The organism is Burkholderia sp. GW821-FHT14F03, assembly GCF_058803765.1.
Genome location: NZ_JBXAPG010000019.1, coordinates 18,818 through 64,383 on the forward strand (window position 1 = coordinate 18,818; position 45,566 = coordinate 64,383).

At 66.8% G+C, this 45,566-nt stretch carries 43 protein-coding genes; 37 read left to right on the top strand and 6 right to left on the bottom strand.

The genetic code is table 11. The annotated features are described in order from the left end of the window. Positions 1 to 1,022 precede the first annotated feature (1,022 nt). From AC1RQF_RS14845 to AC1RQF_RS14945, 21 genes are all read left to right on the top strand, one after another. Positions 1,023 to 1,613 (top strand): phage neck terminator protein, encoded by a 591-nt coding sequence (locus AC1RQF_RS14845; protein WP_492872394.1) that lies wholly within the window; start codon positions 1,023 to 1,025, stop codon positions 1,611 to 1,613. 9 nt (positions 1,614 to 1,622) lie between these two features. Continuing rightward, the gene (locus AC1RQF_RS14850) at positions 1,623 to 3,098 is read left to right on the top strand and encodes a DUF3383 domain-containing protein (RefSeq protein ID WP_492872344.1); all 1,476 of its coding nucleotides are present in this window, start codon (positions 1,623 to 1,625) and stop codon (positions 3,096 to 3,098) included. 15 nt (positions 3,099 to 3,113) lie between these two features. Beyond that, on the top strand, positions 3,114 to 3,554 hold the full coding sequence (locus AC1RQF_RS14855; protein WP_252986759.1) for a phage structural protein: 441 nt from the start codon (positions 3,114 to 3,116) through the stop codon (positions 3,552 to 3,554). Positions 3,555 to 3,556: 2 nt separating this feature from the next. Continuing rightward, positions 3,557 to 4,081 carry a phage tail assembly chaperone gene (locus tag AC1RQF_RS14860; protein WP_273996547.1) on the top strand — a complete coding sequence of 175 codons (525 nt, stop codon included), beginning with the start codon at positions 3,557 to 3,559 and terminating at the stop codon, positions 4,079 to 4,081. A 35-nt stretch (positions 4,082 to 4,116) separates the two neighbouring features. Continuing rightward, positions 4,117 to 4,272, top strand: a complete 156-nt coding sequence (locus AC1RQF_RS14865; RefSeq protein ID WP_492872395.1) for a DUF6889 family protein — start codon at positions 4,117 to 4,119, stop codon at positions 4,270 to 4,272. Further along, the gene (locus AC1RQF_RS14870; RefSeq protein WP_492872345.1) at positions 4,265 to 6,550 is read left to right on the top strand and encodes a mannosyl-glycoprotein endo-beta-N-acetylglucosamidase; all 2,286 of its coding nucleotides are present in this window, start codon (positions 4,265 to 4,267) and stop codon (positions 6,548 to 6,550) included. The genes AC1RQF_RS14865 and AC1RQF_RS14870 overlap by 8 nt, the downstream gene beginning before the upstream one ends. Before the next feature lie 8 nt (positions 6,551 to 6,558). Further along, positions 6,559 to 7,122, top strand: a complete 564-nt coding sequence (locus AC1RQF_RS14875) for a phage baseplate protein (protein WP_273996544.1) — start codon at positions 6,559 to 6,561, stop codon at positions 7,120 to 7,122. Continuing rightward, a complete protein-coding gene (locus AC1RQF_RS14880) occupies positions 7,119 to 7,427 on the top strand; it encodes a phage baseplate plug family protein (protein WP_492872346.1) in 309 nt (102 codons plus the stop codon). The genes AC1RQF_RS14875 and AC1RQF_RS14880 overlap by 4 nt, the downstream gene beginning before the upstream one ends. Then, on the top strand, positions 7,424 to 8,389 hold the full coding sequence (locus AC1RQF_RS14885) for a phage protein (RefSeq protein WP_492872347.1): 966 nt from the start codon (positions 7,424 to 7,426) through the stop codon (positions 8,387 to 8,389). The genes AC1RQF_RS14880 and AC1RQF_RS14885 overlap by 4 nt, the downstream gene beginning before the upstream one ends. Positions 8,390 to 8,527: 138 nt before the next feature. Continuing rightward, a complete protein-coding gene (locus AC1RQF_RS14890; protein ID WP_492872348.1) occupies positions 8,528 to 9,274 on the top strand; it encodes a Gp138 family membrane-puncturing spike protein in 747 nt (248 codons plus the stop codon). Positions 9,275 to 9,283: 9 nt separating this feature from the next. After that, positions 9,284 to 9,637 (top strand): contractile injection system sheath initiator, encoded by a 354-nt coding sequence (locus AC1RQF_RS14895; protein WP_273996540.1) that lies wholly within the window; start codon positions 9,284 to 9,286, stop codon positions 9,635 to 9,637. Further along, complete coding sequence (locus AC1RQF_RS14900; protein ID WP_492872349.1) at positions 9,634 to 10,812, top strand: baseplate J/gp47 family protein; 1,179 nt, start codon at positions 9,634 to 9,636, stop codon at positions 10,810 to 10,812. Before AC1RQF_RS14895 ends, AC1RQF_RS14900 begins: the two co-directional genes overlap by 4 nt. Continuing rightward, on the top strand, positions 10,812 to 11,474 hold the full coding sequence (locus tag AC1RQF_RS14905) for a DUF2612 domain-containing protein (protein ID WP_273996538.1): 663 nt from the start codon (positions 10,812 to 10,814) through the stop codon (positions 11,472 to 11,474). Before AC1RQF_RS14900 ends, AC1RQF_RS14905 begins: the two co-directional genes overlap by 1 nt. An 8-nt stretch (positions 11,475 to 11,482) precedes the next feature. After that, the gene (locus AC1RQF_RS14910) at positions 11,483 to 13,024 is read left to right on the top strand and encodes a hypothetical protein (RefSeq protein WP_492872350.1); all 1,542 of its coding nucleotides are present in this window, start codon (positions 11,483 to 11,485) and stop codon (positions 13,022 to 13,024) included. Between the two features lie 11 nt (positions 13,025 to 13,035). Beyond that, positions 13,036 to 13,224, top strand: a complete 189-nt coding sequence (locus tag AC1RQF_RS14915) for a hypothetical protein (protein WP_273996536.1) — start codon at positions 13,036 to 13,038, stop codon at positions 13,222 to 13,224. Positions 13,225 to 13,403: 179 nt separating this feature from the next. Beyond that, positions 13,404 to 14,819: a hypothetical protein gene (locus AC1RQF_RS14920; protein WP_492872351.1), complete on the top strand. Its 1,416-nt coding sequence runs from the start codon at positions 13,404 to 13,406 to the stop codon at positions 14,817 to 14,819. Continuing rightward, entirely contained in the window at positions 14,819 to 15,403 is a 585-nt protein-coding gene (locus AC1RQF_RS14925; RefSeq protein ID WP_273996533.1) for a catalase family protein, read from the top strand. Before AC1RQF_RS14920 ends, AC1RQF_RS14925 begins: the two co-directional genes overlap by 1 nt. A 242-nt stretch (positions 15,404 to 15,645) precedes the next feature. Further along, positions 15,646 to 15,876 (top strand): hypothetical protein, encoded by a 231-nt coding sequence (locus tag AC1RQF_RS14930; RefSeq protein ID WP_492872352.1) that lies wholly within the window; start codon positions 15,646 to 15,648, stop codon positions 15,874 to 15,876. Further along, the gene (locus AC1RQF_RS14935; RefSeq protein WP_492872353.1) at positions 15,869 to 16,366 is read left to right on the top strand and encodes a lysozyme; all 498 of its coding nucleotides are present in this window, start codon (positions 15,869 to 15,871) and stop codon (positions 16,364 to 16,366) included. Before AC1RQF_RS14930 ends, AC1RQF_RS14935 begins: the two co-directional genes overlap by 8 nt. A gap of 100 nt (positions 16,367 to 16,466) precedes the next feature. Next, entirely contained in the window at positions 16,467 to 17,897 is a 1,431-nt protein-coding gene (locus AC1RQF_RS14940) for a hypothetical protein (protein WP_492872354.1), read from the top strand. Positions 17,898 to 18,021: 124 nt separating this feature from the next. Further along, positions 18,022 to 18,573: a lysis system i-spanin subunit Rz gene (locus AC1RQF_RS14945; protein ID WP_273996529.1), complete on the top strand. Its 552-nt coding sequence runs from the start codon at positions 18,022 to 18,024 to the stop codon at positions 18,571 to 18,573. A 396-nt stretch (positions 18,574 to 18,969) separates the two neighbouring features. Here the strand turns inward: AC1RQF_RS14945 and AC1RQF_RS14950 are convergent, their stop codons facing one another. The 3 genes from AC1RQF_RS14950 to AC1RQF_RS14960 all read right to left on the bottom strand — a co-directional run bounded on the left by AC1RQF_RS14950 (position 18,970) and on the right by AC1RQF_RS14960 (position 21,910). After that, positions 18,970 to 19,233: a hypothetical protein gene (locus AC1RQF_RS14950; protein WP_273996528.1), complete on the bottom strand. Its 264-nt coding sequence runs from the start codon at positions 19,231 to 19,233 to the stop codon at positions 18,970 to 18,972. Positions 19,234 to 19,293: 60 nt separating this feature from the next. Next, positions 19,294 to 20,502, bottom strand: a complete 1,209-nt coding sequence (locus AC1RQF_RS14955) for a lanthionine synthetase C family protein (RefSeq protein ID WP_273996527.1) — start codon at positions 20,500 to 20,502, stop codon at positions 19,294 to 19,296. A gap of 823 nt (positions 20,503 to 21,325) precedes the next feature. Next, positions 21,326 to 21,910, bottom strand: a complete 585-nt coding sequence (locus AC1RQF_RS14960) for a hypothetical protein (protein ID WP_492872355.1) — start codon at positions 21,908 to 21,910, stop codon at positions 21,326 to 21,328. A gap of 505 nt (positions 21,911 to 22,415) precedes the next feature. Here AC1RQF_RS14960 and AC1RQF_RS14965 point away from each other — a divergent pair. The 6 genes from AC1RQF_RS14965 to AC1RQF_RS14990 all read left to right on the top strand — a co-directional run bounded on the left by AC1RQF_RS14965 (position 22,416) and on the right by AC1RQF_RS14990 (position 28,807). Continuing rightward, the gene (locus AC1RQF_RS14965; protein ID WP_492872356.1) at positions 22,416 to 23,840 is read left to right on the top strand and encodes a purine-cytosine permease family protein; all 1,425 of its coding nucleotides are present in this window, start codon (positions 22,416 to 22,418) and stop codon (positions 23,838 to 23,840) included. Next, the gene (locus AC1RQF_RS14970) at positions 23,837 to 24,742 is read left to right on the top strand and encodes an NAD-dependent protein deacetylase (RefSeq protein ID WP_492872357.1); all 906 of its coding nucleotides are present in this window, start codon (positions 23,837 to 23,839) and stop codon (positions 24,740 to 24,742) included. Before AC1RQF_RS14965 ends, AC1RQF_RS14970 begins: the two co-directional genes overlap by 4 nt. Further along, a complete protein-coding gene (locus tag AC1RQF_RS14975) occupies positions 24,739 to 25,392 on the top strand; it encodes a DUF938 domain-containing protein (protein ID WP_273996522.1) in 654 nt (217 codons plus the stop codon). Before AC1RQF_RS14970 ends, AC1RQF_RS14975 begins: the two co-directional genes overlap by 4 nt. 95 nt (positions 25,393 to 25,487) lie before the next feature. After that, on the top strand, positions 25,488 to 26,900 hold the full coding sequence (gene gnd, locus AC1RQF_RS14980) for an NADP-dependent phosphogluconate dehydrogenase (RefSeq protein WP_273996521.1): 1,413 nt from the start codon (positions 25,488 to 25,490) through the stop codon (positions 26,898 to 26,900). A gap of 205 nt (positions 26,901 to 27,105) precedes the next feature. Beyond that, a complete protein-coding gene (locus AC1RQF_RS14985) occupies positions 27,106 to 27,435 on the top strand; it encodes a DUF4148 domain-containing protein (protein WP_252985801.1) in 330 nt (109 codons plus the stop codon). 655 nt (positions 27,436 to 28,090) lie between these two features. Continuing rightward, positions 28,091 to 28,807, top strand: a complete 717-nt coding sequence (locus AC1RQF_RS14990) for a peptidoglycan DD-metalloendopeptidase family protein (RefSeq protein ID WP_492872358.1) — start codon at positions 28,091 to 28,093, stop codon at positions 28,805 to 28,807. 67 nt (positions 28,808 to 28,874) lie between these two features. On the opposite strand, the gene AC1RQF_RS14995 is transcribed toward AC1RQF_RS14990, so the two are convergent. Continuing rightward, the gene (locus AC1RQF_RS14995) at positions 28,875 to 29,462 is read right to left on the bottom strand and encodes a Pr6Pr family membrane protein (RefSeq protein ID WP_492872359.1); all 588 of its coding nucleotides are present in this window, start codon (positions 29,460 to 29,462) and stop codon (positions 28,875 to 28,877) included. A gap of 240 nt (positions 29,463 to 29,702) precedes the next feature. Between AC1RQF_RS14995 and AC1RQF_RS15000 the strand changes: the two genes are divergently transcribed. The 5 genes from AC1RQF_RS15000 to AC1RQF_RS15020 all read left to right on the top strand — a co-directional run bounded on the left by AC1RQF_RS15000 (position 29,703) and on the right by AC1RQF_RS15020 (position 35,345). Then, complete coding sequence (locus AC1RQF_RS15000) at positions 29,703 to 30,239, top strand: cytochrome b (protein WP_273996517.1); 537 nt, start codon at positions 29,703 to 29,705, stop codon at positions 30,237 to 30,239. A 138-nt stretch (positions 30,240 to 30,377) separates the two neighbouring features. Then, positions 30,378 to 30,737, top strand: coding sequence for a DUF2946 domain-containing protein (locus tag AC1RQF_RS15005; RefSeq protein ID WP_273996516.1), 360 nt, complete (start codon positions 30,378 to 30,380; stop codon positions 30,735 to 30,737). A gap of 84 nt (positions 30,738 to 30,821) precedes the next feature. Then, complete coding sequence (locus AC1RQF_RS15010; protein ID WP_492872360.1) at positions 30,822 to 32,978, top strand: TonB-dependent copper receptor; 2,157 nt, start codon at positions 30,822 to 30,824, stop codon at positions 32,976 to 32,978. A gap of 237 nt (positions 32,979 to 33,215) precedes the next feature. Beyond that, complete coding sequence (locus AC1RQF_RS15015; protein WP_273996514.1) at positions 33,216 to 34,307, top strand: esterase/lipase family protein; 1,092 nt, start codon at positions 33,216 to 33,218, stop codon at positions 34,305 to 34,307. A 3-nt stretch (positions 34,308 to 34,310) separates the two neighbouring features. After that, positions 34,311 to 35,345 carry a lipase secretion chaperone gene (locus tag AC1RQF_RS15020; RefSeq protein WP_273996513.1) on the top strand — a complete coding sequence of 345 codons (1,035 nt, stop codon included), beginning with the start codon at positions 34,311 to 34,313 and terminating at the stop codon, positions 35,343 to 35,345. A 3-nt stretch (positions 35,346 to 35,348) separates the two neighbouring features. On the opposite strand, the gene pdxR is transcribed toward AC1RQF_RS15020, so the two are convergent. Next, positions 35,349 to 36,869, bottom strand: a complete 1,521-nt coding sequence (gene pdxR / locus AC1RQF_RS15025; RefSeq protein ID WP_273996512.1) for a MocR-like pyridoxine biosynthesis transcription factor PdxR — start codon at positions 36,867 to 36,869, stop codon at positions 35,349 to 35,351. A gap of 107 nt (positions 36,870 to 36,976) precedes the next feature. Here pdxR and AC1RQF_RS15030 point away from each other — a divergent pair, with 107 nt between their 5' ends. The 4 genes from AC1RQF_RS15030 (at position 36,977) to AC1RQF_RS15045 (ending at position 41,403) form a co-directional block, all read left to right on the top strand. Continuing rightward, a complete protein-coding gene (locus AC1RQF_RS15030) occupies positions 36,977 to 38,065 on the top strand; it encodes an ABC transporter ATP-binding protein (RefSeq protein ID WP_273996511.1) in 1,089 nt (362 codons plus the stop codon). 67 nt (positions 38,066 to 38,132) lie between these two features. Continuing rightward, on the top strand, positions 38,133 to 39,179 hold the full coding sequence (locus AC1RQF_RS15035) for an ABC transporter substrate-binding protein (protein ID WP_273996510.1): 1,047 nt from the start codon (positions 38,133 to 38,135) through the stop codon (positions 39,177 to 39,179). 102 nt (positions 39,180 to 39,281) lie between these two features. Next, positions 39,282 to 40,541 (top strand): ABC transporter permease, encoded by a 1,260-nt coding sequence (locus AC1RQF_RS15040; RefSeq protein ID WP_492872396.1) that lies wholly within the window; start codon positions 39,282 to 39,284, stop codon positions 40,539 to 40,541. 22 nt (positions 40,542 to 40,563) lie between these two features. Further along, positions 40,564 to 41,403, top strand: coding sequence for an ABC transporter permease (locus AC1RQF_RS15045; protein WP_273996509.1), 840 nt, complete (start codon positions 40,564 to 40,566; stop codon positions 41,401 to 41,403). Positions 41,404 to 41,446: 43 nt separating this feature from the next. Here the strand turns inward: AC1RQF_RS15045 and AC1RQF_RS15050 are convergent, their stop codons facing one another. Beyond that, a complete protein-coding gene (locus AC1RQF_RS15050) occupies positions 41,447 to 43,195 on the bottom strand; it encodes a S53 family peptidase (RefSeq protein ID WP_273996508.1) in 1,749 nt (582 codons plus the stop codon). Between the two features lie 737 nt (positions 43,196 to 43,932). On the opposite strand from AC1RQF_RS15050, the gene AC1RQF_RS15055 reads away from it, so the two are divergent. Beyond that, positions 43,933 to 45,291 (top strand): MFS transporter, encoded by a 1,359-nt coding sequence (locus AC1RQF_RS15055; RefSeq protein ID WP_492872397.1) that lies wholly within the window; start codon positions 43,933 to 43,935, stop codon positions 45,289 to 45,291. Positions 45,292 to 45,566: the final 275 nt, after the last annotated feature.

The following is a 45,566-nucleotide window of genomic DNA, read 5'->3' on the forward strand; positions in this document are numbered from 1 at the left end:
GGCAATTCTGAGATTGGAAGGGTTTGGGAGTTGGTGGGGAAAGCGCGGCGAGCGAGGCGCGCGCGCCGCCATGAAAGTGCGGCACAAGCCGTTCACGGCCCGCGTATCGATGCGCTCGCGCATGTGCGGCGAGTGATCGAGGTGTCTCGGCAGTACTTTTGCTAGGTGTCCTCCGGAACGGAGTGGCGCGCCATCGCGCGCCGCCCGCTCCATTCTTTTCCGAGAACAGGCTGACAAGGGACGGCCCGCCCGGTGCGGGCCTTTGCTCGGCAGTTGTCGATCCAGGCTCCGTTTTCAATGTGAATGTCTGTAAATCAATAAAAAATAATTCATTAAGATTAAGATATCGAATGTGAATTGTTGAAAATTAATGGTGGCGGCTTGATATCTTGATTTTCTCTTCCGGCTACTTGTCGAGTCAAAAGAGTTGCATTAAAGTGATACTCAGATTACCGAACCCGCTTAAGTGCGCGACTGATTCCTTCCCGGGGGAGAGGTGCGTCGGGAAGATGGCCTGCCTTGTGCAGGCTTTTGTTTTTCGGGGTTGGTGTTGATGCGGTGTGCTCGTCGCATGCCGTATATCCGACGAGAGTGGCAAAATTAAAAATCATGCCCATGCAATATGGAAGAGTGATGATTGCGGTCTTGTGGAAATATAAAAATATTTTCGACAGGCGCTTGCAGGCAAATTTTTAATGAATTAAATTAATATCCAGATGACCGAAACCGCTTAATTGCGCGACCTGTTCCCTTCCGGGAGGTCGGCATATGTAGAACGCCCGCCTAGTGCGGGCTTTTTGTTTTGCTTCTCGCATTTCTGCTGCATCCGATGTCCCGCGTCGCGGATTCGTCGCAGCGAAATTTCTGATTCACCGGCTGGAACCGGCACACGAACCTGACACCAGGAACGCGTCCGCGGCCGATCTCGCTTGCTTGCGATCGGCCGCGATGTTCCCGCCTCGCCTCCGGACAACGTGCGACCTCGCGCGCTGCCGGATAGGCATTCCTTCGGAATGAACTCCATGAACGACAGCTCAACGGGCGGCTACCTCGCGTCAGGCAATGGCGCGCCTCCGGAAAACGACGACGCCTTCGACGCGCAGCTGCATGCCTTGATCGCGGGCGTCACCGGCCTGCCGGACGCGCAGATCAAGTCGCACCTGCAGATGGCGGGCCAGCCCGATCCCGATCCGACCGTCGACGCGTGCGTGTTCGGCGTGACCGCGCTGACCCAGGACGCGGCGCCGTCGATCGTGCACGACGGCGCCGGCGATGGTCAGGATCTTTACACCCGGCACCAGTCGATCGACGTGCTGGCGACGTTTTATGGCCCCCGCGCCCGAGGTTACGCCCAGCGTTTCGTCGATGGCTGCGCGGTGCCGCAGAACCGCGAACAGCTGCAGGCACACGACCTGGCGTTCGTCGGCACGAGCGAGATCCGCGCGGCGGCGGATCCCGCGAGTCAGCAGTGGGCGCGGCGCTGCGACCTCACGGTCACGCTGCGCCGCAAGCTTGTCCGGACCTATGCGGTCCGTCACCTCGAATCGGCCACGCTGGCGACGACGACTGATGCGTCGAATCCCGTGGCCGGCATTTGCAACATCCACCACTAGGAGTCCAGCATGTCCAATGGATTGCCGGTATCGCGCCTGATCAATGTCTCGATCAACATGTCGCCGCTCGCGGCGCAGGGCGCGAACCTGAACACGGCACTGATTCTCGGCGCGTCGGCCGTCATCGATACCACCGAGCGTCTGCGCGCCTACGGCAGTATCGATGCGGTGACGGCCGACTTCGGCACCAATGCGCCCGAGTATGTCGCGGCCGCCCTGTACTTCAACCAGACGCCGCAGCCGCGCGCCCTGTGCATCGGCCGCTGGGCCAAGACGGCGACCGCCGGTTCGTTGCGCGGCGGCGTGCTGTCCGCGGCGCAGCAGGACATCGGCGCATGGCGCGCGATCACGGCCGGCGCGTTCAAGATTTCGGTCGACGGCGCCGCGAAGAGCGCATCGGGTCTCGACTTCTCGGCGCAGACCAACCTGAACGGCGTCGCCACGGTGCTCAACACGGCATTCCCGGGCGTGACCTTCGCCTGGACCGGCCAGCAGTTCGTCGCGACGTCGGGCACGACGGGCGCGAAGTCGACGGTCGGCTATGCGTCCGCGCCGCAGGCCGGCACCGACGTGTCGGCGCTGCTCGGCCTGACGAGCGACGTCGCCGGCGCGCCGGTCGCCGGCATCGCGGCCGAGCAGCCGACCGATGCCGTCGCGCTGTTCCTCGATCGTTTCGCGAACCAGTTCCTCGGCCTGTCGATCGCCGACGCGTCGGTCGCCGACGATCAGCACATCGCGGTCGCGAACCTGATCGAGGCGGACCAGCGTCACCTGTACGGCGTCACGACGCAGAATCCGCAATCGCTCGACGCCACGGTGGCGACCGATCTCGCGAGCCGTCTCAAGACGCTCAAGCTCAAGTACACGATCGCGCAGTATTCGAGCGCGTCGCCGTATGCGGTGGTGTCGCTGCTCGGCCGGCTGTTGACCGTGAACTTCAACGGCAACAACACGACGATCACGCTGATGTTCAAGCAGGAGCCGGCCGTGGCGGCCGAGGCGCTCACCACGTCGCAGGCAAACGCGCTGCAGGCGAAGCGCTGCAATGTGTTCGTCGCGTACAGCAACGACACGTCGATCATCCAGCAAGGTGTGACGCCGAGCGGGATCTTCGCGGATTCGGTCTACAACGCGATCTGGTTCCGCAACCGCATCGAGACCGACGTCTACAACCTGCTGTACCAGAGCCCGACCAAGGTGCCGCAGACCGACGCCGGCAACGCACAGATCGCCGCGCAGATCTCGGCTGCCTGCGAGGCGGCGGTGAACAACGGCTATCTCGCCGCGGGCGTGTGGAACAGCGCCGGTTTCGGCGCGCTCGCGCAGGGCGACACGCTGGAGAAGGGCTACTACGTGTACGCGCCGCCGATCGCGACGCAGTCGCAGGCCGATCGCGAGGCGCGCAAGGCGGTGCCGTTCCAGGTCGCCGCCAAGGAAGCCGGCGCGATTCACAGCGTCGACATCCTCATCAACGTCAACCGGTAAGGAGAGGAAATCAACATGGCAACCTACAGTTTCCAGGACGTCACCGCGACGCTCGTCGGCCCCGGCGGGGTCTTTTCGCTGGGCTCCGGCTCGGGCAACGCGGACGAAGGCATCACCATCGCGGCCGCGGGTGACAAGAACACGATGACCGTCGGCGCCGACGGCGAGGTGATGCACACGCTGCACGCCGACAAGTCCGGCACGGTGACGATCCGTCTGCTCAAGACCTCGCCGTCGAACGCGAAGCTGATGTCGCTCTATCAGGCCCAGTCGCTCGACAGCCGCCTCTGGGGCAAGAACCTGATCGCGATCGGCCAGGCGGCCGCGGGTGATGTCGCGACGGCGCGCACCTGCGCGTTCAAGAAGGTGCCGGACATCAAGTACGCGAAGGATGGCGACGTGCTCGAGTGGGTGTTCGACGCGGCCAAGATCGACCGGATGCTCGGAGCGTACTGACCATGGCGACGGAAATCGAATTGAACGGCGAGCGTTACGCCGTCGGCAAGCTGAGCGCGCTGCAGCAGTTTCATGTGTCGCGCCGGATTGCACCGATCATCCCGTCGCTGATCCCGGTCCTGATGCGGTTCGCGACCGGGTACGACGCGCTCGTCCCGGTCCGCGGGCCGGCCGACGCGCCGGAGGCGGCGGGCGCTGCGGACGCCCGGGAGGACGCGGGCGCGGTGCGCGACGTGCTGCGGATGGTCGATGTCGTGACGCCGGTGCTGCAGCCGTTCGCGGATGCGCTCGCGGGCCTGCGCGACGAGGATGCGGAGTATGTGTTCGGCACCTGCCTGTCGGTGGTCGAGCGGCGCCAGGATCACGGCTGGTCGCGCATCTGGTCGCCGGCCCAGCAGACGGCGATGTTCGACGACCTCGACCTCGGCGTGATGCTGCCGCTCGTCGCGCGCGTCGTGATCGCCAATCTCGGCCCTTTTATTCGCGGGCTGCTTACCAGCCAAACGAGCAGCCCGGCGGCGATCTAGGCTGGATCCGGACGCTGCCCGGGGGCGAGGACTGGATCCTCGCTCCCGTCCTCGAGGGGCTCTGCACGTTCGAGAGCCTGAAGGACGGGACGCTGGATCTGGCCGACGTCGCGTTGCTGAACGACGCGCTCGCCGTCCGGGCGGACAACCACGCGGCCCTGCGCCGCAAGCTGGAGCGGGAACATGGCTGACACCTATGAGATGAGCGAACCCCTGGTCATTCCACGGTTCCGGTTCGACGACAAGGGCGACAAGAAGAAGCTCGACGACTTCAAGACGAGCGTCGAGGAAATGGCCAAGAGCGTCGGCGATCTGTTCAAGAAGGTCTCGGACGGCGCGAAGCAGGCCGGGAACGAGCTGGTCGCGCTGACCGCGAAGGTCGAGAAGCTGAACGACGCGGCGGGACGCAAGGGCACCGGAACGAAGCGCCAGAAAGTGCTCGATATTGCGGCCGGCGGCGTCGAGCAGATCTCGGAAGGCGCGAAGAAGGCAGGCGAGGGCCTGGTCTCGGTGGCCGAGAAATACGAGACCCTGTATTTCGCGTCGCGGCGCGCAGGCGCCTCGGCGGCGAACCTGAAGGCGTTTGAATACGCGGCGCGCGACGTCGGCGTCACCACCGAAGAGGCGGAGGAGGCCGTCGGAAACCTGTCGGATGCGTTGAGCAGGACGCCCTCGAACGAAGGTCTCTTGAAGAAGATGGGCATCCAGACGCGCGATGCCAAGGGCCAGCTGCGCGACTCGGCGGAACTGCTCGCTGAAATGGCCGCGCGCATGGACAAGCTGCCGGCCGGCGAAGCGAGGAAGCTGGGCGAGACCTTCGAGATCGATGACAAGACCTTGTCCGCGCTGCGCGACGGGGATTTCGCGAAGTCGTTCGCGCGCAATCGCGAGGTGATGCGGAAGACCGGCCTGAACCAGACGGCGGACGACGCGCATCGGGCGGCGGCGGAGCTGCGCGAACTGGGCGTGACGTACGACAACCTGGTGCTGCAGGCGCAGGGTGCGCTGCTGCACGGCGCGGGGCCGCTGATCAAGCAGTTCCGGCAATGGACCGACGAGCATCGCGAGGTGATCGAGAAGCGTGGCGGCGAAGTGGCGGGCGTGGTCGGAAAGGGCACCGAGGTGGTGGGCGGCGGGGTGCTGTTCGTCGCGGACCAGTTCGCCGCCCTCGATACGGCCACGGGCGGATGGTCGACGCGCCTCATGCTGCTGATCGGTGCGTTCAAGGTGCTGGGCGGGAGCAAGCTGATCGGCGGAATCAAGGAGCTGGTGGAGGCGCTGGGTTCCGTGGGCGAGGCGATCGAGGCAACGGAAGGCGGCGCGGCAAAGGCGGGCCTTGCGAAGCGGATCGGCGGCGGCGTCAAGCGGATGGCCGGCTGGGTCGCCGAGAAGGCGGGCACCCTGCTGGAGCGGGGGCGCGGCGCGGCCGGACGGATGTGGACGGGCGCCGGCAAGCTGATGGAGCGCGCGGGGCCGGTCGCGCGCGGAGCGATGGAGCGTACGGGGCTGTTCGTGCGCGGGGCGGCGGGGCGTGCGGGGCCGCTCGTACGCGGGGCGCTGGGCGAGATCGGCGGATTCGCGGGTCGGGCCTGGCCGTGGGTGGGTGGGCCGTTGGCGGCGGGGCTCGAATTGATGCTGTATAGCGGGGGAATGAAGAAGGACGAATTCGAGGACGTCCGTGAGTGGCAGGCCAAGGCGAAAAAAATCTGGGATGCGAAACAGGCGTCGCCGTCGGGTGATCCCGGCGCGGGGCGCGGTCTTGCCCATTCGATGTTCGCGCAACTGATCGCACGCGGCGAGGGCGACTATGGCTCGGTCAATCGCGGCAAGGCGCATGGCTACAAGTCAGGCGCCGAGGACCTGGAGAACATGACGGTCGCGGAGGTCATGGCGGCGCAGCGCAGCCACCGCTTCAACGCGGCCGGGCGCTACCAGATCATCGGCGACACCTTGTCGGACGCGGCTGCGTCGCTGGGGCTGAGCGGAAGCGAGAAGTTCGACCGCGGGATGCAGGACCGGATCTTCGAGGACTACCTCGTCAAGACCAAGCGGTGCGGCATCATGGATTTCGTGACGGGGAAAAGCGGCCAGGTGCGCGATGCCGTATACGCGACGGCGAAGGAATGGGCAAGCGTGGCGGTCCCCGCCGGCATGCGGACCGAATCCGGACGGATTTCGGATGGCCGGATGACGTTCTACGACCGTCAAGGCAAGAATCGCGCGTCGATCACGGAAGCGCAGATGACCCAGGCGATCGAGAACACGCGGGCGATGTACCAGATGCCCGGGCTCGACGGCGCGGCGGGCTTCGGCGACGCGGCGGGCCCGCGCCCGGTCGAGATCCGGCAGAACGTCACGATCGAGATCAACGGCGTGCAGGATGCGGGCGCGACCGGCCGCGAAGTGGCGCGCCACCAGGCGCGGGTCGCCAACGACCTGGCCCGACAAGTGGGAGGGGTGCTGCAATGACGTTCGACATGGTCTTGCTATCGAGCAAGTGGATCGACAACATCGAGATCGCAGTCTCGATCGAGGAGCAGTACAACGACGAGCTGACGATCGTCGATCATCCCGTCGAGAACGGGGCGCAGATCAGCGATCACGCCTATCGCCGGCCGAGCGAAGTGATCCTGCAGTGCGGCTGGTCGAACGCCGATTACAAGGCACTGCTCGGCGCGTCGCAGACGAATTTCAACGGCACGCTGTCGAACCCGGACTACGTGAACGGCGTGTATTCGCGCCTGCTTGCGCTGCAGCAGCGGTGCGAGAGGTTCAACGTCACGACGAGCCGGCGGCGGTACAGCAACATGCTGATCGCGGGGCTCGCGGTCAGCACCGACGTGAAGAATCGCGCGGCGTTGATCGTCAAGGCGACGCTGCGCGAGATCCTGGTGGTCGACACGAAGGCGACGACGCTCGCGCCGAGGGCGAATCAGGCGCAGCCGGCCGCGACGTCGGAACTCCAGGACCAGGGCACGAAGCAGCTCGCGCCCGCCAACCCCGCGCCGGGCGGCGCGTCTCCACCGGACCAATGGCGATGACGATCTATGAAATCCCGCTTTCGGGCGACAACCAGACCTTCAAGATCTCGCTGGGCGGCGTGCTGTACCGGCTCACGCTCGTGTATCGCGGGCCCGGCGGCTGGGTGCTCGACATCGCGGATGTCAACGGCGGCCCGCTGGTGGCCGGGATTCCGCTCGTGACGGGCATCGACCTGCTCGCGCAGTACGCATACCTCGGCTTCGCGGGCGCGCTGCGGGTGCAGGGCGCGGCGCATCCCGACGATGTGCCCGACTTCGACAACCTGGGCGCGGGTGCGCGCCTGTACTGGGTGACCGACCAATGAGCACGACTCAATTCGGCCGCAAGGCATCGCTGGTCGTCGGGCCGGCGGCGGGCGATGCGCTCGACCTGTCGGCGCTGCGTTTCAGCTTCGAGATCCGGCGCGACGACATCCAGACGCTCAACCGCCTGCATGTGCGGATCTTCAATGTGTCGGACAACACCGCGAATCGGCTGCAAGGCGAGGAATTCACGCGGGTCGTGCTGCAGGCCGGCTACGCGCAGGGCGCATATGGCGTGATCTTCGACGGCAACATCACGCAGACGCGGCGCGGCCGGTCGAGCCCGACGGAAACCGTGATCGAGATCGACGCATCGAGCGGCGATGACTGGTACACGAACGCCGTGGTCGAGCAGACCTTCGCGGGGGGCTCGACCAGCATGGATCACGTGCAGGCGGCCATCGAGACGATGAAGCCGTACGGCCTGAGCGTCGGCTACCTGCCGGCATTCGAGGCGAAGCCGCTGCCGCGCGGCAAGCTCGTGTTCGCGATGGCGCGCGATGTCCTGGAGAACGCCGCGCGCAACCTGGGTGCGGACTGGTCGATCCAGGACACGCAGTTCCAGATGGTGCCGCAGAACAGCTACATCCCGGGCGACGCGCTCGAACTGAGCTCGAGCACGGGCATGATCGGGATGCCGACCCGGGAGCAGAACGGGGTCACGGTCAAGTGTCTGTTGAATCCGAAGGCAAGCGTCTCGGGCCTGGTTCGGATCGAGGAGAAGAGCCTGTCGAAGACGGTCGTGAAACCCGGCGAAAACGGTGCCGGTTCGCCGGCCAGGACGACAGGCGCCGATCCGGCGAAGCCGCGCAGCGATGGTCTATATAAGATCGTGAAGGTCGAGCATGAAGGGGATACGCGCGGCACCGCGTGGTATTCGACGCTGACGTGCGTGGCTGTCGATCAATCGATTTCGCCGTCCGCGACGGGAGGCGGTGTGGGGCCCGTGAAGCCAAGAGGCTGAGTGCGGCCCGCGGGGCGGATGATCGAGCGGTTCCGGTTATGTCGATCATGATTCGCACTGCAAATTACTGGGCGGCGCACGACCCGTCAGGCGCACTGCCGGCCGACCAACCAGCAATTCGTTCTTTTTCTTTCAGCGATGGACAAACTTCAGAAATACGGCGATTCGGCGGCCGCACTGCGCGCCATGCTGCGTACGTCGCGCAGCGATCTCTGGACCGCGCTGCCGGCCATCGTCGATTCGTTCGACGCGGCCCTGCAAACCTGCGCGGTACAGCTGGCGATCAAGCCGCAGCGCCAGGCGGCGGACGGCGCCGTGGCCTCGATTCCGTTCAAGGTGCTGGTCGATTGCCCGGTGCAGTTTCCGGCGGGCGGCCAGTGCGCGTTGACCTTTCCCGTCATGCCCGGCGATGAGTGCCTGGTGGTGTTCGCGTCGCGCTGCATCGACGCCTGGTGGCAATCGGGCGGCGTGCAGGACCAGGCGGAACTGCGCATGCATGACCTGTCGGACGGCTTCGTGCTGCTCGGCTACCGCTCGCGGCCGCGCGCGCTGACCAACGTCAGCGGGCACTCCACGCAACTGCGCAGCGACGACGGCGCGACCTATATCGATCTCGATCCGAGCCGGCAGAAGGTGACGATCGTCGCGCCCGGCGGCTTCGACGTGATCGCGCCGCAATCGACGTTCTCGGCGGCGGTGACGATCCAGGGCCTGTTGACCTTCGTCGGCGGCATGGTCGGCAGCGCGACGAGCGGCGCGGCCGCGAGGATCAGCGGCGCGATCGACTTCGTCGGACAGGTGCTGGCGAACGGCAAGCGCATCGACGATACGCATACCCATGGCGGTGTCCAGCCCGGCGGCGGCAACACCGGCAACGTCAACTGAGGCATTTCGATGCGATACCGAAAACTCGATACCGATGGCGATTACGTGTTTGGCGGGCAATCCGCCGATTTCCTGGCCGATTCTCCCGAGGCCGTCGCGCAGGCCGTGCTCACGCGCCTGAAGCTGCTGCGCGGAGAGTGGTTCCTCGATACGTCGGCGGGGATGCCGTGGACGACCGAGGTGCTCGGCAAGTACACGGGAGGCGCCTACGACGCGGCGATCCGCCAATGCATCCTCGGCACGCAGGGCGCGGCGGAGATCACGGACTACGCGAGCACGCTGGATTCCGGGCAGCGCACGCTGACGGTGACCGCGGCGCTCGACACCCTTTACGGCCCCACTCAGATACAGGTGACCTTGTGACGCTTTCCACCCTTGCACCCACGATCGACGCGAACGGCATCACGGCGCCGGCCTATGCCGATGTGTTGGCGTACCTTCAGGACAAGTTCCGCGCGATCTACGGCGTCGACGCCTACCTCGAACCCGACAGCCAGGACGGCCAGCTGCTCGCGGTGTTCGCGAAGGCGATGAGCGACGTCAACGCGACCGCGATCGCGATCTACAACGCCTTCAGCCCGGCCACGGCGCAGGGCGCCGCGTTGTCGAGCAACGTGAAGATCAACGGCATCGCGCGCAAGCTCGCGTCGTACTCGAGCGTCGACCTGCGGCTCGTCGGACAGGCGGGCGCGACCATCACGAACGGCACGGCCCGGGACGAGAACGGCGAGAAGTGGCAGTTGCCCGCGAGTGTCGTGATTCCGCCGAGCGGCGAAATCACCGTGACCGCGACCTGCGCGCGGATCGGCGCGGTGGCGGCGCGGGCCGGCACGGTGGCGCAGATCGCGACGCCGATGCGCGGCTGGCAGAGCGTGATCAATCCGGCGGATGCGGCCGTCGGCGCGCCGGTCGAGTCGGATGCGGCGCTGCGGCTGCGGCAGACCATCTCGACCGCGCTGCCGTCGATGACCGTGCTCGACGGGATCATCGGCGCGGTCGCGAACGTGGCCGGCGTGACGCGCTATGTCGCCTACGAGAACGATACGAGCGACACGGACAAGAACGGCATTCCGCCGCATGCCGTGTCGCTGGTGGTCGAGGGCGGCGACGCGCAGCTGGTCGCGCAGGCCATCGCCTCGAAGAAGACGCCGGGAGCGGGCACCTTCGGCCAGACGGCGGTGGTCGTCAAGGACGTCTACGACCGTCCGATCACGATCCAGTTCTTCCGGCCCGCCGCGGCGCGCATCGTGGCCACCGTCAATCTGAAGGCGCTGGCGGGATATACGACGCAGACCGGGCAGCAGATCCGGCAGGCGGTGGCGGACTACGTCAACGCGCTGCCGATCGGCGGGGGGCTGTCGGGCAGCGTCGAGTGGGGCGATGCGCTGACGGCGGCCAACGGCGTGGGCGGCGGGCGGACCTTCAAGCTCGCGGGTCTCGCGTTGTCCGGACCGCGCGGGAGCGGCGCGCCCGATGTTCCGCTGCTGTTCAACGAAGCGGCGGCCTGTTCGCCGGACGACGTCACGGTGGTGATCTGATGGCCGAACTCGAGGAGTACATCGGCCTGATCACCTCCGAGCACCGGGAGCGGCCGCGCTTCTCGTCGACCGTGGGCGCGCTCGTGGGGCCGCTCGTGGAGCAGCTGAATGCCATCGGGTCGATGCCGGAGAAATTCGATCTCGATGTGGCGAAAGGCGTGCAGCTCGATGCGATCGGGATGTGGGTGGGGGTGTCGAGACGCATCAATGCGCAGCTCGCGAACGTCTACTTTTCGTTCGACCTCTCGGGCATCGGCTATGACCAGGGGATCTGGAAAGGGCCTTACGACCCGGACATGGGCCTGGTGATGCTCGACGACGACACGTACCGGCTCGTGATCCGCGCGAAGATCGGTGCGAATCATTGGGACGGGACGCTGGCGTCGAGCGCGGCCATTCTGAACAGCATCTTCGGCCCGGATACGCATGCGTTTTTCGAGGACAACCAGGATATGTCGATGACGATCGGCATTTCGGGGAGAGTGCCGTCGGCGGTGTTCCTGGCGTTGCTGGCGGGCGGATACATCCCGTTGAAGCCGGAAGGCGTGCGCGTCAACTTCACACTCGTCACCACAGCAGACGGGGAGCCCCTCTTCGGGCTCGACATGGATAACCAATACGTCGCCGGGCTCGATCGCGGAGCATGGGGCGTTCCTGCATAGGAAGACAAATGGCAAACAATGATTTTCTCGTGTTCGGCGGGAATGGCGCGGCCAATGTGATCGATCAGGCGAGCTATTCCGCGATGGATGCGCGCGGGGGCGGGTTCTCGATCGGGATCGCGAAATCGGCGCAGGCGAACAAGGTGTGGCGGCAGAGTTCGATCATGGCGGCGGTGCTGGCTCAATTCATTGCGGACTGCACCGGCAAGGAGGCGCGCGACGACGGCACGACGCAGGCGCTGCTTGCGAACCTGAAGCAAGCCGTTCCGGCGGCGGTGAATGACGCCGGCGTGAATTCATCGCAGAAGATCAACGGCGCGAATGCGGCGAACCTGCTCTTCAACGGGTCGGGGGAGTTCGGCAACGTGGGATGGGGCAGCAGCAATTTCCCTTCCGTCGCCGATGCGAAAGGTGGAGGGACGATTTTCCTGAACACGGCAGCAGTCTCCGTGGCGACCGAGGACGTGTCTGCAGTCGTGATGTGCGGTGCCGGCGTCCCGATGACGGTTTCAGGCGAGATGACCACGGGGGGCGTGAGTGCAGGTCGCGCCTATGTGATGCTTGAAGCGTTCACGTCGGGCGGCGCATCGCTCGGCGTTTTCGCCGGACCTGCGACGGTATCGAATGGTTCGTCATGGACCTTCGCGAACGTAAGCGGCGTTACGCCGACGGGGACGGCTCAAGTCGTCGTACGCCGGGGCGTCGACACTTCCCCCAACGTGCGGCCGTTCGGGCTTGGTTTCCGCCGAATCAAGATCGAGCGTGGCAACACCCCATCGCTCTACTCGCAGGAGGCGAGTATTGCCGCGGCCCCGATGCCGGTCGTCGGGTCGGTTCGGAATCTGACGATGTCCGTCGTTTCGCCGAGTGTGTCCGCAGCCATGACGGCCGATGAAATCGTCGTCGGGACTGCCCTCGGCGGCTTCGGCTACAAGCTCGCGAACTTCAATCAGACGATCAATCTTGCCACGACAGGGCTGGGCGGGATGGATATGGGCAGCGCGCCGGCATCGGGCTATGTCGCGCTCTACGCGATCTATAACCCGGCGAACGCACGGCAGGCCTTGTTGGCCACGGACGTAACCCGGACGTTGGCGCCTGAGGTCTACTCGGGCGTCAATATGCCGCCGGGCTATACCGCATCCTCGCTGGTCAGCGTAGTGCGGACCAATGCAAATGGGCAATTTCTCCCGTTCCGGCAACTGGATCGCGCTGTCTGGGTGCCTCCCGTGGGAATCCTGGGCGTGGCGGTGGACGGCGGGCCGCAGTGGCACGCCGTCGATTGCTCCGGACTGTGCCCGAGGAACGCAAAGACATTCCGGGGATACGCGACAGCGGGGAACGACAGCGCGGGCGTATTCAACATCAGCATGGCAGGGGATGCGATCGGCAGCGGGAGCTTGACGTCGAACGTGGCGTCGACCGGCAGCTCGGCACAGTTTGTCAATGTACCGATCCTCACGCCTCAAACCATTTTCCTTTGGTATCGGTTCTTGGGAACGCCTGCTTCATTGGGGTTCACCTATATCGGCACGGGGTATACGTTCTAAGGAGAGGATCAATGGGATCTTTGCTTGTTGCGTTTCGCGATGCTGACGAACGGGAGATCATCGCATTCTTCACGTCGCCGCAGCCGATCGAAACTTTCCCGCATCAGGGCTCGATCGAGGCGCGAGATGAGCGCTACGCCGCGTTCTACGCCGCCTATCCTGAACGGTCGATGATTCTTCCAGATCCGGTATCAGTCTGATGGAATTCGTTGAGGATGCCGATCTATATGAGGGTGAGGTGGGCCGTTCGGCTTCTTAGTGCATTCGAAATACGCGGGAAGGGTAGGCGCCATGCGGTCGCGATCGATAGCAGCCGGCTATCTGTATCTGCATGGTCGGTGTCCGTGGCCCGTCCGGATCAATCTAGGTGAATTTAATTATGCAAAACAACGAATTTCTCGTTTTTGGCGGAGGACTGTCAGCCAGCGTGGTCGATCAGTCGACGTATGCTGCACTCCCTGCCCGCGTTTCCGGATTCCAGTCCGGGCTTGCTCAATCCAGGCAGCTGAACAAGGTTTGGCGACAGAGCTCGATCATGACGGCGGTACTGGCGCAATTCATCGCTGACTGTTCCGGCCGCGATGCGCTCGACGACGGTACGACGGAGACGTTGCTCGCGAACCTGAAAACAGCGGTGCCGGCAGCGGTGAACGCGGTTGGGGTGAACAGCGCGAAGAAGCTGAATGGCGTAAACGGGGCGAATCTGCTGTTCAACGGCTCCGCCGAGTTTGGCGATGCCGGATGGACGTCGAATATTTTTTCGGCAATGGCGTCGCCGAACAACGACACATATTTTGCGAATGCGTTGGCGTTATCGGGTTCTCCGGTCGATGACGCGTCCGTCCAATTTCCACTGAGCGCGGGTATCCCGGTGACGATTTCCAGCGTGGTCTATACGTCTGGGATGAGCGGCGGTACGGCTCAGTTTCGCATCGAGGGCGTGAGCGCGTCGGGAGCGTCGCTTGGCACGATCTGCGCATCCGATACGTTGGCGGGGGGCTCGGGTTGGACATACCTCAGCGCCACCGGCATCACCCCCGCAGGATGCGTTCGCGCCCTCGTCCATCGATATGTGAATGGCTCGCCATCGGGCGTGGCGGGTTCGGTCGGGTTTGGCCGCATGAAGGTCGAACTTGGAAATCAGCCATCGCTCTATTCGCAAGAAGCTGATCTTGCCGCGCTCGGCGTGGGCCCGAATGCCGCGCCGATCTTTGTCGGCGCGGCGCGCCAGCCTGGCCATGCGATGCAGTTCGGTCAGGCGGGAAGCTATCGAGGCATCGTGGCCGTGTCCGGCGACTATACGATTTCGAGCAGTGAATTTGGCTACCTGTTTCAGCCGCCGACCGGAAACGCCGGTGGATTCACGATCACGCTGCCGAGTGCCGTTGGCAACGGCGGGATGTGCCTTGCTTTCTACAACTCCAGTCCCGGCAACCTCACGCTCAATGCGGGTAACTTCAATACCTCATACGGAAGCACCCGGTCGATCGTCTTGCCGCCGAACTCGACGGCGATGCTCTGTTGCGACGGTTTCTCCTACAACGGCATTGGCGGGTCCGCCGGAATTGGATCAGGTGTCCGCCCAAGCAACCTGGGAGGCGTCGGCCAGTGGACGAACATCATGACGACGGGCGGTGGCGCGAACTGCTATTTCACGCTGCCCAGCGGCGGCGCGTGGGCGTACTGGTGTTCGAATGCAGGTTACAGCTTCTCGGGGATCGCAGCGGGAGGTTCGAATGTGGCGGGGCCTTTCACGGCGTCCGCTAGCGTTGGCTTTTGCTGGAGAATCGCATGATGGAGACCACGACTATGAAGCAGGATTCGATCACGTTCGCGCAACTGGGCTTCGGCCCTACCGTTACCGCCTCGTCCGCGTCGCCCGCGACGGATGGCTACGTCACCACCTTCAACAACCTCCCGTATCACATTCATCCGGTCGCAACACCCGATGCCTACTCAATGCTGGAAGCGGCGATCGCCTCGGGCGAAGTGAAGGTCAATCCTTACGTCGCGCCCGTCGTGACGCTCGCCGAAGCACGCAGCGCGAAAACCGCGGCGCTTTACGCGGCCTGCCAGACGGCGATCACATCCGGATTCGCGTCGTCGGCGCTCGGCAGCGTGCACACCTATCCGAGTGCGCTGACCGACCAGCTGAATCAGTCGGCCGTGGCGCAATACGCGATGGGCGGCTTGCTCTACTGCGAGGATTCCGCTGGAAAATGGGCATTGGTCGCGCATACGCAGACGCAGGCCCAAGGCGTGATGGCCGGCTTCGCGATTTGGGTCAATGCCTGCCAGTCCAGACTCGCTGCGTTGATGAGCGAGGTCGATGCGCAGCGCGCCGACGTCGCGTCGGTGCTTGGAATCACGTGGGAGTGACCGAACCTGTGCCGATTGGTTGATTCGGCGATGCCGGGTGTGCTCCGAGCGCTCGGCGTGCGTGTTTTCTTGAAACGCAGCGGCACGAATATCCGACGGTGCATGAACGACCAAGGGATCGAAGCGGATCTTGCTGTGCAGGGAAGGGCGTAGGAGATCGAGATGAAGGTCGTCATGCCGCCGCTATCGGCGGCGGACGGGCCGTGCTTCCCGCCCGATTCACGTCGAACAGGAATGACCGATTGTTCATCCTCGCCACCTTCGGGTGGCGGTTTCTTTTCGAGGGCGCGATGAAGAGCGAAATCATTGCAAGTGCCGTTAAGGCTGCGCCTGCCGTGGGCAGCAATTTCTGGCTGTGGCTGACGAGCCACGACATCAACTGGTATGTCGCGTTGGCGACACTGGGTTATATCGGCCTGCAGGCGGGCTACCTGATCAAGAATAAAGGAAAGCGGGAGTTCGCCGATGGCTGACAGGCCGAACAAGACACTGGTGAGCATAGTGGGGGCTGCGACTGCAGCCCTTCTTTTTTCCACGGTTCCACAGCACGAAGGCATTCGACTGGTCGGTTATCTCGACCCGGTCGGGATTCCCACGAAATGCATGGGCGACACGACGAACGTCGTGGTCGGTCGACGATACAGCGACGCCGAATGCCGTGAGTCGCTCAAGCGTCAACTGATCGCGCACGCCGAACCGGTGTTGCGTTGCACGCCCGCCCTGAAAGGACACACGTATCAGCTCGCGGCTGCAGTCAGTTTCGCCTACAACGTCGGCGTATCGGCGTATTGCGCGAGCACGTCGGCCAAGCGTTTCAATACAGGGGACTGGCGTGGGGCCTGCCGCGCATTGAACCAATCCGACAGCGGTCAGCCGCAATGGGTGACGGCCAACGGGCGTGTGTTGCCCGGGCTGGTGAGGCGTCGCGCGGACGAGCGCGCATTGTGCGAGCGCGATCTTTGAGCGAAGCGGCGACGCGTGTGTTCGCAGTGTCGTCGGGTTGACGGCAGTAGATCGTGAAATTGCCAGTGCATTCAAATGATATAAATGTGGAATCCTACAAATGAAAGATTGGTTGATAGCCGCGTTGTTCAGCATCGCCCTGACTCAAGCGCCAATTTCCCACGCCGACCAGAATCTCGCGGTTTCCACGCTGTCCGCGACCGCGAGCATCTCTGGCCCCAGCGTGCAAACCACCCTGCAAGGCTGGCCCGACCAGCCCGGCACATACTGGCAAAGCCAGTTTCACGCGAACTGGAACGTCGTGCAAAGCCAGATCACCGACAACCCGACCGAATGGCAGATCTACACGCACGGCGCGCAGGGCATTGCGCGCACGCAAAGCGGAACCAACCAGGTGACGCTGCAAAACGGCGCGGCATTCAATCCGTCGTGGGCCGGCTTGCCGTACTTCTATCTGGACGGGACGCGCTACAAGGTCGCGTCGGTTCTCGATCCATCCCACCTGACGGTGCAGACCGCGACCGGCGGCCCGGTGACCTTTGCCGCGACCGAGGACGAGACCTACTACTTCGTCGCGACGTCGACGACGTCCACGGTCAACGTCAACGGCACCTCGGTCACCTACGTCGGCGGCCAGCCGTTTACCTCGATCTTCGACAAGGGGATGGTCTACATCAACGGAATCGCGTATCCGGCGACTTTCCGGAGCCCGGTCAGCCTGACGCTCGGCGTCGACGCAGGCACGCTGACGAACGCGACCCTGCAGCAGTACGCGAACATCAACGACGAACTGGCCACGCTGCGCCTGCAAGGGCTGATGGGCGCGAACGAGGAGAACGTGGCATTGACGCTCCGTCCTGACGGCGCGTGGCTGCAGACGCTCTATGCCGGCCAGGGGCGTTATCGCCCGATGTTCCTCTCGGTCGGTGAGAATCCGGCTGGAACGATTGCCCCTTTGATCGGCTTGTATCCGAATGCGTCGATCGGCGGCCCCGGTACGTTGAGCCTGGGCGGGGCCTTGGTGAATCAAGCCGTTCGCATCGACCAGAACAGCAATAACGTCAACTATCTGTATCAGCAGGGCGGTGCACGCGGCTATTCTCCCTCGATCGCGGCGCGCGGCGCCGATGCGTCGGTGGGGCTCGCATTCGACGTCCAGGGCGCGAGCACCGCGAGCTTCACGTCGCATGCATTCTCGAATATCGAGTTTCAGGTGTTCGGCGTGGGCGGTACATCGTGGCTTGCTGTCGGCAGCAGCGCATCCGCGGCGCCAACCTTGTCCGCGAATGGCGCGGCCAACGACGTCGACGTCGTGTTGGCGCCGAAGGGATCGGGCCGGGTCGTGACCAACGGCGGGATTCGACTGCCGGTGACGACCGTTGCGGCATTGCCCGCATGCAACGGCGCGTCGAGAGGGCTCGTGTATGCCGTTTCCGACGCGGCATCGCCCACTTACGACAATACGTTGACAGGCGGCGGCGCGATGTCCGTGCCGGCCTATTGCAATGGGGCGAACTGGCGCGCGCACTGACCGGCGCTTGGCTGTCTGCCGCTATTCGAGCGGATACCCATTGCCCGGCTCGGCGCAATGAACGCGCGCCGCACGAAATCGACGGCGTGCGCGCACCCCCTTCCTTCACCATCCTGGCTCCCCCATGAACCTTCTCGCGCCTATCTGGCGCTACCTGCTTGTCGCCTGTCTCGGCGCGGCGCTCGGCGCGGGGCTCGCGCATCAGAGCGGCGCGCGCCGGCTGGCGCAGGAACAGGCGGCGCGCGCCGACGACGCGCGTCGTCACGCAAGCGAGCTGAATACGCTCAATCAGGCCGCGCTGATCAACGAGCAGCGCGCGGTCACAGCGCGAGACGCCGCCGCGAAGCAAGTCGCGACCGTCGATGCGCAACTCACGCAGGAACGCATGACCCATGAACTCGACAATCGGAACTATCGTGCTGGGCTCGATACTGGCGCTGAGCGGTTGCGCATCGCCGTCTCGGCCTGCTCAACCGCTCGCGACGGCGTGCCCGGCAGTCGCGCTGCCGGCGCCGCCGGCATGGGCGATGACACCGCCGCCTACGCTGACCTCGACCGAACGGTTGCGGAGCGCGTTTTCGGGGTCGCCGGCGACGACGACGAACAGATCGACAAACTGAGGGCGCTGCAGGGATATGTCTGCGCCATTCGTGCGGACACGCCGGGATGCCGCTGATGTCGCGGCGCAACACCGCGAGCATGGTGCGCACACGGATGTGTGTATCGCCCATGCCGACGGCCTTGTTTGTGCGGGCGAGGCCTGAATTCCCCGATGTCATCCGGACGGCCTGAACAGGGCGCGGCCGAGGGGCGATGCCAGGCGATTTCGGCGGGTGGGCGGCACCTGCGCAGCGACGATATGTGTGCTGGCCTACATATCCCCGCCGGAGGCATTGCGGGCACAGCCCGCCTCCCTGACCATGCACCTCGCAAGGTTACACAATCCTCGTGCCTTGCACTGCTGACTCCGTCATGTACTTCGATGACGGAGTTTTTTTTCGGCGCGGCGGCGCCGGCCGCTCGTGCGGGGCCCATTTGGAACCTATTTCACGGTCGGGCCCCGGCGCAGGGATCAGCGCTCCATCCCGCCATCCTCCGCTTCCTTCCGCTCCCGTCGTTCCTCGTTGCCGCGCCGCGCGCGCAGCCGTTGGCGCGACAATACGACGATCACCTCGGTGGTGGTGGCGTTGGGAGGGACTTCGTTGCGGATGACCTGCGGCACCATCGGCAGCCCCGCGCGCTGCCGTTCGACCGCGCGGGCGATCGCGCGCCGGCAGGCTTCGCCATGGCAGTCCCATTCGTCGCGAATCTTGTTGCAGTAACGGCATGTGTCCATGCGAAATAGTCTAACTCCAATCGCCGGCCCGCTGCTGAGAGTGCGGCATCGCGCGGCCCTTTACCAGAACACGTCGAGCGTCGGAAACGACGCGGTGCCGTGCAGGCAATCCCACAGATAGACGGCGAAGCCGGGGTCGCCCGTCCATAATGCGTAGCGCAACTGACCATACTTGCGCTCGGCCGCGCGGGTCTGCGCGATCCCGTGCATCGCGAAGGCGCGCGCACGCGCCAGCCACATCGGATCGCCCGTTCGCCGATGAAGCGCGAGAAACGCATAGCCGTTGCCGCCCGTGCCGTGGCACAGATTCGAGCCCTTCGTCAGCGGTCCGGCCGCCCAGATCGCTTCACCCGCGGCCTGCAGCAGCGGATCGAGCGCATCGCCGGGCATCCGGGCGAGGCAGATCACGAATCCCGGCGCGCCGTGGCAGAACTGCATCATCCAGGGCGTTGCCGCACCCGGCTGCGCGTGAAGGCGGACGGGCCAGTTCGCGTGCCCGTCCTCGATGCGCGCCGCGCGCTGCACGGTGTTCACGATGCAGGCTTCCCAGCGCCGCCAGCGCTCGTCGCCCAGCAGACGGCGTCCGGCGATCAGCGGTACGGCCGTCGCGACGAAGCCATGCGCACCGCCGAGATAGCTCGCGCGGCGTCCATACAACTCGTGCACCCAGTAATGGCACGCGTGTTCGGGGCACCATTGCAGCACATCCCACAGCGCGTCCGCCCCTTGCCTGAACAGTTCGGCCCAGCGCGCTTCGCCGGTGCGCGCATGCAGGAAGCGCGCCGCGAGCAGCGTGCCGGGCGCACCCCACATCAGTTCGCGCGTGGGATGCGCGTGATTCGATGCGATCAGCACCGCCAGCTGGTCCGCGAGTTCAGGGCGGGGGCGGTGCGCGTACTCGAGCATCAGAATCGGCGTGTCGCCCATCAGGTACGACGCCGCCGGTGCGTCGGGTTCGGCTGAAAGCCAGGTGCGATTGCGCGCGAGCAGTGTCGCGAGATGTGCGCCCTCGGTCGCGCGGGTCGCGCCGATGCCCCGCGCGGCGAAATGGCCGAGCGCCCAACTCGTTCCGCATGCGCCGTGATAGAGCGGCGTGAGGCTGGGCGTATCGTCGCCCGGATCCGCGTCGAGCGGATGGACGGGCCAATAGGCTTGCGCGTCGAAGCGCGCCTCGGTATCGGCGACGATGTGCCGGATCAGGTCGATGGCCGCTGTCGGATCCCAGGCGGCGTCGATCAGCGGTTCGTGGCGGGCGGGGTCGAACAGCACGGATGGCTCGTCGGTGGGGCGCGGTGGCGAAAGCGTCATGCTAGCGCGGATTCGCGGCCGGGCGAACGCGCATCGCGGCGCGCGTCCGAATCCGTATCGGGCGGATCGCGGGGCCTGCATGGTCGGCGCGCCGCGCGATGCGCCGCGCAGTCACGCGGCCACAGGGCGAAGGCCCCGACCGCTTTTGCGACCGGGGCCTTCTGGCATCAAATCCTTTGGCACGAGGAAGGGATGCGTGGCGAAGTATAGCGGCGATACAGTCGGTGTCAAAGGCGATAAATAGAGGAAATCGTTTGCGAATCGAAAAAGAAATAGAGGGATCATGTCAAACGAAATCCGGCATGACTCGCCTGGGCAAATCGGCACGGACGGATGGCATGGTCGTGCAATGCGGAAGGTGGGCCGGCGGCGCCGAAATGTGTGGTTTCAGGGCAAGGTAGGAATAGCTGGCGGCCCTGATCGCAGGGCGTTGCGAACCCACGGCGATCGGACGTCGTCTCCGTCAGGCCCGGATATTTCCTTCGCAATTAAATGCGAAAGTGTCTGTGTGTCCATGCCGGCCAGACGGAATGAACGCCGGCACACCACCGGCGTATCGCGGGCCGAATATATGTTTTCAGTCCTATCTGATCGCCGACCACTGACTGTTGCGATCCTGTATGCCACCGACCTCGGCCCTGTAGTCGATCGCGTCACCGCTGAAGGTGCAACTTCGTATCGCATGGCTTCCATCGAAGCCGAGACGGCGTGATCTGCCGCCCCGAATTCGCAGCGTATGCAGGAGACGCACCTGTTCTAAGACGTACCCGGTAAGGTTCCGATCTTATTGCTTCATTGGTTGCCGTGACACGGATATCGGCTCTGAAATCGCCCGTACCAGCCTGTACCGCAGCCCCGACGTGCCACTATTGTCGTAGCGGATGTCATCGATTTTCCACTCGCCGAGCTCTTTCTTTAAAACGAGCACATTGGTCACGCTTGGCCTGGTATCGCCAACCAAGACATAACGGATCTCGACTTCAGGATGACTCCGCGTGCCGGAAACCGATCCCAACAAGCAGGTGGACGCTGCATCGGATACGCTTGTCCAGACTTGGTCTCCCATTTCGGGTTTGCCACCAGTCGCAGCCTGTACCGCTGCGCTTCTGGCCACTGCGCGACTGTATAGATCCGCTGCTTCCGAGGTCAGGACCTGTCGATAGATTCCAGGCGGATCAGCGGAATCCATTGCTGATTTCGCAGTGACAATTTTCCCGCAGAAATTTTTGACGACTCGCCCGGCCTCGCTTTTGGACAGCGGCGAAAAAGCCCAGGCGACACTTGAGCTTGCAACGAACATCGCAAACCCGATCATCAGAAAGTGTTTTGCTTTACGCATAATAAATTGCATCGATATAAGGATTTCCACTCGCGGCATCTCGCGCGTATTCGGGCATATGCCCAGCGTCAGTGCGCTTGCGCAACTGCAACGGAACGAAATTCGTCAGGGAAATAATATTTGATATGTGCATCGCGTCACGGCGATGCCGGAGTATAGACGCACCTTGCCGGCTACAGGCTTCGCTAACATTTGTTGACTTCGCGATGGCTTCCCCGCGGGCGGATTTGCATGCTGTCGGCACTTATATGAGGCACATGCATTTCCCATTCGCCGCATCGCGAAGTCCGTATGTTCCGAACGCGTCGCCCGTTCCTCGCTGACCGAAGCGCCTGTCATTCGGCGTGCCAGTCGGCTGCATTGCCACAATTTTTTGAGAATCCATGCGGGTTGCGATCCGGCGCGCATGCGCAGTCGCCCTCGTGTCGGGGCTGAACCAACCACGAGCGTAAACCCGGACGTCATTTCGGTTGTCTATACAATTTGACGCGATTAGGGTGGTGTCCGGAACCGTTGCCACTACCCACTCGACGCCATGCCCAATTCTCCCGCTCCGACCCGCCGCCCGCTGCGCGAGCGCCGCACCATCGATTACATTCCGGACCACGAGCGTCATGGCAGGCTGTCGAGCCAGTTCACGCTGTGGCTCGGCGCGAATCTTCAGATCACGGCGATCGTCACGGGCGCGCTCGCGGTCGTCTTGGGCGGCGATGTGTTCTGGTCGCTGATCGGCCTTGCATTGGGCCAGATGCTGGGCGGCGCGGTGATGGCGCTGCACGGCGCGCAGGGGCCGCAGCTCGGCCTGCCGCAGATGATCTCGAGCCGCGTGCAGTTCGGCGTGTACGGCGCGGTGATCCCGCTCGTGCTGGTGTGCCTGATGTACGTCGGCTTCTCCGCGAGCGGCACCGTGCTCGCGGGGCAGGCGCTTGCCCAGCTGTTCGGCATCGACGACGCGGCGGGCATTCTCGCGTTCATCTCGGTCGTCGTGGTGCTCGCGGTGTTCGGCTATCGGATGATCCATGCGCTCGGCCGCGTGTCGAGCCTGGTCGGCGTCGTGGCGTTCGTCTACATGTTCACGCGCCTGCTGTCCGGTCACGATATCGGCGCGCTGCTTGCGATCCGCGCGTTCACGCTGCCGAACTTCCTGCTCGCGGTGTCGCTGTCCGCGTCGTGGCAGATCGCCTACGGCCCCTACGTCGCCGATTATTCGCGCTACCTGCCGCGCACGACGCCCCCGCGCCGCACGTTCTGGGCGGTCGGGCTCGGCTCGGTGCTCGGCGCGCAGGCGTCGATGGTGTTCGGCGTCTTCGCGGCGGCGCTCGCCGGGCAGCAGTTCGCCGGCCATGAGGTGCGCTTCATCGTGAGCCTCGGCGCGAGCGGCGCGGCGGCGGCCGCGCTTTATTTCGCGATCGCGTTCGGCAAGCTGACGATCACGACGCTCAACGCGTACGGCAGCGTGATGTCGATCGCGACGATCGCGACGGGCTTCTCCGGCCGCAACCAGATCTCGCTGCGCGCGCGCATGGCCTATGTGCTGACGATGGTGGTGGCGGTCGCATGGCTCGCGCTCGCGGGCCGCCATGCGTTCCTCAAGGAGTTTTCCGCGTTCATCCTGTTCCTGCTCGCGTTCTTCACGCCGTGGAGCGCGATCAACCTGGTTGATTTCTACTGCGTGACGAAGGAGCGCTACGACGTGCCGGCGCTGTACGATCCGAATGGACGCTATGGGCGCTGGAACGTGCCCGGGGTGGCGATCTACGTGATCGGCGTGCTGGTGCAGATGCCGTTCCTGTCGACGCATTTCTACACCGGCGCGCTCGTCGAGCGTCTGGGCGGCACCGATATCTCGTGGATCATCGGCCTCGTCGTGCCCGGGCTTCTGTATTATGTGGCGGCACGCAGGAAGGCCGCGCACGTTCCGGAGCGGCTGATCCTGCCGGACGAACCCTCGTTGCCATGACCGATCCTGCTTTACCGCGCGTCGCCGATGCGGCGCGCGCCGTCCCCGATGCCGAGTCGCTCGACGCGCTGCATGCGTTCGTCGAGCGTCATCCGCGCCTGTTCGTGCTGAGTGGCGCGGGCATCAGCACCGAATCCGGCATTCCCGGCTATCGCGACGGCGAAGGCCGATGGATGCGCTCGCAACCGATCCAGCTGCAGGAATTTCTCGGCTCCGAACACGCGCGGCGGCGCTATTGGGCGCGCAGCATGCTGGGCTGGCCGGTGGTCGGCCGTGCGCGGCCGAATGCCTCGCATCGCGCGCTGGCGGCGCTCGCCGACACCGGGCGGATCGCGCGGCTCGTCACGCAGAACGTCGATGGCCTGCATCAACGCGCGGGCAGCCGCGACGTGATCGAGCTGCACGGCGGAATCGACGGCGTGACCTGTCTCGCCTGCGGCGCGCACCACGCGCGGGCAGCGATCCAGCTGAAACTGGAAGCCGACAATCCGGCGCTGCTGGAGGCGGAGGCCGAACCCGCCGCCGACGGCGACGCGCACCTCGAATGGGCGGCGCTCGACACGTTCCATGTGCCGGCGTGTACGCGATGCGGCGGCATGCTGAAGCCCGCCGTGGTGTTTTTCGGCGAAAGCGTGCCGCGCGAGCGCGTGACGGCCGCGGCCGATGCGCTCGCGTCGGCCGATGCGATGCTGGTCGTCGGATCGTCGCTGATGGTGTATTCCGGCTATCGCTTCTGCGTCTGGGCCGAACAGCAGCGCAAGCCGATCGCGGCGCTCAACCTCGGGCGCACGCGTGCCGATCCGCTGCTGGCGCTGAAGGTCGACGCCCCATGCGGTGCGATGCTCGCCGCGCTGGCCGAGCGCATCGGCGCGGCGCTGAACGACGACACGGAGAATCCATGACGACCGCCCCTCATCTTCCCGCCGGCGGCGATGCGGCGCGGCAGTGGTCGCCCGCCGCCGAGCGCAATCGCGAGCCGATCCTCGCGGTGCTGCGCGAGATCCTGCCCGCGCATGGCACCGTGCTCGAAATAGCGAGCGGCACGGGGCAGCACGCGGTGCATTTCGCCGCCGCGCTGCCGACGCTCGCCTGGCAGCCCAGCGATGCGGATCCGGCCGCGCGCGCGTCGGTTGCCGCATGGGCGGCGCAGGCGGCGCTGTCGAACCTGCGCGCGCCGCTCGCGCTCGACGTGTGCGAGACGTCGTGGCCGCTCGCGTCCGCGGACGCGCTCGTGTGCTGCAACATGATCCATATCGCGCCGTGGCGCGCGGCCGAGGGCCTGTTCGCGGGCGCGGCGCGCGTGCTGCCCGGCGCGGGCGCCCCGCTGGTGCTGTACGGCCCGTTCCGGCGCGCGGGCGCGCATACGGCGCCCTCCAACGCGGCCTTCGACGCGCAGTTGCGCGAGCGCGATCCGGCCTGGGGCGTGCGCGATCTGGAAGCGGTCGTCGCGCTCGGCGACGCGGCCGGCTTCGCGTTCGACGCGGCCATTCCGATGCCCGCGAACAACTTCTGCGTGGTATTCCGGCGGCTGCCGGCGCACCGCGGCGCGTGACCCAAAGCAGCGCTGCTCCGCAGTTTCCCTTATCCTTTCGCCTGTGCGCGCGGCTCGAGTGGGTCGCGCCCTGTTTTTATCCGGAGAATTGAATAATGGGCAAGCAAGCAATCGGTGTGGTCGGACTGGCGGTGATGGGTCGCAATCTGGCCTTGAATATCGAGAGCCGGGGTTATGCGGTGTCGGTCTACAACCGCAGCCGCGAGAAGACCGATGAACTGATCGCCGAATTTCCCGACCGCAAGCTCGTCCCGACGTACTCGCTCGAGGAGTTCGTCGCATCGCTCGAAACGCCGCGTCGGATCCTGATGATGGTGAAGGCGGGCGCCGCGACCGACGCGACCATCGCGGCGCTCAAGCCGCTGCTCGCGAAGGGCGACGTGCTGATCGACGGCGGCAACACGCATTTCACCGACACCGTTCGCCGCAACCAGGAGCTGGCGCAATCGGGCCTGCATTTCATCGGCACCGGCGTGTCGGGCGGCGAGGAGGGCGCGTTGCACGGCCCGTCTATCATGCCGGGCGGCCAGCGCGACGCCTACGATCTCGTCGAGCCGATCCTCAAGCAGATCGCCGCGAAGGCGCCGGCGGACGGCGAGCCCTGCGTCGCCTATATGGGCCCGGACGGCGCGGGCCACTACGTGAAGATGGTTCACAACGGCATCGAGTACGGCGACATGCAGCTGATCGCCGAGAGCTACGCGGTGCTCAAGCAGGTCGCGGGGCTGACGAACGAGGAACTGGGCCGGGTGTACACCGACTGGAATCAGGGCGAGCTGGACAGCTACCTGATGGAGATCACCGCGAAGATCTTCGCCAAGAAGGACGACGAGACGGGCCAGCATCTGGTCGACGTGATTCTCGACCGCGCCGCGCAGAAGGGCACCGGCAAGTGGACGAGCCAGAACGCGCTCGATCTCGGCGTGCCGCTGCCGCTGATCACGGAATCGGTGTTCGCGCGCGTGCTGTCGTCGCTGAAGGAGCAGCGCGTCGCGGCGAGCAAGGTGCTGAGCGGCCCGGCGCCCGCGCCCATCGAGGGCGACCGCGCGGCATTCGTCGAGGCGGTGCGCCGCGCGCTGTACTTCAGCAAGGTGATTTCGTACGCGCAAGGTTTCGCGCAGCTCGACACGGCCTCGAAGGAATACGGCTGGAGCCTGGATCTCGGGACGATCGCGAAGATCTTCCGCGCAGGCTGCATTATCCGTGCGCGGTTCCTGCAAAAAATCACCGACGCGTACGTGAAGGCGCCGGGATTGGCGAATCTGCTGCTCGATCCGTACTTCCAGGACATCGCCGCCAACTACCAGTCCGCGCTGCGCGACGTGGTGATCGCCGCGGTGAAGGCCGGCGTGCCGGTGCCGGCGTTCGCGTCGGCGATCGCGTACTTCGACAGCTATCGTTCGGCCCGCCTGCCCGCGAACCTGGTGCAGGCGCAGCGCGATTTCTTCGGCGCGCACACGTTCGAGCGCACCGACAAGCCGGGCAGCTTCCACGCGAACTGGTCGTAACACGGCATGGCGCTCGGCGGTAATTGTTGCAAGTATCTATTCTATTAGTAGGGTTTTGGGCGAATGGATCTTCGATTGTTATCGCCGAGGAAACAGAGTTTTCGTCGATACATGGTTTTCCCTAGGTGACCGGATGGCTAGACTGTAGTCAATCGCTGCAGACAATGGTGTGTGCGGCGAACAAGAAGGTCACGGAGGTTTGATCATGAAATCGCTTATCGCTGCTGTCGCTACCGCTGCTGTCTTCGCTGTCCCCGCCGTTTCGTTCGCTCAACAAGCGAATGGCCCGGTGACCCGCGCCCAGGTGCAGGCTGAACTGACGCAACTGCGCGCGGCCGGCTACAACCCGAGCAACGACCGGGTGAACTACCCGACCGAAATCCAGGCCGCGGAAGCCCGCATCCACCCGCAACAAAGCGTGGCGAACGCCGATACCAGCGGTTATGGCGCACAGCCCGCCGCCGCCGCCGAAGCAGGCGCACCGGCCAAGGTGAAGCGTATCGCCGACGGCGCGCCGGTTTACAAGGGTCACTGATTGACCGCGCGGTACGGTCGCACCAGGCGCTCACGCCTGACGCGACACCAGCCTGACGTCACCCCGAGCAGCCCACGGTTCCGTACGACGGAGCCGTGGGCTGTTTGCTTGGGTGCATCCGTCCGGGCACGAACGGCACGTTGGTCGTCGCGGCGAAAGGCGGATTGCGTCGGCGCGCCTGCGACCGTTTCACGGGTTTCCGTCGCATGCGTTCCCGTTGACGGAATGACAACGCACGCGCCGTCGCGCGGATAGCGTTCGAGACAAGAAGGTTGCCGCTGGCACCGGGGCGACTGCGTCGCCGTGTTCCGTAATCCCGTTTCAGCGAGTACCATCCGTCGGGCATGGGGCCAGGGTTGTCGTTACGCCTCCGGGCGTCGGTCACGCTCACCCCGCGGCTGTCGTTGTGCACGGCCGAGCCGTGGCGGGTCGATTTCGTGGCGCCGATCCAGGGCGCCGCGCCCGGCGACGCGAGATGCGTCGGCCGCGAACCCGAGCCGCCGGACAGCGGCCATCCCGGCGGCGCGAGGCGTGCGCGGGAAACCTCGTGCGCTTTCCGGGGTCCCAGAGGACGCCGCTGTGGCGAACCGGTGCGACGCGCGGCGACCGCGCCGATCGGAAACCAACGGAGGTTTGCTTGATAAAAACGCGCTTCATGACCTATCAGGACGCGGGCCGCGTCGCGTGCATGCTGGCTGCGGCGGCGGGCATGGTGCTGGCGGCCGGCTGCACGATGACGCCCTGGACCGATTCGTGGCAGCCTGCCGCGCGCGCGACGCCGTCGCCGTCATCCGCCTCCGGCGTGATGGCCGGCTACTACCGCGTGAACCCCGGCGATACGCTGGGCGGCATCGCCACCGCGTTCGGCCAGCGTCCGCAGGATGTCGCGTACTGGAATCATCTCGCGGTGACGGACATGGTCGCGCCCGGCCAGGTGCTGCGGGTCGCGCCGCCGCCCGCGATCACGTCGCTCGCGCCCGCGCCCGCGCCATCCGCGCCGGCGGCGCTGGCCTGGCCTGCGCAGGGCGCGGTCACGTCGGGCTTCGCCGGCGGCAAGAACCAGGGCATCGTGATCACCGCACGCGGCGGCGACCGGACCGTGCGCGCAGCCGCGGCCGGGCGCGTGGTCTATGCGGGCACGGGCGTCGCGGCCTATGGGCCGCTCGTGATCGTGAAGCACGAGAACGGCCTCATCACCGCCTACGGCCATGCGGGCAAACTGCTCGTCAACGAAGGCGACGCCGTGAGCGCCGGGCAGCCGGTCGCGGAAATGGCCACGGATGCCGGCGGCCGCGCGAGCTTCGAATTCGAGGTGCGCCAGAACGGCAAGCCGGTGGATCCGCTCGGCTTCCTGCCGCGCAACGGCGGCTGAGCGCGGCGGCCGGGCGCTAGGCGCCGCCGATGCGGATCGCCCGCGCGCCGCGCGGCCGGTTGCCGAGTCAGACCACCAGCGCGGCGAACGCGATGCCGCCGATCGTGATCGCGCCACAGTGCGCGGCGACGTTCAGGTAGCCGTGAGGGCGCGGATCGACGAACGGATACGGATACCAGTCGACGAGCGGCCCGCGCACCAGCGTATAGACGAGATAGGCGATCGGGAACGCGAGCCAGCGCAGCATGTGGGTCCAGTCGAGCCGGGTGCGGGGCGCGAGGTAGAGCCAGTCGAGCAGCAGCGCGACCGGCATGATCCGGTGCAGGATCCAGTTGCTGTAGGTTGGCGTGCCATGCACGAGCGAGTCGGCGTGCGCGAGCAGCACTTCGTAGACGATGCCGGTGATCGACATGTACAGCACCGCCGCGCCGCGCGCGGATTCGTAGAACGGCGCGGGCGGACGGCGCGCGAACCACAGCCCCGCCAGCAGCACGGCGGCGGCGTACAGGTTGCTGAGCTGGGTGAAATAGCTGAAGAAGTTGCTGAGGCTGAAGGTGGGGAAGCCCCATTTCAGTGCGATGCTGTAGCCGGTCGCGGACAGGATCAGAGCCCCGGCCAGCACCCGGTAGGCGGTGACGAAGGTGGTCTTGTTCATGCGGCTTCCATGGGGCGATCGAGAGGGCGGGGCCGCGCGACGGGCAGGCTGACTTGTCGAGAATAGCGCATCCGTCAGGGCCTCGCGGCGATTTTCGGCGGGCGGCGCGCAGGGCGGCGCGCAAGCTGCGCAAAATCTGACGAATCCATGCGAATCCGGCGCGCGGGCTCGCTACAATCGGGGCCGAGGTCCGGCCACGCCGCCGGTTGCCCATTCCCCCATACGCACCACGAGCCCGCCATGAAGCCGATCCTTGCGAAGCCTCAGCGCTACACCCCGCCTGCCATCTTCTTTCACTGGGCCATCGTGCTGCTGGTCGCGCTCGCCTATCTCGCGATCGAGATCCGCGGGCCGAAGGGCAGCGACAGCCGCACGTTCTGGACCAACGTGCATTTCTGCGCCGGGATGCTCGTGCTCGGGCTGTCGATACTGCGCGTCCTGTGGCGCTTCGCGAGCCGCGCGCCCGCGCCGCTGCCGCAGCCCGCGCCGCTCATCTGGCTGTCGCGGCTCGTGCACGTCGCGCTCTACCTGTTCATCCTCGTTCAGCCACTGCTCGGCATCCTGTTCGTCAACCTGGGCGGCAAGCCGGTGCCGCTCGTATGGATCAACGCGTCGCTGACGCTGTTCGAGCCGAACCCCGCGCTGCGGCCGGCGGCCAAGGCCGCCCATCTGTTCATCGGCAACCTGTTCTACTACGTGATCGGCCTGCACGCGCTCGCGGCGCTCTGGCATCACTTCATCAAGCGCGATGCGACCTTGCGTCGCATGACGTTCTAGTTCCCCGGCCGCCACGCCCGCGCGACTTGGTTGTCCCGGCAACCATGTCGCGCGGCGCGCGCCCGGGCCCTGTGCAGCGGCGCATCCTTTCTGTACCATTCCGGCTGCTTTACACCTTCCCTCCATTAGCCGCCGCCGATGCCGTATCGCTTTCGCAAACTGACCGTCTGGCTCGGCATGCTGGCGATCTGGCTCGCGGTCGTCGCGCCGCTCGTCTCGCAGGCGAGCCTGCGCGCGCATGCGCTGCCCGACGCGGTGGTCTGCGGCACCGGGCACGAAGGCGAGCCCGCCCCGATGGGCGCGCATCATGCGCTGCATCTCGATGCGTGCGGCTATTGCGCATTCTTCGCGCACACCCCCGCGCTGGGCGGGGCGACGCCGGGCGCGCGCGCGGCATCGCTACCGGCCGGCGGCGTGCTGGCGAACCCCGCCGGCGTCGTACCGCGCGAATTCGCCTATCGGCGCGCCCAGGCGCGTGCGCCACCCGAAACTGCCTGACACGTTTCCCGTTTTTCGTTCATGCAGCCCCGTATCCGTTCGATGCACGCATCGCGCGGCGGGGATACTTTTGGGTGTCGATTCATGTCTATCAAATCCTCGCGCGGTACGCGCACGGCTGGCGCGACCGCTTCGCGCCGTTATCGCCGACTGCTCGGCGCGACGATGCCGGCGCTCGCCGCAGGCGCCTTCCACGCCGCGCCGGCCGCCGCGCAAGTCCCGCCGGCCGCGCCCGCGCCGGCCGCGCATGTGCACGCCGACGCGCCGCTCGTCGAAGCACCCGTGTCGCCCACCATCGAGGTGGTCGCGTCGCCCGACGTGACGCCGCTCGTGGTCGTCACTGATCCGAAGACGCCGCGCCAGCCCTTGCCCGCGAGCGACGGCGCGGACTATCTGAAGACCATCCCGGGCTTCGCCGCGATCCGCAGCGGCGGCACCAACGGCGATCTCGTGCTGCGCGGCATGTTCGGATCGCGGCTGAACGTGGTCGCGAACGGCATGTCGATGCTGGGCGCGTGTCCCGGCCGCATGGATGCGCCGACGTCCTACATCGCGCCGGAAAGCTACGACAAGGTGACCGTGGTCAAGGGCCCGCAGACCGTGCTGTACGGTCCCGGCGCATCGGCGGGCACGGTGTTGTTCGAGCGCGTGACGCCGCGCTTCAAGGCGCCCGGCATGCGGTTCGACGGCAGCCTGGTGGGCGGCTCGTTCGGGCGCAACGACCAGAACCTCGACGTCACCGCGGGCACGCCCGATTTCTACGGCCGGGTCACGGCCAATCACGCGCATTCGCAGGACTACAAGGACGGCAACGGCGATACGGTGCCGTCGCAATGGGACAAGTGGAACGCCGACGCGGCGCTCGGCTGGACGCCCGACGACAATACCCGCCTCGAATTAACGGCGGGCACGGGCGACGGCTACGCGCGCTACGCGGGGCGCGGCATGGACGGCGCGCACTTCCGACGCGAGACCTTCGGCCTGCGCTTCGAGAAAAAGCATATCGGCAAGGTGCTCGAGCGCATCGAGGCGCAGGTCTTCTACAACGAAGCCGATCACGTGATGGACAACTACACGCTGCGCAGTCCGGATCCGACCAGCAGCATGCCGATGCGGATGGCCTCGGAGGTGCGGCGGCGCACGCTGGGCGGGCGGGTGGCCGCGACGCTGCGCTTCGCGGACGATTTCAAGCTCGTGACCGGCGTCGATGCGCAGTCGAACCGGCTCGACTCGCGCGGCGCGATGGGGCGGCAGAACTACGGCGACAAGCCGTGGAATCCGCAGGCGAACATGTGGAACCTGGGCGCGTTCGGCGAACTGACGTGGTATGCCGACGAGCGTTCGCGCGTGATCGGCGGCGCGCGGCTCGACTACGCGAGCGCGCGCGACAAGCGCGCGGCGATGAGCGGCATGAAGATGACGATGGCCAATCCGACCTTCGACGACGATCGCACGCGCGTGCTGCCGAGCGGCTTCATCCGCTACGAGCGCGATCTCGCCGCGCTGCCCGTCACCTGGTATGCGGGCGTCGGCCATACCGAGCGCTTCCCGGATTACTGGGAACTGTTCTCGGCCAAGCGCGGCCCGGCCGGGAGCGTGAACGCGTTCTCGGCGATCAAGCCGGAGCGGACGACCCAGCTCGACGTCGGCGCGCAATACAAGGGCGATCGGCTCGACACCTGGGTATCCGCGTACGCGGGCTATGTGCAGGACTTCATCCTGTTCGACTACGCGGCGGGCATGATGGGCCCGACCAGCCGCGCGACCAACGTCAACGCGCAGGTCATGGGCGGCGAACTGGGCGCGTCGTGGCGGCCGGTCGCGCCGTGGCGCTTCGAGACCTCGCTCGCCTACGCGTGGGGCCGCAATGCGACGAGCGGTGACCCGCTGCCGCAGATGCCGCCGCTCGAGGCGCGCTTCGCCGCCGAGTACACGCGCGGCGCATGGTCGGCAGGCGGCCTGTGGCGCGTTGTTGCGCCGCAGCGTCGCTATGCCCTGAACGAGGGCAACGTGGTGGGCCGGGACTTCGGGCCGAGCGCCGGCTTCGGCGTGCTGTCGCTGCATGCGCAGTATCGGATCAACAAGGCGGCGCAACTGTCGATCGGCATCGACAACGTGCTCGACAAGGCTTATGCGGAGCACCTGAACCTGGCCGGCAACGCGGGCTTCGGTTATCCGGCCAACGCGCCGGTGATGGAGCCCGGGCGCATCGCATGGGTGCGCCTGAGCACCCGCATGTGACGATCGCGCAGGCTGACGCCGCGGCGCAGCATGCGTCATGGTGGACGGCGCCCCGCCGGGCGCCGTCCACGTCGTCAAGAGTATTAGAAATCCCGTTCTAAACGCGACAAATGATCATTAGGTGTGCTTCACTCCGTCAGTCGGCGCACGGGCGTTCGTTTTAATCGTCAAACTCTGTCAAGCAACGCATCCGGGCGCGCCGTACAGGGCAACATCCCTACACATAAGGAGACGAAGATGGCCAGATCGATGCGTTCGAGGGTGGTGGCGGGTGTGATGGCGTGTGCGATGAGCGCGGCGCCGGCGGCAGGGATCACGGCATTGCTGTCGCTGGCGGCGCCGCAGGCGGCGGTGGCGGCGACGGCGACGGACAACTACGCGGCGACGCGTTACCCGATCATCCTCGTGCACGGCTTGACGGGCACCGACAAGTACGTGGGCGTCCTCCCGTATTGGTATGGCATCCAGGAAGACCTGCAATCGCACGGCGCGACCGTCTACGTGGCGAACCTGTCCGGCTTCCAGAGCGACGATGGCCCGAACGGGCGCGGCGAACAGCTGCTCGCCTACGTGAAGCAGGTGCTCGCGGCCACCGGCGCGACCAAGGTCAATCTGGTCGGCCACAGCCAGGGCGGCCTGACGTCGCGCTATGTCGCGGCGGTCGCGCCTCAACTGGTCGCATCGGTCACGACGATCGGCACGCCGCATCGCGGCTCCGAATTCGCCGACTTCGTGCAGAACCTGCTCAAGGTCGATCCGACCGGCATCTCGTCGACGGTGCTCGCGGCCTTCGTCAATGTGTTCGGCATTCTGACGAGCAGCACGCACAACACCAACCAGGACGCGCTCGCCGCGCTCCAGACGCTGACCACCACGCAGGCTGCGAGCTTCAATCAAAGTTATCCGAGCGTGGGCCTCGGTGCGCCCGGCTCCTGCCAGACCGGCGCGGCAACCGAGAACGTCGGCGGCAACACCCACCTGCTGTATTCGTGGGGCGGCACCGCGATCCAGCCGACCTTCTCGGTGCTCGGCGTGACGGGCGCAACCGATACCAGCACGATTCCGCTCGTCGATCCGGCGAACGTCGCCGATCCGTCGACGCTCGCGCTGCTCGGCACCGGCACCGTGATGGTCAACCGCGGCTCGGGCGCCAACGACGGCGTGGTGTCGCGTTGCAGCTCGCTGTACGGGCAGGTGCTCAGCACGAGCTACAAGTGGAACCACCTCGACGAGATCAACCAGTTGCTCGGGGTGCGTGGCGCGTATGCGGAGGACCCGGTCGCGGTGATCCGCACGCACGCGAATCGTCTCAAGAACCAGGGCGTGTGAACGATGCCGGGTGATCGTCGCGGGACCGCGCGCCGGGGCGCGCTGTATGGCGTGGCGGGGCTCGTCGCGGCGGGCGCGGTCTGGTATTTCGCGGCAGCGCCGCGGGCGCCCGCGCAGGTGGCGACGCCCGCGTCCGACGTGGTTGCGGCGGCGTCCGCGCCGCCGGCCGCCGCCGTCGGCGCGAGCGGGGCCGGCGCGCTGCCGGCGTCGCTCGCGGGCTCCAGCGCGCCGCGCCTGCCGCTCGACGCGCAAGGCCATCTGGCGAAGTCGCGGGCCGTGCGCGATTTCTTCGACTATTGTCTGGCCGCGCAGAGCGACCTGACGGCAGCGGAGCTCGACGCGCTCGTGAAGCGCGAGATCGCCGCGCAGCTCGACGGTTCGCCCGCGCAACAGGAGGCGCTCGACGTATGGCAGCGCTACGGCCGTTATCTCGCCGAGCTGGCGCGCCTGCCCGATGGCGGCGGGGTGCCGGACAAGCTCGATACGGGGGCGATGCGGCTCGCGCTCGACGCGCGCGCGTCGCTCGCGAGCCGCACGCTGGGCGACTGGAGCGAACCGTTCTTCGGTGCGGAACAGCAACAGCAGCGCCACGATCTCGCGCGCCTGAAGATCGCGCAGGACCCGAACCTCACGCCGGCGCAGAAGACGGCGCGCCTCGCGGCGCTCGACCAGGAACTGTCGCCCGCGCAGCGCGCGGAGCAGGCGCGCATCAAGCAGCAGCAGGATGCGATCGGCCAGATCGCGCGCCTGCAGCAGTCGGGCGCGTCGCCCGACGAATTGCGCGCGCAGCTCGCGCAGACGCTCGGGCCGGCCGCGGCCGAGCGGGTCGCGCAGATGCAGCGCGACGACGATGCATGGCAGGCGAAGTACCGCGACTACGCGGCGGCGCGCGCGCAGCTCGATGCGCAAGGCTTGTCGCCGCAGGACCGCGACGCCCAGCTCGCGCAGTTGCGGCAGCGTTACTTTACCGAGCCGGGCGAAGCGCTGCGCGCGGCGTCGCTCGATCGCGGCGGCGACGCGGGGCCGCGTGCGCAGTGAGCTTCAGGCAGCGCGCGGCGAGGTGTGGATCAGGTGGGTGTCGATGATGCGCGCGAGCGTGTCGAACGCGGGTGCGATGCGCGCGTGCGGCACGCAGGCGTACCCGAGCAGCAGCCCCGCGCGCGCGGTCTCCGCCTGGCTGTAGTAGATGGTCAGCGGCCGCACGATCACGCCCGCGTCGAACGCGGCCTGCGTGACCTGTCGATCGTCGCAGCGGTCGGGCAGCCCCAGCACCAGATGCAGTCCCGCCTCGTCTCCCATCACCGGCAGCACCTCGCCGTAGCGCGCGCGGATCGCGTCGATCAGCAATTGGCGACGCTCGCCGTACAGCGCGCGCATGCGCCGGACATGCGAGGTCAGGTGGCCGTCCAGGATGAATTCGGCGAGCACGGCCTGCTGCATCAGCTGTCCCTCGCGATACAGCTCGGACAGTCCGATCCGGAAGGTCTCGACGAGATGCTCGGGCACGACCATGTAGCCGAGCCGCAGCCCGGGGAACAGCATCTTGCCGAGACTGCCGACATAGATCACGCGCCCGGCGTCGTCGAGCCCCTGCAGTGACGCGAGCGGACGGCTGCCGTAGCGGAATTCGCTGTCGTAGTCGTCCTCGATGATCCAGCACTGGTGCTGGCGCGCGTATTCGAGCAGCATGCGTCGCCGCGCGAGGCTCATCACCATGCCGAGCGGGTACTGGTGCGACGGCGTGACGAGCGCGAGGCGCGGCGGCGCCTGCATGTCGTGCGCGCGCGGCGCGAGGCCCTCCTGGTCGACCGGCACCGGCGACAGGTGCAGCCCGGCCGCCTGCAGCACGCTGCGCGCGCCCCAGTAGCAGGGCTCCTCCACCCACGCGCGGTCGCCGACGTCGGCGAGCAGGCGCACCGCGAGATCGATCGACTGATGGATGCCGGTCGTGATGATCACCTGGTCGGGCGAGCACTTGACCGAGCGCGCGACCCGCAGGTAGTCGGACAGCGCGCGCCGCAGCGGCCGGTAGCCGCCGCCGGGCGCGTAGGTCAGCAGGTCCGGGTTCGCTTCCTTCCACAGCCGCGCCTGCAGCCGGCTCCAGGTCCGCGCGGGGAATTCCGCGACGTCCGGTACGCCCGGCATGAAGGCGCCCCATTGCCGCCTCGACACCCCGGCGTGCTCGATCAGCCGCCGGCCGCGCGTCGACAGTCCGCCGCGCGCGCCGGGCCGTGCGCGCGCATCGTCGGGATGCGGCGGCGCGGCATCCGGCGCGTGCAGCGCGGCGGCGTCGGGGCGGGTGTCGGCGACGTAGGTGCCGCTGCCCGTCGTGGTCAGCACGTAGCCTTCGGCCGTCAGCTGATCGTAGACGTGCAGCACCGTGTTGCGCGCGATCGCAAGATCGGTCGCGAGCGTGCGCGAGCTGGGCAGCTTGGTGCCCGGAGCCAGCTCGCCCGTCAGGATCGCCTGCTGCATCAGCCGCAGCAGCTGCCGGTACATCGGTTCGGCGGACCCGCGTTCCAGCCGCGTGGTCAGCCAGTCGGAAAGGATCACGGTGTCCAAAGTGGTTCTACCGGGAATATTGAAATGGCTCCCTATTGTAGAACCGTGCCCGTCTTATAGTGAAACGCAACGCAAAAATGTTCCGCGCACGAAGAGGGGAAGTCACGATGTCCACCGATGATGTGATCGTCAGCTTTCGCGGCGTGCGCAAGACTTACGACGGCGAGACGCTGGTCGTCAAGGCGCTCGACCTCGACATTCGCCGTGGGGAATTCCTGACCCTGCTCGGGCCGTCCGGCTCCGGCAAGACCACCTGCCTGATGATGCTCGCGGGATTCGAATACCCGACGGGCGGCGAGATCCGCCTCGACGGCGCGTTGCTCAACCGGGTGCCGCCGCACAAGCGCGAGATCGGCATGGTGTTCCAGAACTACGCGCTGTTTCCGCACCTGAGCGTGGAGCAGAACGTCGCCTATCCGCTCGCGGTGCGCCGGGTGCCCGCGCCCGAGCGCGCGGCGCGCGTCGCGGACGCGCTGCGGATGGTGCAGATGGAGCGGTTCGCGAAGCGCCATCCGGCCCAGCTGTCGGGCGGCCAGCAGCAGCGCATCGCGCTCGCGCGCGCGCTCGTGTTCGCGCCCAAGCTCGTGCTGATGGACGAGCCGCTCGGCGCGCTCGACAAGCAACTGCGCGAACACATGCAGTACGAACTGAAGGCGCTGCACGAAAAGCTCGGGCTGACCTTCGTGTACGTGACGCATGACCAGGGCGAGGCGCTGACGATGTCGGATCGCGTCGCGGTGTTCGACAAGGGCGTCGTGCAGCAGCTCGACACCGTCGATCGGTTGTACGAGACGCCGTGCAACGCGTTCGTCGCGAATTTCGTCGGCGACAGCAACCGCCTGCGCGGCACGGTCGCGCGCGTCGACGGCGAACGCTGCGAACTGCAGCTCGACGACGGCACGCGGCTCGTCGGCAGCCCGGTCGGCGCGGTGCGCGCGGGCGCGCCCGCCGTCGCGTGCATCCGGCCCGAGCGGATGCGCATCGCGCCGGCCGGCTCCGCGCGCGATAACGCGCTGAGCGGCGAGGCGCGCGGCCTGATTTATTTCGGCGACCACGTGCGGATGCGCTGCGCGGTGCCGGGGCAGGACGAGTGCGTCGTCAAGGTGCCGCTCGGCGCCGTCGCGCTCGACGATTTTTCACCGGGCGCGCCCGTCGCGCTCGCCTTCGCGCCCGAACACCTGCGCGTATTCGCGTAGGCGCGTGGGCGCTTTCGCCGCACTCGCACGATTCATCCCGCGGTCACCCGTCCTCAGAGGAGTCACCATGAAGCCTGCATTCTTCGCGCCGCGCCGCGCGGCCGTCGCGCTCGCGCTCGCCACGTGCGGCGCGTCCGCGTTCGCCGCCGAACTGACCGTCGTCAACTTCGGCGGCGCGAACGGCGATGCGCAGAAAGCCGCGTTCAACCAGCCGTTCGAGCAAGCCACCGGCAACCGGGTCACGGCCGTCGAGTACAACGGCGAGCAGGCCAAGGTGAAGGCGATGGTCGAGGCGAAGCACGTGAACTGGGACGTCGTCGAGGTCGAGTCGGGCGACCTGAATCGCGGCTGCGACGAGGGGCTCTACGAGAAGCTCGACTGGGCCCGGATCGCGAAGAAAGCGGACCTGATTCCCGAGTCGCCGCAAACCTGCGGGGTCGGCTTCTTCGTCTGGTCCACCGCGCTCGCCTACAACGCCGACCGCCTGAAGGGCGCGCCCGCGGGCTGGGCCGATTTCTGGGACGTGAAGAAATTCCCGGGCAAGCGCGGCATGCGCAAGGGCGCGCGCTACAACCTCGAATTCGCGCTGATGGCGGACGGCGTCGCGCCGAAGGACGTCTACGCGGTGCTCGGCACGAAGGCGGGCCAGGACCGCGCGTTCCGGAAGCTCGACCAGCTGAAGCCCTACATCCAGTGGTGGGAGGCGGGCGCGCAGCCGCCGCAGTTCCTGGTGGCGGGCGACGTGGTGATGTCGACCGCGTACAACGGCCGGATCGACGCGGCGCAGAAGGAAGGCAAGAACCTCAAGGTCGTATGGAGCGGCAGCATCTACGACCTCGATTACTGGGCGATTCCGAAGGGCTCGCCGAACAAGGCGCTCGCGGAGCAGTACATCGCCTATTCGCTGACGCCGAAGCCGCAGCAGACCTATGCGCAGCACATCGCCTACGGTCCGGCGAACGTCGCGGCGATCCGCGCGCTCGATGCGAAGACGCTCGCGAACCTGCCGAACTCGCCCGCCAACGGCCGCCATGCGGTGCTGCAGGACATCGGCTTCTGGACCGATCACAGCGACGAACTCGAGCAGCGCTTCGCGGCCTGGGCGAGCAAGTAGGCGCGGCCGCGCCGTGCGCGGTCAACGGTTGCGCGGGCTGCCCGTCGGGGCGCCGCGCGCTGTCGCCGGCCTCGCGCCGGCAGGAGGGGGAGAGTGGATACGATGACGATCGCGACCGGGCCGAACGGTTCGGCGCCCGCGCTCAAGCGCGAGCTGAAGGCTGCCGGCGCGCGTCGGCGGGCGCTGGCGCTGCTGCTCGTCGCGCCGCTCGCGGTGTTCTTGTTGCTGGTGTTCGTGGCGCCGATCGGCGTGCTGTTGACGCGCGCGGTGCAGAACCCCGAGATCGCGACGGCGCTGCCGCATACCATCGCCGCGCTCGCGGGCTGGGACCGCCGCGCGGCGCCCGGCGATGCGGCCTACGGAGCGCTCGCCGCCGACCTCGCGGTGGTGGCCGACAGCGATGCGATGGGCGCGCTCGCGCGCCGCCTGAACACGGAGATTCCCGGCTATCGCTCGCTGGTCGCGAAGACCGCGCGCGCGATGCCGCTCGCGGCGGACGGCGGCGGGGCGCTCGCGCCCGCGCAGGCGCGCGCGAAGCTGATCGAACTCGATGCGCGTTGGGGCGATCCCGCGTACTGGCAGGTCATCGCGAAGAACGGCGGCCGCTATTCGCCGTTCTACCTGCTCGCGTCGCTCGATCACCGGCAGGACGGCTTCGGCCGGATCGCGCCCGCCGATCCCGACCAGTCGATCTATCTGGCGATCTTCGGCCGCACGCTGCTGATCGGCTGCGCCGTGACGCTGTTCGCGCTGGCGCTCGGCTATCCGCTCGCCTACTGGATCTCGACCTTGCCCGAGCGGCGCGCGAACCTCGTGATGATCGTCGTGCTGATTCCGTTCTGGACCTCGGTGCTGGTGCGGGTGGCCGCATGGATCGTGCTGCTGCAGAACGAAGGGCTCGTGAACCGCGCGCTGCTCGGCGCTGGGCTCATCGACGCGCCGCTCGCGCTGCTGTTCAATCGGACCGGCGTATACATCGCGATGACGCACATCCTGCTGCCCTTCATGATCCTGCCGCTCTACAGCGTGATGAAGGGCATTCCGCGCACCTGCCAGCGCGCGGCGGTGTCGCTCGGCAGCCATCCGTTCGCGGCGTTCTGGCGCGTCTACGTGCCGCAGACCTACCCGGGCGTCGCCGCGGGTGCGCTGCTGGTGTTCATCCTCGCGATCGGCTACTACATCACGCCCGCGCTGCTGGGCGGGCCGAACGACCAGATGGTCAGCTACTACGTCGCGTACTTCACGAACGTGACGATCAACTGGGGCATGGCGTGCGCGCTGGGCGGCCTGCTGCTCGCCGCGACGCTCGTGCTGTATGCGCTGTATGGCCGCTTCGCACGCAACCGGCCCGGGCCCGGTTGATGCGCACTGCTTGGGGATGCCGATGAAATTGCCTGCCGGACCGTGGTTTGCGCCGCACCTGACGCCCGCCGAACGCGCGTGGCGCGTCGCCCAGCGCGCGTTCGTCGCGCTGACGCTGCTGTACCTGATCCTGCCCGTGCTGGCGATCGTGCCGCTGTCGTTCTCGTCGAGCACGTTCCTGGTCTACCCGATGCCGGGCTGGTCGCTGCGCTGGTACGCGAATCTGCTCGGCTCGGACGAGTGGCGCACGGCGGCGAAGAACAGCTTCATCGTCGCGCCGGCCGCCACCGCGCTCGCGACCCTGCTCGGCACGCCGGCCGCGGTCGGGCTCACGCGCGCCGAATTCCGCGGCAAGGGCGTGCTGATGGCGGTGCTGCTGTCGCCGATGATCGTGCCGGTGGTGGTGGTGGGCGTCGGCATGTATCTGTTCTTCGCGCCGCTCGGGCTCGCGAACACGTACACCGGCCTGATCTGCGCGCATGCGGCGCTCGGCGCGCCGTTCGTCGTGACGACCGTGTCGGCGACGCTGCAGGGCTTCGATCGCAATCTGGTGCGGGCGAGCCAGTCGCTCGGCGCGGGGCCGCTGACGACGTTCTTTCGCGTCACGCTGCCGACGATCGCCCCCGGCGTGATGTCGGGCGCGCTGTTTGCGTTCGCGACCTCGTTCGACGAAGTGGTGGTGACGCTGTTCCTCGCGGGCGCGGACCAGACCACGCTGCCGCGCCAGATGTTCACCGGCATCCGCGAGAACATCAGCCCGACGATCGCGGCGCTCGCGACGATCCTGATCGTGTTCTCGACCAGCCTGCTGCTCGCGCTCGAATGGCTGCGCGGCCGCCAGGTGGCGCGCGCGGTGGCCTGAGCGCGCGGCGCGGGGCGGATGGGCCCGGCGCCGCGCCGCAGGCTTAGCGGAAGGTGCCCGCCTGGATCGCCTGGTTCAGGTTGGAGATGTCGATGCTGCCCCAGCCGGTGGTGTAGTCCCAGCCGGCGCCCGCGTTGTAGCCGTAGCCCTGGTAGCCGTTGTTGCCGGACACCACGTCATAGCGCACGAGCGACGGGTTGGACGGGATCGAGCGGTAGAAGCTGCCGGCCGGGAAGCCGAGGTTGCCGCCGTTGGCCGCCAGGATGCGCGCCCAGAAGCCCGTGAACAGCGGCGCGGACAGGCTCGTGCCGCCGATCTGCTGCTGCTGGCCGCCGCTGTAGATCAGCGCGCCGGTGCTGGACGCCGCGTCGAACGCCACGTCCGGCAACTGGCGGTTGCTGCCCGACTGCCACGACGGATTCGGCGTGATGGTGCTGACGCCGCCGCCCGTCGACCACAGCTTGCCGTTGCCGTCGAGCCCTTCGTTCCACACCGTTTCGCTGCTCAGCGCCGAGCCCGACGTGTAGAGCGTCGTGCCGCCGATCGCGAGCACGTGCGGCGACGAGGCTGGCCACGACACCGTATAGTTCGAGCCGTCCGGATAGCCGCGGTTGTTGCACTCGTACACGCCTTCGTCGCCCGACGACACCGAGAACGTCTGGCCTTGCGCGACCGCCTGCGTGAAGATCTGTTCCTCGGCGCTCAGCGTGCCGTCCGCGTTCGCGTCGGTTTCGCACCAGCCGAGCGACACGTTGATGACCTTCGCGACGTTGTCCGACACCGCCTGGTTGAACGCCTGCGTGAGGCCGGTGTTGCCCGTCGCGCCGTCGTCGGCCATGTAGAAGATCAACTGGCCGACCTGGCCGCCCGCCGCGCCGACGATCGACTGGCTGTCGAGATCCCATTCGCCCTGACCCTCCGGATCGTCGGCGTAGTTGCCGTTGGGGCCGTTGGTCTGGATCGCCTGCGTGTTGACGGACGCATAGCCGTTCGCGCTCGTGAACTGCTGCAGATCCTGCAGCGCCTGCGACACGCCGCCCTGCGTGATGATGCCGACCGTGGTGTTCGCGGCGGCGGGCACGTTGGTCGCGTCATAGATCGCGGGGAATTCGGACGGCTGGTGGGCGGTCGCCGTGCCGTCCGCGAGCCTGGTCGGCTTCGAGATCGCGGTGACCTTGAGCAGCGGATGGGCGCGCGCCACGCTCTGCAGGCCGAGCACCGCGCCGACCGTATCGCCGAGCGCGCGCGGCACTTGCGCGCTCGCCGAATTGGCGAAGCCCGCATGGCCCGCGTATTCGAAGTGCACGAGCGGCGTGTTGAATGCCGCCTTCACGGTGCCCGCCGTGCCGCGCGCCGATACCAGCAGGCGGTTCGATGCGACCTTCACGTCGATGAAGCCGTTCTTGCGCAGATAGGCGCTGACGGCCTGCACTTGCGCGTCGGTCGGCGCATAGTCGGCGAGGAATTGCTGGTGGGTCAGGAAGTGGCGGTACTTCGGGCTGCGCGGATCGTTCACGTCGCGGGCCAGCGCCTGCAGGCGGGCTTCGTTGCGCAGCTTGAGGCTGAGTACGACGTGCGTGCCTTCGCCGGCGGCCAGCTCGGTGGACGCCGGGTGGGCGCCCCTCGCCAACGTTTGCAACTGCGCGCCGGTCAAGAAAGCTTTGGTGTGCGTATCGACCCAATCCGTCGTCGCTCCGTGCGCCACGCCTGCGGCGATGACGAGCGGCCACGCGCAGGCCAGTCGCCTGCACAACGGGGAGAGGGAGAGTGCAAATCTGACGTTCCTGTTCATCGAGTGTCCCTTTGAGGAATTGCGACGTTTTATGTGGCCCGGATCCTTTTGAAATCACGAGCGAGATGAGCGTATGCGAACGAAATAGCAGTCGGTAGCTGTTACTGTTGACAGAAAAATGGTGGTCAGCGATTTCAATATCTGGGTATGCCGTGAAAGGCTTGGGGCGGGGGAGAGCGAGGAATGAAGCGTGCGGAAAAGTGCATAAATCCCGTTAATGATTCGGGATCCATAGAATGAAAATAGGCGCTATATGAAGCCAATGGAAGATGAAAAATTCGTGACGGAAAATCGATAAGATGGCTTCGGGGTATATCGAATCGCGGCTTGGCGGTCGGGCCCGGCCGCGAGCCTCGCGGGAGGCCGCGCGATGCGGTGTGCGCGGGATGGCGTTCGGCGACGAAGGTGTGTGTCGACGCGGGGTCCGCCGGGCCGGGCGCGCGCGATGCGCGCGAATACGGTGCGCGCCTTTTCTCATCGAGGCCGGTCGAGGCGCGACAAAGCTTTCGATTGGCTGACGCGCGATGCGCGCGTCTGCACGTCTCGCGCGGCTCTGCAACAATGGCGGGACGGCGGCGCGCGCATCGCGCGCCGCCGGGTCGTTCAACCTGTCATCCGGAGCCGGCCGGCGCGCGTCATCGCCGCAACCGCTTCCGCGTGCCCCGCCGTAGAGTTCCATCTTGTCAGATACAGTCCTTCCCGCCGGCGTCGCGCAGCCGGCGTTCAATTGGCGTGCGATGGCCGCGATCCTGCTGGCCGTCGCGCTCGCGACCGTCGATACCGCGATCGCGAACACCGCGCTGCCTGCGATCGCCGCCGACCTGCACACGGCGCCGGCCGCGTCGGTCTGGATCATCAACGCCTACCAGCTCGCGATGGTCGCGACCCTGCTGCCGCTCGCGGCGCTGGGCGATATCGTCGGCCACCGGCGCATCTATATCGGCGGGCTCGTCGTGTTCACGCTTGCCTCGCTGGCATGCTCGCTGGTGTCGACGCTGCCGATGCTGACCGCGGCCCGGGTGGTCCAGGGGCTCGGCGCGAGCGCGATCATGAGCGTCAACACCGCGCTGATCCGCTGCCTCTACCCGCCGCACCGGCTCGGGCGCGGCGTCGGCCTGAACGCGCTGATCGTCGGCGTGTCGTTCGCGATCGGTCCGACTCTCGCGTCGCTGATCCTGTCGCTGGCCGATTGGCCGTGGCTGTTCGCGGTCAACGTGCCGCTCGGCCTCGTCGCGCTCGCGGTTGCGATTCCGTCGCTGCCGCAGACCGCGCGCGGGACGCACAGCTTCGATCCGCTCGCCGCGCTGTTCAACGTCGTGACCTTCGCCGCGCTGATTTTCGCGCTCGGCGAGGCCGCGCAGCGCGGCCCGCTCGTGATCGTGCTGGCCGCCGCCGCGCTCGCGCTCGGCTTCGGGCTGCTGCTGGCCTGGCGCGAGCGCGGGCGGCCCGCGCCGATGCTGCCGGTCGACCTGTTCCGCCGGCCGGTGTTCGCGCTGTCGGCGCTGACGGCGGTCTGCGCGTTCAGCGCGCAGGGGCTCGCGTTCGTGTCGCTGCCGTTCTACTTCGAAGAGGTGCTGCATCGCTCGGCGGTCGAGACGGGTTTCCTGATGACGCCGTGGTCGGTGGTCGTCGCGCTGGCCGCGCCGATCGCGGGCCGGCTGTCCGACCGCTATCCGCCGGGATTGCTCGGCGCGGTCGGGCTCGCGCTGCTGTGCGTCGGGATGGCGCTGCTCGCGGCTCTGCCGCCGTATCCGCACGTGGTCGACATCGGCTGGCGCATGGCGCTGTGCGGCGCGGGTTTCGGGTTCTTCCAGTCGCCGAACCTGAAGGCGCTGATGGCGAGCGCGCCGCCCGAGCGCAGTGGCGGCGCGAGCGGGATCATCGCAACCGCGCGGCTGATCGGGCAGGCGACGGGCGCGGCGCTGGTCGCGCTGAGCTTCGGCCTTGCGGGCCGGCATGGGTCGACGCTCGCGCTGACGCTGGGTGCGCTGTTTGCCGGCGCGGCGAGTGTCGCGAGCGGCTTGCGCCTGTTTGCGCGGTCGCATCGGCAGGGACAGCCGGTGGCGGCGCGGGGGGAGGAAGGGGGCCGGGCGTGAGAGCCGGCGCTCGTCGGGACCGCCGAGCATGCGGCGCCGCAGGCGCGGACAGATGCATTGCCCCCGGGGCGGCGGCCCGGCGCGCCTTGCTGTCGAGCGTGTTCCGTGGCGGATCGATCCGCGAGCCTGGGCGCTGCCCGGCTCGCGCGTACCGCGCGTACCGCGCGTACCGCGCGTACCGCGCGTACCGCGCTCAACGCGCTCAACGCGCTCAACGCGCTCAACGCGCTCAACGCGCTCAACGCGCTCAACGCGCTCAACGCGCTCAACGCGCT

Bases quoted from the DNA above. Each gene is read 5' to 3' on its own strand.
- AC1RQF_RS15040 (WP_492872396.1), top strand. From the start codon at position 39,282: ATGACGATCGCGACCGGGCCGAACGGTTCGGCGCCCGCGCTCAAGCGC.
- AC1RQF_RS14850 (WP_492872344.1), top strand. From the start codon at position 1,623: ATGTCCAATGGATTGCCGGTATCGCGCCTGATCAATGTCTCGATCAAC.
- AC1RQF_RS14905 (WP_273996538.1), top strand. From the start codon at position 10,812: ATGGCCGAACTCGAGGAGTACATCGGCCTGATCACCTCCGAGCACCGG.
- AC1RQF_RS14970 (WP_492872357.1), top strand. From the start codon at position 23,837: ATGACCGATCCTGCTTTACCGCGCGTCGCCGATGCGGCGCGCGCCGTC.
- AC1RQF_RS15020 (WP_273996513.1), top strand. From the start codon at position 34,311: ATGCCGGGTGATCGTCGCGGGACCGCGCGCCGGGGCGCGCTGTATGGC.
- AC1RQF_RS14855 (WP_252986759.1), top strand. From the start codon at position 3,114: ATGGCAACCTACAGTTTCCAGGACGTCACCGCGACGCTCGTCGGCCCC.
- AC1RQF_RS14890 (WP_492872348.1), top strand. From the start codon at position 8,528: ATGGACAAACTTCAGAAATACGGCGATTCGGCGGCCGCACTGCGCGCC.
- AC1RQF_RS14925 (WP_273996533.1), top strand. From the start codon at position 14,819: ATGGAGACCACGACTATGAAGCAGGATTCGATCACGTTCGCGCAACTG.
- AC1RQF_RS14845 (WP_492872394.1), top strand. From the start codon at position 1,023: ATGAACGACAGCTCAACGGGCGGCTACCTCGCGTCAGGCAATGGCGCG.
- AC1RQF_RS15055 (WP_492872397.1), top strand. From the start codon at position 43,933: ATGGCCGCGATCCTGCTGGCCGTCGCGCTCGCGACCGTCGATACCGCG.
- AC1RQF_RS14895 (WP_273996540.1), top strand. From the start codon at position 9,284: ATGCGATACCGAAAACTCGATACCGATGGCGATTACGTGTTTGGCGGG.
- AC1RQF_RS15045 (WP_273996509.1), top strand. From the start codon at position 40,564: ATGAAATTGCCTGCCGGACCGTGGTTTGCGCCGCACCTGACGCCCGCC.
- AC1RQF_RS15000 (WP_273996517.1), top strand. From the start codon at position 29,703: ATGAAGCCGATCCTTGCGAAGCCTCAGCGCTACACCCCGCCTGCCATC.
- AC1RQF_RS14945 (WP_273996529.1), top strand. From the start codon at position 18,022: ATGAACCTTCTCGCGCCTATCTGGCGCTACCTGCTTGTCGCCTGTCTC.
- AC1RQF_RS15030 (WP_273996511.1), top strand. From the start codon at position 36,977: ATGTCCACCGATGATGTGATCGTCAGCTTTCGCGGCGTGCGCAAGACT.
- AC1RQF_RS14860 (WP_273996547.1), top strand. From the start codon at position 3,557: ATGGCGACGGAAATCGAATTGAACGGCGAGCGTTACGCCGTCGGCAAG.
- AC1RQF_RS15050 (WP_273996508.1), bottom strand. From the start codon at position 43,195: ATGAACAGGAACGTCAGATTTGCACTCTCCCTCTCCCCGTTGTGCAGG.
- AC1RQF_RS14920 (WP_492872351.1), top strand. From the start codon at position 13,404: ATGCAAAACAACGAATTTCTCGTTTTTGGCGGAGGACTGTCAGCCAGC.
- AC1RQF_RS14870 (WP_492872345.1), top strand. From the start codon at position 4,265: ATGGCTGACACCTATGAGATGAGCGAACCCCTGGTCATTCCACGGTTC.
- AC1RQF_RS14875 (WP_273996544.1), top strand. From the start codon at position 6,559: ATGGTCTTGCTATCGAGCAAGTGGATCGACAACATCGAGATCGCAGTC.
- AC1RQF_RS14940 (WP_492872354.1), top strand. From the start codon at position 16,467: ATGAAAGATTGGTTGATAGCCGCGTTGTTCAGCATCGCCCTGACTCAA.
- AC1RQF_RS15010 (WP_492872360.1), top strand. From the start codon at position 30,822: ATGTCTATCAAATCCTCGCGCGGTACGCGCACGGCTGGCGCGACCGCT.
- AC1RQF_RS14935 (WP_492872353.1), top strand. From the start codon at position 15,869: ATGGCTGACAGGCCGAACAAGACACTGGTGAGCATAGTGGGGGCTGCG.
- AC1RQF_RS14885 (WP_492872347.1), top strand. From the start codon at position 7,424: ATGAGCACGACTCAATTCGGCCGCAAGGCATCGCTGGTCGTCGGGCCG.
- AC1RQF_RS14915 (WP_273996536.1), top strand. From the start codon at position 13,036: ATGGGATCTTTGCTTGTTGCGTTTCGCGATGCTGACGAACGGGAGATC.
- AC1RQF_RS14950 (WP_273996528.1), bottom strand. From the start codon at position 19,233: ATGGACACATGCCGTTACTGCAACAAGATTCGCGACGAATGGGACTGC.
- AC1RQF_RS14910 (WP_492872350.1), top strand. From the start codon at position 11,483: ATGGCAAACAATGATTTTCTCGTGTTCGGCGGGAATGGCGCGGCCAAT.
- AC1RQF_RS14995 (WP_492872359.1), bottom strand. From the start codon at position 29,462: ATGAACAAGACCACCTTCGTCACCGCCTACCGGGTGCTGGCCGGGGCT.
- AC1RQF_RS15005 (WP_273996516.1), top strand. From the start codon at position 30,378: ATGCCGTATCGCTTTCGCAAACTGACCGTCTGGCTCGGCATGCTGGCG.
- AC1RQF_RS14990 (WP_492872358.1), top strand. From the start codon at position 28,091: ATGACCTATCAGGACGCGGGCCGCGTCGCGTGCATGCTGGCTGCGGCG.
- AC1RQF_RS14965 (WP_492872356.1), top strand. From the start codon at position 22,416: ATGCCCAATTCTCCCGCTCCGACCCGCCGCCCGCTGCGCGAGCGCCGC.
- AC1RQF_RS15015 (WP_273996514.1), top strand. From the start codon at position 33,216: ATGGCCAGATCGATGCGTTCGAGGGTGGTGGCGGGTGTGATGGCGTGT.
- AC1RQF_RS15035 (WP_273996510.1), top strand. From the start codon at position 38,133: ATGAAGCCTGCATTCTTCGCGCCGCGCCGCGCGGCCGTCGCGCTCGCG.
- gnd (WP_273996521.1), top strand. From the start codon at position 25,488: ATGGGCAAGCAAGCAATCGGTGTGGTCGGACTGGCGGTGATGGGTCGC.
- AC1RQF_RS14880 (WP_492872346.1), top strand. From the start codon at position 7,119: ATGACGATCTATGAAATCCCGCTTTCGGGCGACAACCAGACCTTCAAG.
- AC1RQF_RS14985 (WP_252985801.1), top strand. From the start codon at position 27,106: ATGAAATCGCTTATCGCTGCTGTCGCTACCGCTGCTGTCTTCGCTGTC.
- AC1RQF_RS14975 (WP_273996522.1), top strand. From the start codon at position 24,739: ATGACGACCGCCCCTCATCTTCCCGCCGGCGGCGATGCGGCGCGGCAG.